This window comes from Paenibacillus sp. T2-29, from assembly GCF_052921365.1.
Map to the genome: position 1 here is coordinate 230,687 of NZ_JBREVE010000007.1, position 57,671 is coordinate 288,357.

Annotated in this window: 24 protein-coding genes and 2 pseudogenes (2 of these 26 running past the window's edge); 5 read left to right on the forward strand and 21 right to left on the reverse strand. The window is 48.2% G+C overall.

The window, feature by feature from the left end:
• The 9 genes from ACU1JV_RS19810 to ACU1JV_RS19850 all read right to left on the reverse strand — a co-directional run.
• Positions 1–7,938, reverse strand: the start of a protein-coding gene (locus tag ACU1JV_RS19810) for a non-ribosomal peptide synthase/polyketide synthase (RefSeq protein WP_446724616.1). It extends 11,001 nt beyond the left edge of the window; only the first 7,938 of its 18,939 coding nucleotides appear in the window; it begins with the start codon at positions 7,936–7,938; its stop codon lies off the left edge, out of view.
• A gap of 230 nt (positions 7,939–8,168) precedes the next feature.
• Positions 8,169–9,902 (reverse strand): ABC transporter ATP-binding protein, encoded by a 1,734-nt coding sequence (locus ACU1JV_RS19815; protein ID WP_013373222.1) that lies wholly within the window; start codon positions 9,900–9,902, stop codon positions 8,169–8,171.
• A complete protein-coding gene (locus ACU1JV_RS19820) occupies positions 9,899–11,725 on the reverse strand; it encodes an ABC transporter ATP-binding protein (RefSeq protein ID WP_165084662.1) in 1,827 nt (608 codons plus the stop codon). Before ACU1JV_RS19820 ends, ACU1JV_RS19815 begins: the two co-directional genes overlap by 4 nt.
• Positions 11,715–15,023 (reverse strand): non-ribosomal peptide synthetase, encoded by a 3,309-nt coding sequence (locus ACU1JV_RS19825; protein WP_413987072.1) that lies wholly within the window; start codon positions 15,021–15,023, stop codon positions 11,715–11,717. Before ACU1JV_RS19825 ends, ACU1JV_RS19820 begins: the two co-directional genes overlap by 11 nt.
• Before the next feature lie 154 nt (positions 15,024–15,177).
• Positions 15,178–26,841: an amino acid adenylation domain-containing protein gene (locus ACU1JV_RS19830; protein WP_446724617.1), complete on the reverse strand. Its 11,664-nt coding sequence runs from the start codon at positions 26,839–26,841 to the stop codon at positions 15,178–15,180.
• Positions 26,842–27,954: 1,113 nt separating this feature from the next.
• Entirely contained in the window at positions 27,955–28,437 is a 483-nt protein-coding gene (locus ACU1JV_RS19835; protein WP_413987074.1) for a TnsA endonuclease N-terminal domain-containing protein, read from the reverse strand.
• Between the two features lie 732 nt (positions 28,438–29,169).
• Entirely contained in the window at positions 29,170–29,355 is a 186-nt protein-coding gene (locus ACU1JV_RS19840; RefSeq protein ID WP_141651601.1) for a helix-turn-helix domain-containing protein, read from the reverse strand.
• Between the two features lie 448 nt (positions 29,356–29,803).
• Positions 29,804–31,138 (reverse strand): erythromycin esterase family protein, encoded by a 1,335-nt coding sequence (locus ACU1JV_RS19845; RefSeq protein WP_013373230.1) that lies wholly within the window; start codon positions 31,136–31,138, stop codon positions 29,804–29,806.
• A gap of 222 nt (positions 31,139–31,360) precedes the next feature.
• Entirely contained in the window at positions 31,361–32,305 is a 945-nt protein-coding gene (locus tag ACU1JV_RS19850) for a serine hydrolase domain-containing protein (RefSeq protein WP_413987517.1), read from the reverse strand.
• Positions 32,306–33,089: 784 nt separating this feature from the next.
• Between ACU1JV_RS19850 and ACU1JV_RS19855 the strand changes: the two genes are divergently transcribed.
• Positions 33,090–33,407: a hypothetical protein gene (locus tag ACU1JV_RS19855; protein ID WP_231124604.1), complete on the forward strand. Its 318-nt coding sequence runs from the start codon at positions 33,090–33,092 to the stop codon at positions 33,405–33,407.
• Between the two features lie 352 nt (positions 33,408–33,759).
• A pseudogene (locus ACU1JV_RS19860) lies at positions 33,760–34,007 on the forward strand (Tn3 family transposase); the annotation flags it as partial.
• Between the two features lie 1,176 nt (positions 34,008–35,183).
• Here the strand turns inward: ACU1JV_RS19860 and ACU1JV_RS19865 are convergent.
• From ACU1JV_RS19865 to ACU1JV_RS19915, 11 genes are all read right to left on the reverse strand, one after another.
• Positions 35,184–36,020: a hypothetical protein gene (locus tag ACU1JV_RS19865; protein ID WP_413987075.1), complete on the reverse strand. Its 837-nt coding sequence runs from the start codon at positions 36,018–36,020 to the stop codon at positions 35,184–35,186.
• A gap of 100 nt (positions 36,021–36,120) precedes the next feature.
• Complete coding sequence (locus tag ACU1JV_RS19870) at positions 36,121–39,171, reverse strand: phage baseplate assembly protein V (RefSeq protein WP_413987076.1); 3,051 nt, start codon at positions 39,169–39,171, stop codon at positions 36,121–36,123.
• Between the two features lie 11 nt (positions 39,172–39,182).
• Entirely contained in the window at positions 39,183–39,617 is a 435-nt protein-coding gene (locus ACU1JV_RS19875; protein WP_058831486.1) for a DUF4280 domain-containing protein, read from the reverse strand.
• A gap of 29 nt (positions 39,618–39,646) precedes the next feature.
• The gene (locus ACU1JV_RS19880; RefSeq protein ID WP_058831487.1) at positions 39,647–41,071 is read right to left on the reverse strand and encodes a hypothetical protein; all 1,425 of its coding nucleotides are present in this window, start codon (positions 41,069–41,071) and stop codon (positions 39,647–39,649) included.
• Positions 41,068–41,727 carry a hypothetical protein gene (locus ACU1JV_RS19885; RefSeq protein ID WP_058831488.1) on the reverse strand — a complete coding sequence of 220 codons (660 nt, stop codon included), beginning with the start codon at positions 41,725–41,727 and terminating at the stop codon, positions 41,068–41,070. Before ACU1JV_RS19885 ends, ACU1JV_RS19880 begins: the two co-directional genes overlap by 4 nt.
• A 22-nt stretch (positions 41,728–41,749) precedes the next feature.
• Positions 41,750–42,274, reverse strand: a complete 525-nt coding sequence (locus tag ACU1JV_RS19890; RefSeq protein WP_413987077.1) for a hypothetical protein — start codon at positions 42,272–42,274, stop codon at positions 41,750–41,752.
• Between the two features lie 47 nt (positions 42,275–42,321).
• Complete coding sequence (locus tag ACU1JV_RS19895) at positions 42,322–43,461, reverse strand: pentapeptide repeat-containing protein (protein WP_413987078.1); 1,140 nt, start codon at positions 43,459–43,461, stop codon at positions 42,322–42,324.
• A 1,620-nt stretch (positions 43,462–45,081) separates the two neighbouring features.
• Entirely contained in the window at positions 45,082–47,187 is a 2,106-nt protein-coding gene (locus ACU1JV_RS19900) for a protein kinase domain-containing protein (RefSeq protein ID WP_216637948.1), read from the reverse strand.
• A gap of 152 nt (positions 47,188–47,339) precedes the next feature.
• Complete coding sequence (locus ACU1JV_RS19905) at positions 47,340–51,365, reverse strand: TIGR02680 family protein (protein ID WP_446724618.1); 4,026 nt, start codon at positions 51,363–51,365, stop codon at positions 47,340–47,342.
• Positions 51,331–52,536 carry a DUF2398 family protein gene (locus ACU1JV_RS19910; protein ID WP_413987080.1) on the reverse strand — a complete coding sequence of 402 codons (1,206 nt, stop codon included), beginning with the start codon at positions 52,534–52,536 and terminating at the stop codon, positions 51,331–51,333. Before ACU1JV_RS19910 ends, ACU1JV_RS19905 begins: the two co-directional genes overlap by 35 nt.
• On the reverse strand, positions 52,529–54,031 hold the full coding sequence (locus ACU1JV_RS19915) for a TIGR02677 family protein (RefSeq protein ID WP_446724619.1): 1,503 nt from the start codon (positions 54,029–54,031) through the stop codon (positions 52,529–52,531). Before ACU1JV_RS19915 ends, ACU1JV_RS19910 begins: the two co-directional genes overlap by 8 nt.
• A gap of 775 nt (positions 54,032–54,806) precedes the next feature.
• On the opposite strand from ACU1JV_RS19915, the gene ACU1JV_RS19920 reads away from it, so the two are divergent.
• The 3 genes and pseudogenes from ACU1JV_RS19920 (at position 54,807) to ACU1JV_RS19930 (ending at position 55,373) form a co-directional block, all read left to right on the forward strand.
• Positions 54,807–55,112, forward strand: a complete 306-nt coding sequence (locus ACU1JV_RS19920; protein WP_058831496.1) for an IS110 family transposase — start codon at positions 54,807–54,809, stop codon at positions 55,110–55,112.
• Positions 55,109–55,156, forward strand: a pseudogene (locus tag ACU1JV_RS19925) (hypothetical protein); the annotation flags it as partial. The gene ACU1JV_RS19920 and the pseudogene ACU1JV_RS19925, both read left to right, overlap by 4 nt.
• Before the next feature lie 46 nt (positions 55,157–55,202).
• Positions 55,203–55,373, forward strand: a complete 171-nt coding sequence (locus ACU1JV_RS19930; RefSeq protein WP_253806720.1) for a hypothetical protein — start codon at positions 55,203–55,205, stop codon at positions 55,371–55,373.
• Positions 55,374–55,875: 502 nt separating this feature from the next.
• On the opposite strand, the gene glmS is transcribed toward ACU1JV_RS19930, so the two are convergent.
• Positions 55,876–57,671, reverse strand: partial view of a glutamine--fructose-6-phosphate transaminase (isomerizing) gene (gene glmS, locus ACU1JV_RS19935; RefSeq protein WP_013373234.1) — the 3' portion only. Its footprint extends 37 nt past the window's final position; 1,796 of the gene's 1,833 nt are visible here — the last part of the coding sequence; its start codon lies off the right edge, out of view; its stop codon occupies positions 55,876–55,878.

Genomic DNA, 57,671 nt, shown 5'->3' on the forward strand with positions numbered 1-57,671 from the left:
CCCGATCAACAGCTCCGCCGAACGGCTGGCCAGAATGCCGACCACCTGCTCCGGCTTCACCCCGCGCGCCCGCAGTGCATACGCCAGACGATTCGCTTTGGCGTTCAGCTCCGCATACGTCAGCTTGCTGTCTTCGTAGACAACCGCCAGCGCTCCCGGAGTGCGCTCCGCCTGCTCCTCGAACAGCTCGTGGAACGTTCTCTCTCTCCACGACTCATCCGCTTCCAAACCTGTACCCTCTGCGGCGGGTTGCTTCGCAAAAGCCGAAGACGACACGTCAAACCCGACCAGCAAATCATGCTTTTCGCTGTCCGTCAAGATATCCAAATCCGAAATCCGCGCATCCGGCTGAGCCAGGATCGACGCCAAAAGCTGCTCGTAATGACCCGCCAGCCGTACCATCGTTTCCTGTCTAAACAACGAGGTAGCGTACTCGATCTTGCAAACCAGCTCGTTATCGGCTTCCACGATATCAAAGCTAAGATCAAACTTTGCCGTCTTTTCCTCGATGTCGAACAGCGACCATTTCAAACCTTCCAGGGTTAAATCCAAGCTTTCGTGCTTTTGCAAAGAAAACATGGTGTCAAACAGAGGATTCCGGCTTAAATCCCGGCTCACCTGAAGAGCTTCCACCAGCTCCTCGAACGGATAGTCCTGGTGCTCGTAGGCTCCAAACGTCGTTTCCTTCACTTCCTGCAAGTAATCCAGGAACGTCCGCTCCGCCACCGGAGCCAAGCGAAGGGCCAGCGTATTGACGAACATGCCGATAATCGGCTGCAGGTCGGCGTGAGAACGGGCGGCAATCGGAGTGCCAACCACTATATCTTCCTGTCCCGCGTATTTATGAAGCAATACGGAGTACGCAGCTAGCAGAAGCATGTACAGCGTCGCCCCCGAATCGCCGGCAAGCCGTTTGAGAGCTTCGCTTTTCTCCGCATCCAGCGTAAACGTGAGCGTTTGACCGTCAAACTGCTGAACGGCCGGGCGGGAGAAGTCGAGAGGCAGCTCAAGAACCGGAAGCTCGGAGCTGAATACCCCACGCCAGTATTCCTCCTGCCGTTTGATGCGCTGGCGCTGCTCCTCGGATTGCTGCCAAACGGCGTAATCCTTGTATTGAATCCGCAGCTCCGGCAATTCCTCCCCATTGTAAAGCCGCACGAATTCGCGCAGCAGCACGTCCATGGAAAGGCCGTCGGAACCAATATGATGAATATCCAGCGCGAGCAGAAATTTCTCTTTCTCCAGTTCGATCAGTAGGGCGCGCAGCAAAGGCGGCTGGGTCAAGTCAAAAGGCTGAATGAAGCCTTCAAGAATGGCCGCAACCTGATCTTCGCTTGCTTGAAGCTTCTCGACTTTGAAAGCTACGAGCGGATGAATACGCTGAACCGGCTCCCCATTCACGATTTCAAAACCGGTGCGCAGCATATCGTGCCGGGCCACCAAAGTAGTCAGCGCCTTTTCCACTTTGGCCTCGTTCAAAGCCCCTTCCAATTGCAAGGCGCTTGGGAGGTTGTAATTCAGCTCCGAGCCATCCAGCTGGTGCAGGACGTACAGCCTTTTTTGCGCGGAGGAAACCGGATAGTACGCTTTCTCTTCCGCTTTCGGAATCGAGCTGTGCCGCGTTTCTTCCAAGCTGGCAATAGCCCCGGCCATCGACTCTACCGTCATACAGCGGAACACATCGCGCAACGGAAGTTCGACGTTCATTTCCTTCCGAATCTTGCTGACAAGGTTCGTCGCCCGCAAGGAGTGGCCGCCGAGCTCGAAGAAATTGTCCAAGACTCCAATGCCGGAGTAGCCCAGCACTTCCTCCCAGATCTTCACAAGCTGGGACTCCGTCCGGTTACGCGGCGCTACGTATTCGACGCCCGTTTGTAAGCCACCTTGCGGCTCCGGCAGCGCTTTGCGGTCCACTTTGCCGTTGGTCGTCAGCGGCATGCGCTCCAACTGCACAAAGTACGACGGGATCATGTACCCCGGCATTCCCTGGGCCAGCGAGGTTCTCATTTCACTGACCGTCAGCGTCCGGTCCGCCACAAAGTAGGCGACAAGCGCCTTCTCGCCCCCGCCGTCCTGACGGGCGAGCACCACCGTTTCTTCCACGCCCTCGACGTTCAGAAGCTGCGTCTCGATTTCGTCCAACTCGATCCGGTACCCGCGGATTTTGACCTGGTGGTCGATCCGGCCCAGGTATTCGATGTTGCCGTCCAGCAGCCAAGCTGCCAAGTCGCCCGAGCGGTACAGCTTCTCCCCCTCCGCAAACGGGGAATCGACGAACTTCTCCGCCGTCAGATCCGGACGGTTCAGGTATCCTCTCGCAAGGCCTTCCCCGGCCACGTACATTTCGCCCGCTACACCGATCGGCACAGGGCGGCGGTTTTCATCAAGGATGTACACCCTCAGCGTCGGGATCGGCTTGCCGATATTGCTCTTCGCCGCCTCCATTTCGACCCACGTGATTTCCTTATACGTCACGTGAACCGTCGTCTCGGTAATGCCGTACATATTGATCAGCTTTGTCTCCGGGTACTTCGTCTTGAAGCCCTTGAGCTGCAGCGGACTCAGCGCTTCGCCCCCGAAGATGACGTTGCGAATCCGCAGATCGTACGGATGGTCCGCCAAGACCTCACGCAGCAGCTGATAGAAGTACGTTGGTGTCTGGTTCAAAATCGTGACCTGTTCGCGGCCCAGCAGCGCCAGGAAATCGGCCGGATTTTTCGCCGTGAGCGGCGGTACGATGACCAGCTTGCCTCCGTTCAGCAGCGCTCCATACATTTCCCAGACGGAGAAATCGAAGCAGAACGAGTGGAACAGCGTCCACGTGTCGGACGGCCCGAAGTCGAACAGGTTCTTGTCGTTGAACAGGAGCCGCACGACGTTCTTATGCTCGATCAGCGTTCCTTTCGGTCTGCCGGTCGTTCCCGACGTGTAGATGACATAGGCCAGGTTGCCCGGCCCGGAAATCGGCTCCAGGTTCGAAGCGTCCAGCGCATCGGCGGAGTCCGCCCCTCTGTCGCCCCAAACGTAATCGTCCAATTCGAGGCGCGTTCCTGCGAAGTCGGTCTTCTCGTGCAGATGCTTTTGAATCAGCAATAACGACGCGCCCGAATCCTCGATCATGAAGCGGATGCGCTCCTCCGGGTAGTCGGGATCGACAGGCACGTATGCTCCGCCCGCTTTGAGAATCGCCAGAATGCCGACAACCATATCGAGCGAGCGTTCGGCCAGAATTGCTACCAGTTGGTCCGCTTCTACTCCCGTCTCCCGCAGCTTCCGCGCAAGGCGGTTGGATCGCTCGTTCAGCTCGCGGTAGGTCAGCTGCCGCTCGTTCATGACGGCGGCTACGTTGTCCGGGTAAAGCTCCGCCTGCTCTTCGAACAAGCCGTGAATCGTCTGCTGCCGTGGGTAGTCCGCCTCCGAATCGTTGAAACCGCCCACCAGCTCGCGGATTTCCTCCTCTGTGAGTATTTCCAGCGAGGCAATATTCACGTCCGGCGCTGCTGCGATGGTTTCCAGCAGCTTGTCATAATGTCTGGCGAACCGCTCCGCGGTCTCCTGTTTATACAAAGCCGTAGCGTAATCCAACCGGCATTCGAGCTGACCGTCCAGCTCCGAAATGTCCAGGAGCAGCTCGAACTTGGATGTTCGGTTTTCCAGCGGATAAAACGATTGCTCCAGCCCCTCGATGACAATTTGCTCGTTTTCCGTATTTTGCAGGGCGAAGAACGTATCAAAGAGCGGATTCCGGCCGGTCGCGCGTGGAATGTGAAGACTTTCCACCAAGTCTTCGAACAAATAATTTGGGTGTTCGAAAGCCCCGAGCGTGATGTCCTTGATTTCTTCCAGGTACGAAAGGTACGGCTTGGAACGCTCCGGACGGCTGCGAATGGCCAGCGTGTTGACAAACATCCCCACGATCGGCTGCACTTCTTCCTGCGTTCTTCCGGCAATCGGCGTTCCGACAATCAGATCTTCCTGACCCGAATATTTATGCATAAGGATGGAGTAAGCCGACAGCAGCACCATATACAGGGTCGTCCCCGTCCGCGCCGCCAGCTCTTTCAGCTTCTCCGTCCGCTCTTTCCCGATATAAAACTTCACGGTCCGGCCGTCAAAGCTTTGTACCGCAGGCCGCGGGAAGTCCGTTGGCAGCTCCAATACCGGCAGCTCGCCCGACAGCTGTTCCAGCCAGTATTCCTTCTGCGGCTGAAGCATCTGCCCGTAAGCTTCGGAATGCTGCCAAACGGCATAATCTTTGTATTGAATGCGTAGCGGGGCCAGCTCCTCGCCCCGATACAGGCGGCTGAACTCATCGAAGAGCAGCGCTGTCGAAATGCCGTCCGAGACGATATGGTGCATATCGAACAGCAGAATGTGGCGATCCTCGGCGACTTCGATCAGGCCGATGCGGAGAAGTGGCGGCTTGGTTACATCAAACGGGTGATAGTAAGCTTCCACCACTTGGTCCACTTCCCGCTCGCTCGCCTGGAAATAGTCGACAGCAAACTCAACCTCATCATAGATGCGCTGAACAAGCTCGCCTTGAACCTGCTCGATCCCGGTACGCAGCGTCTCATGGCGCTGAATCAGCGCCCGGAACGCGTGCTCGACGCGCGTGCAGTCCAGCTTGCCTTCGAGAAGAAGCGCCGCCGACATATTGTAGCTGCGCTCGGCCCCGTCAAGCTGGCGCAGGATGTACAGACGCTTTTGCTCGGATGAAACCGGATAGTACTCAGCCTCAGCCGCCTTTGTAATCTCATACGTCTCCTGCTGCCTTAAACCGCCGATTCTTTGGGCCAGCTGTTCGATCGTGGTGTAGCGGAAAACTTCCCGCAGCGGAACCTCGACTTGCAGCTCTTTCCGAATCTTGGAAACCAGCGTGGAGGCCCGCAAGGAATGACCACCCAAGTCAAAGAAATCGTCTTGGACTCCAACTCGCGCAATACCCAGCACCTGCTGCCAAATGAGAGCAAGTCTTGTTTCAAGCGTTGTGCGAGGAGCCACATACTCACGGCCTGCTTCTACCTCTCCGGTCGGTTCAGGCAGCGCTTTACGGTCAATTTTGCCGTTCGGCGTGAGCGGAAGCTTATCTAGAGACACCAACCGGGCCGGGACCATATGGGCCGGCAGCTCTTGCTTCAATTGGGACAGCAGATCGCTCAGCTGCAAGGAAGCATCCGCCGTCACGTAGCCGCACAAATACTTCTGCCCCTGCTCATCCGTACGGTCGGTCACCACAGCCTGCTTGACGCCCGGGAAACGCAGCAGGGCCGTTTCAATTTCGCCGAGTTCGATCCGAAACCCGCGAATTTTCACCTGATAGTCGATCCGGCCGATGAAGTCGACGTTGCCGTCTTCCAGCCAGCGGGCCAAATCGCCTGTCCGGTACAGACGTTCGCCCGGCACAAACGGGCTGTCCACAAACTTCTCGGCGGTTAGGTCCGGACGGTTCCAGTACCCGCGCGCCACCCCGGCGCCGCCGATGACAAGCTCGCCCGGAACCCCTACAGGAACCGGCTTTAATGCGGCATCGACAATGTAAAATCGGGCGTTCAGCCAAGCTTTGCCGATCGGCACATGACCTGACGGCGGCAGCTTATCCAGAGGCTCACCGTAAAAACTGCTGTCAATGGCCGCTTCGGTAACGCCATAGCTGTTGATGATGCGGAATTGTCCGCCGAATCTTTCCTGCAGCAATCGGTAATCGGTGACACTGCAAGCATCCGAGCTGGTAATCAGCAACTGCATGGAGCTAACGTCCAGCCCTTCTTCATAAATATGCTGCATGAACGGCAGGATGAGCGCAGGCGTCGATTCGAATACCGTAATGTTTTGGTCCCGAATCCAGCCGTATAAGAGGTTCGGATCAATCCGGTCATCCTTCGGCACAATCACCATCGTGCCTCCGTTATACAGCGTCCGCGCGATGTCTCCGACGAACACGTCAAACGAGAAGCTGGCCAGCTGCAGCAGCCGCACCGGAAACTGATCCAACCGGTACTCGCGACGGTACGCATCCGCCGTATTCACGAGACTACCGTGCTCGATCATGACGCCTTTCGGGCGTCCCGTCGTACCCGAGGTGTAAATCACATAAGCCAAGTCTTGCGGGGCGCTGCCGGCAGATTCAAATTCCACGGCTAAGGCATCCCCGTTATAAATCTGTTCATCGTCCATGGCATAGACAGCTTGAAGCATCAGCCGGTCATCGGCCAACCAACCTCTGGCCCGCTCCAACAGATGACGCTGCGTAAGCAGCACCGATGCATCGCTATCGCTGAGCATGTACTCAATCCGCTCTGCCGGATAATCGGGGTCAAGCGGTACATAGGCTCCGCCGGCTTTCCAAACGGCGAGCACCCCGACCAGCAGTTCCACCGAACGCTCCGCCCAGATCCCCGTAATCGTCTCCCTTCCCACGCCCTGTTCGCGAAGGAGAGAAGCCAGCCGCTCGGCGCGTTCGTTCAATTCGCCGTAGGTCAGCTGTTTGTCCATGTAGACGACTGCCGGATGATCTGGAATTTCCCGGGCAAACTTCTCAACATACCGATGAAACGCTTCTCCCTCGCTAAGCCCTGCAACCGGCGGGTTAAAAACGTTGAGAATGCGGTGTCTCTCCTCATCGCTCAGCAGAGAAATCTCGCGTACCGGCAGTTCGGGATTCTGAAGAAACTGGTCCAGAACGGTTACATACTGTTCCATAATCCGATCAATCTCAGCCGTCTCGAACAGGCCGGTACGATAGGAAGCATGGAGAATTACATGGCCTTCATTCAGCATATGGTCGAAGCGCAGCAGCAAATCGTCCATCTCGTGCCTAGCGAAGTGAGCCTCCAGGCGTACCTTGATTTCTTCGTACTCCACGATTTTCAAAGGCAGATATTCCAGAGACGTACGGAACAGCCCCGAAAGATCGTTGCGGCCGTGTTGTTCGCGTAAATCCTGGATCAATTGGTTATAAGGGTATTTCTGATACCGCAGATCCGCCGTATTTTCCTTGGAAACCGTTTGGATCAAGGAAAGCACGTGCCTGTCTGGATTCAGACGAATCCGCGTAGCCACGGTGCTGACGAACATGCCGATCGTTTCTTTTTCCTTCTTGCTGGTGCGATTGGCGAAAACCGTGCCGACCGGAACATCGGTGCTGTCAGTCAGCTTGTACAATAAGACGTACATGGCGGACAGAAATAACGTATATAAGCTGACCTGATATTGTTCGCTGAAGGCCAGAATGCGTTCATACCGGGAACCGTCCAAAGTGATGGCCAGTTTATTGGATTCGCTGCCGATCGAGAATGGCGGATACGATTTAATGCCGGTCGTTTCAGGCAAAGTGTTGTACTTCGTCAGCCAGTATTCCTTGCCTTTTTGATAACGCTGCGATTGCTCATATTCACGCTCCGCAGAAATATAATCCAGATAGGAAGGGGCCTGGTAACTGCTGAAGGTGCCTTTGCGCAGTTCCAGGTATTTTTCCATCACCGCATGCAGCAAAGCATTGACGGACAAGCCGTCGGCGATAATATGATTTACCGTCAAATTGAGCCATACTTGGCCGTTCGCAAAATGGATAATCGTAAATTGGTGGAGGTGTTCGTCGAACACGCTGGCCGGTTTTTCGCTTACTTCTTTCACCCAAGCATAGAATTGTTCGGTTGTGCCTATTTCGAGGCGGCTTATCCTAGCTTGGACATTCTCCGGCTCTTCGAACCACTGCGTTGGATTTTGCAAATCCCCGCTAATGCGGATTCGGAAAACGTCATAGGTTTTGACGATCTCTGCCGCCGCTTGCTCCAGAAGCTGTGTGTTGATCTCGCCCGTAATCTGGTAGGTCGCGGAAAGCATCGTGATGGACGTTCCCGGATTCATAATTTCCATGAACCATATTCGGCGCTGGGCTTGCGTTAATCCATATTTCTCGTTGGTATTCTCTCTCACATCGACACACTCCCGGTTTAGAGATTCTTTATAGATAGGCTTTGTACCTAGATGTCACTTAGTCACTCTTAGAAGAACCGCGCAGGCCACTCCCGGAACGGCTCCTTCGGACTCTTCCTCCTTTTTCGTGTCTACGTTTTCTGGTAACTACCGGTTATAAAGTCATACCTTGGATTACTAAAAAACTCTGTCGCATTCGCAAGCAGGAAGCCGCCCGCCGTAAAGCGGGTCTAGCCGTACAGCCGGGCGTAATAACCCCCGAGCGCCAGCAGGTCCTGATGGCGGCCCCGCTCGACGACCGTCCCTTGGTTCATGACGGTAATTAAATCCGCATGTTCCACAGTGCTGAGACGGTGGGCGATCAGAATGGTGGTACGCCCCTTCATCAATACGTTCAGGGCTTGCTGTACCCAATGCTGGGATTCGTTATCCAGTGCGGAAGTCGCTTCGTCCAGCAGCAGAATCGGGGCGTTTTTGAGAATCGCCCGGGCGATCGCAATTCGCTGCCTTTGTCCGCCCGACAACGACGCTCCTCTCTCCCCCACCGGCGTTTTATACTGTTCAGGAAGTTCCTGAATGAAATGGTGAGCGTACGCTGCTTTGGCCGCTTCGATCACTTCTTCATCCGTTGCATCCGGGTTGCCGTAGCGGATGTTTTCCTCAATCGTGCCGGTAAACAAGAACGGCTCCTGCGGAACGTATGCAATCTGCCTGCGGATTTCGTCCAGCGTGTAATGGCCGAACGGTTTGCCTTGGAGCAGGATTTCTCCGCTGTCCACAGGATAAAAGCCGAGCAGCAGCTTGATCAGCGTACTTTTGCCGCTGCCGCTGGCCCCCACGATAGCGGCGACCTGGCCGGGAAACACCTGCATGGAGATGTCGACAAGCACCTTTTTATCCGCCTGATAGGAAAATTCCACATCGCGAAACTCCACCGCAGCCTCCGACACGAGCTCGCTGTGAGGAGATCCCAAACGATCCGGTTCCTCTTCCTCTCTTAGTACCTCTTGAATCCGGTGAGCGCCCGCGAGCGAATTTTGGGTCATCGACAGAACCATCCCCAAGTTCAACAAGGCGTGCGTCAGATTCACTTGCAGAACCGCCAGGGCGGCGACACTTCCCATTCCCATCAGTCCGTAGGCATAAAGAAGACTGCCGATGACGATGATGCCGCAGAACGTGACGTAGCTGATAAAATGATTCACCGCAGCCTGCATGCCGTTCTTCTGCGCGGTTTGCCGAAGCGTCTGCGTCATTTGTTCGTTCAACGCCTCGTACTGGCCGTAAATCGTGCGGATGCGGAACAGCTTCACAATTTGAATGCCGCCCATAAAATCTTTGAATTTTTCGGTCATTTTACCGAGCGTTTGCAAGCCTTGTTCGGACAAAGCGCGAATATCCCGCGCAAATTTCAGACTGACCACGGAGGACAGCAGCAGAATGACGCAGGATACGCCGGCAAACCGCCAATCGATCAACACCATGGAGACAATGGAGCCGATGCAAAAGACAACTTGAAGCAGCAAAACGAAGTAAACCTGCGAGAATGTAAACTCAACGGTCGTTACGTCGTTGTTCACCCGCGACAGCAAGTCCCCATGGTGCGTCTGCTCCAGGAATCTCGGCCGCACCCGGCACAGCTTGTCATAAAGACGTTCTCGGATATTCAGCACAGTCAGCTCGACACTGCGCTGGTATAAGTAAATGAACCAGGGAGAAATCACATTTTCCAGGAACAAGGCCGCGCCCAAAATAATAAAGGCTTCCACCATCAGGGACGTATCTCGGGACACGGCGAAATCAACCAAGTTATGTACGACCAAGCTGAAGGCGATCAGGAACAATGTCTGGGTGAGCGCCGTCACGGCCAGGCCAATGGCGTACTGGGTTTTGCGCTTGCGGTTCATAAACATCAGCAAGTAGCCGAGTTCTTTCACTTGCGAGAGCCATCCGCCCTTTTTCATGTGTACGCCACCTCCCTGCGTTCGGCAGACTCGGTAAATTCCTGATAGTACGACTGGGCGTACAGTCCCTTCATCTTCAGCAATTGTTCATGAGTGCCCTTTTCAACAATACTCCCCTGTTCCATGACCCAAATTTCATCGGCGTTTTGTACTGTAGAAAGCCGGTGGGCAATAACCATCGTCGTTCTCTGCTTCATCAATACGCCCAGCGCTTCCTGAACCGCGCTTTCCGACTCCGGATCAAGAGCCGACGTTGGCTCGTCCAGCAGCAGAACGGGAGCATCTTTCAGAAAAGCCCGGGCCATTGCAATGCGCTGGCGCTGCCCGCCGGACAAAAAGCCTCCGCGCTCTCCGACATATGTCTGGTAGCCGCCCTCAAGCTGCATAATGAAGGAATGCGCCTGAGCGGCTTTGGCGGCTTCGATAATCTCGTCCATCGACGCTACTTCCCGCCCGTAGCCGATATTTTCAGCGATCGTGCCGCTAAACAAATATGAATCCTGGGTTACCACGGAAAAATGCGACCGAAGCTGCTCCGGGTCGGCGCCGTGGATCAGGCTGCCGAACACGCGGATCTCGCCCTGGTCCTCCAGAAGCGTATAAAAGCCGCATACAAGCTTAAACACCGTGCTCTTCCCTCCGCCGCTCGCTCCGACAAGCGCGATCGTCTTCCCTTCCGGCACCGAGAAGCTAACATTCCGTAGGATCGGGGAGCTCTCCTCATACCCGAAGGTTACGTTCTGAAACTCGATGGGGGCGGCGCTCGCTTTCAGAAGCGAACGGCCATTTTCCGTTTCGGTCGGCTGCTCGACGATTTCAGAGACCCTTCTCAGGGCACCGGCCATTTCGAACGTCCGCGTGATGAGCTCGGGAATATGCTCCAGCGGCTCCAGACACAGATTCAGCAAGTACAGGAAGGCGATCAGCTCTCCCGCGCCTAGCTGCCCTTTGTAGATCAAATAGCTTCCGTAACTGACGGCGAAAATGATCGGGCTGATCATCAGCGTCGAAAGCAGCGGGTTGACCCAGGCCTCCCGCTTTTTCACGGCCAGCTTTTTTTGGGCCGTCAATTGCAGCAGCACTTGGTAGGAGCGAGACAACATGCCGGATAGCAGGTAGCTTTTTACAATAGGCATACCCCCAAGCGTATCCTGGAGGTTGACGTTCATTCGGCCCATGTTCGCCTGGGCTTCCTCCGTCAACCGCTCCAACTGCTTGCCGATCCATTGGGAAACCAGCAGCGCTACAGGAAATAACAGCAGGCTGTACAGCATCAGCTCCCATTGGAGGTAGATCAAATAAGCGAAACAGCCGATGAACAACAGCGGATGATAAAACCACTGGGCGAGGTCCCGAATCATAAACTGCTGGATGAGCTGCAGGTCGTTGTTGATCCGCGACAATACGTCGCCAGAGTGCTGCTTTTCCAAATAGGAGACCGGGAGTTTGCCGATATGACGCATGACATGGTTGCGGATATCCTGCACCGCAGAGGCGCTGCTTCGCTCCACGCCGAAGCTCATGAAAAACTTCGCCGGCACACCGATCAAGATGACCACAAAGACCGCGTACACGATTTGCAGAACGATTGGCCCCGCCCCCTTCTCGGCCTGGGTGGTCAGCTGCTCGATCAAACTTCCCGTCCATATCTCAATAACGGCGGCGGCAATCGCGGACAAGACACCGACGATCATCCAGCCTTTGTGACGGCTTACATAGGACATCAGCCAGCGGAACGCTTTCCAGGCGGCGTAAGCGGTTTGGCGTTTGGAAGGCGCCGCTGTGCCTTGTTCTAGAACAGACGGCTGGCGGTCAGCTTCCATGCAGTACCCCGGCCTCCGCTTCGATCTGCCGCTTGACTTGCTCTAAGATGTCCCGGATGACAACGGCCGTTTCTTCCACGCGCGCGAGTTCCAGCAATTCCTCGTGTGCGCCCTCCAGCCGGTAATCGGCGTAAGCTTGCGTCGTTGCCCCCCGCCAGGAAGGCAATTGGTGCTCCAGGCGGAACGCTTCGCTGTCCTTCGCAATCAGTTCATAAATCCTGGCCGGGATCGTGCCGGAATTAATAAGCTGCGCTTCGTACGCCAAGGTCGCTTTGACCTTCCGATGAACCCGCTCCCGCACGAGCGGGTTGCTCATTAATTCCTTCTCTTCTTCGTCGAAATCCGCAAGCGTTTCTTCAAGCTCTTTCCCCGACGTTTCGGAAGGCGTCAGCGCGTCCTTAATCCACGAGTCCACCATGAGCACGTCCGTTACGGAATACCCTCTTTTCTCCATCGTTTTGGCTACCTCGAACGTCAGGTTGCCTCCGAAGCAGTAGCCGAGCAGCACGTAAGGTCCTTCCGGCTGGATGCAGACGATCTCGTCCACATAACGGTTCAGCATGGCCTCGTAATCGACGGCATCGTCGATAAAATCAATGCCGTAGAGCACGAACCGGCCGTCAAGCCTGCTTGCGAGCTCTCGGTAACCGATGCCGAAACCGCTGCCCGGAGGGAAGCAGAACACGTTCAGATCTCCTGCTTTATTCAGCTTAATGAAGGAGTCTCCCCCTTTATCCAGGCCGAGATCCGACTCGCCGAAAGCCATGGCTTCAACTGTTACATTGTGGAATTGGCGGTTCAAAGGTATCTCGATGCCCGTTTCATCGTAAACGGCTTGAACGAGCCTCATCAGACTTAACGAATTGCCACCCAACTCAAAAAAGTTATCCTTTACGCCGACCTGCGGAACGCCAAGCGTATCCTGCCAGACGCGTGCGATCTTCATTTCGAGCAGCGTTCTCGGTGCGACATATTCCGCTCCTCCAGCCGCGGCTTCCTCCGGCGCGGGCAGTGCTTTGCGGTCGATTTTCCCGTTCGGGGTCAGCGGCATCCCCGAAAGCTGCACGAGGTGCGAAGGAATCATATACCCCGGAAGCTGCTTGGCGAGCTCCTCCTTGAGTTCATTCGCCGCCAGCCTCGTTTCCGCGACGTAATAAGCGACAAGCTGCTTATGGCCGTTCGCGTCGTCGCGGTCGAGCACCTTGGCTTCTTGCACGGCGGCGATCTTCAGTAGCTGCGTCTCGATTTCGTCCAACTCGATCCGGTACCCGCGGATTTTCACCTGGTGGTCGATCCGGCCCAGGTATTCGATGTTGCCGTCCGGCAGCCAAGCCGCCAAGTCACCCGAGCGGTACAGTTTCTCCCCCTCCGCAAACGGGGAATCGACGAACTTCTCCGCCGTCAGATCCGGACGGTTCAGGTATCCTCTCGCAAGGCCTTCCCCGGCCACGTACATTTCGCCCGCTACACCGATCGGCACAGGGCGGCGGTTTTCATCCAGGACGTACACCCTCAGCGTCGGGATCGGCTTGCCGATATTGCTCTTCGCCGCCTCCATTTCGACCCACGTTATTTCCTTATACGTCACGTGAACCGTCGTCTCGGTAATGCCATACATATTGATCAGCTTCGTCTCTGGGTACTTCGTCTTGAAGCCCTTGAGCAGCAGCGGACTCAGCGCTTCGCCCCCGAAGATGACGTTGCGAATCCGCAGATCGTACGGATGGTCCGCCAAGACCTTACGCAGCAGCTGATAGAAGTACGTTGGTGTCTGGTTCAAAATCGTGACCTGTTCGCGGCCCAGCAGCGCCAGGAAATCGGCCGGATTTTTCGCCGTGAGCGGCGGTACGATGACCAGCTTGCCTCCGTTCAGCAGCGCTCCGTACATTTCCCAGACGGAGAAATCGAAGCAGAACGAGTGGAACAGCGTCCACGTGTCGGACGGCCCGAAGTCGAACAGGTTCTTGTCGTTGAACAGGAGCCGCACGACGTTCTTATGCTCGATCAGTGTTCCTTTCGGTCTGCCGGTCGTTCCCGACGTGTAGATGACATATGCCAGGTTGCCCGGCCCGGAAATCGGCTCCAGGTTCGAAGCGTCCAGCGCATCGGCGGAGTCCGCCCCTCTGTCGCCCCAAACGAAATCGTCCAATTCGAGGCGCGTTCCTGCGAAGTTGGTCTTCTCGTGCAGATGCTTTTGAATCAGCAATAACGGCGCGCCCGAATCCTCGATCATGAAGCGGATGCGCTCCTCCGGGTAGTCGGGATCGACAGGCACGTATGCTCCGCCCGCTTTGAGAATCGCCAGAATGCCGACAACCATATCGAGCGAGCGTTCGGCCAGAATCGCTACCAACTGGTCCGCTTCTACTCCCGTCTCCCGCAGCTTCCGCGCAAGGCGGTTGGATCGCTCGTTCAGCTCGCGGTAGGTCAGCTGCCGCTCGTTCATGACGGCGGCCACGTTGTCCGGGTAAAGCTCCGCCTGTTCTTCGAACAAGCCGTAAATCGTTTTCCCCCGCTCGAACTCGGTTTCGGTGTCATTAAATCGCTTCAGCAGCGTCTCCCTCTCGTCTGGGGACAGCACATCGGCTTGTCCGAGCTCCAGATCCGGCTGAAATAAAAGCACGGACAGCAGCCGAACAAGATGGTCGGCCGCCTGTTCCACAAATGCCCGCTCGTACCGCTGCCCATCAAAGCTTATTTCCAGCTCGATGGAGTGGTTTTGGCGGTCGAAGCGAAAAACCGTATCGGCCGCCACCCGGTTAACCAGCGGTTCCGGATGAATCGGGGCGAAGGATGCGACGGTGTTGACGACCGGGAGGCCGTCCCCCGTATAGTCCAGATGGAGCGGCTCCACCATTTTCCGAAAAGGCAGGTGCTGATGCTCCAGCGCCTCGCCGATGGAGGCTTTGATGCCCCCGAGCAGCGTTTTCAGCGTAGTCTGGCGGCTTACGGACGTCTTGATCACCAAGATGTCATGCGGCGGCGGAGTCCCGTCGGGGTCTGCGCTATAAGAAGGCATACCGATCAGCACTTGGTCCCGCCCGGTATATTTGAACAGCAGGCTTTTTACTCCTGCCAAAACAATCATGTACAAAGCCAAATCCGAACCGTTGGCGAGGCAAATGATTCTCTCCGAGAGTTCACTCGGCAGAGTACGGTGAAGCAAGCCCGGCTCGGCCGCAGCTTCCCCGTCGGCGGATAATTTGGAGGATTGACTGTAGGGAAGGAAGCTCAGGCTGTCATCGGCGTCAAACTTGCCGCTCCAGTATCGTTCTTCCTTTTCAAACAAAGATTTCATTCGTATCTCCCCTAAAAATGAAGTGACCGCATGCCCCGGCGCAGGTCCGAAAAAGCTTGCTTTCGGCCTGCGCGTTTACGGGCTTGGACGTTGTTCGCCGTCTTCCTTGGGATGCGCGCCGCTTTCATTTGACGGCGGAGGCGCGCTTGTAGGATTAGAACGCGAATTCGATCGTATCGACGGCACTTTTTGCGCCTGCCGCCGGTTTATGACATTCAATCCGGCTTAGCTCGAGTTGTGGATTTTCCGCAATTTGAGACAGTACCCGCAGGTAATCCTCGGTCAAGGTGCGGATCATCGCTTTTTTGAACAGCTTGGTGGCGTAGAAGAAGCCCCCGCTCAGCGCCCCGTTGTTTTCATACATAAACAGCGTCAGATCGAACTTCGCTTCTTCCAAATGGTCAAGCTCGTAAGTCTTCAGGCTGACCCCTTCCAGCTCGGCGTCTCGTTCTTCGATATTTTGCAAGTCGAAAACGGCATCGAACAGCGGGAAGCGGCCCGGCTCCCGCTTCACATTCAAACGCTCCACCAGCTCCTCGAATGGATAATCCTGGTTCTCGAAAGCACCCAAAGCCGTTTCCTTCACTTCTTCCAGGTAGGACAAGAACGTTTTGTCGCCCGACGGGCGATTGCGGATCGCCAGCGTATTGACAAACATCCCGATGACCGGTTCCAAATCGGCGTTCGTTCTTCCCGCCACCGGGGTGCCCACGACCAAGTCCTCCTGCCCGCTGTACTTGGACAGCAGCACGGTATAAGCAGCAAGCAGCACCATGAACAGCGTGCTTTCACGCTCGGCCGCCAATTCGCGCAGCCGCGTAGAGAGAGAAGCTTCGACGTCGAACTCCAGATGCGCACCTTCGTAGCTGCGAGCCGCAGACCGTTCGTAGTCCATCGGCAGGTCCGCCGTCGGCAGCTCGCCTTCGAAGGTTTGCAGCCAGTAAGCTTCCTGCCGCCCGATCCGCTCTCGGTGGGCCTTCGACTGCTGCCAAACGGCATAATCCTTGTATTGAATGCGCAGTGGCGGCAGTTCTTCCCCGGCGTAGAAACTCGAGAACTCATCGATCACAATCGCCATTGATACGCCGTCGGACACCATATGGTGCATGTCGAAAAGGAGAATATGCAGGTTCGGCTCCAGTTCGATGACCCCGGCGCGCAGCAGCGGCGGCTTGCCGAGATCAAATGGACGAACGAAGCTGCGGACGATCTGCTCGATTTGAGCCGCATCCTCTTTATCCGCTTGATGATGCTCGATAGCAAAATCGACCTGCGGGTAAATCCGCTGAACCGCTTCGCCCTTCACGATTTCAAAACCGGTGCGCAGCGATTCATGCCGTGTTATCAATTTCCGCAAGGCGGCTTCCAACCGGTCTAAATCAAACTCGCCTTCCACCTGCACCAACTCCGGCATGTTGTAAAGCTGATCCGCTCCATCCAGCGTGTGCTGAATGAACAGCCGTTTCTGCGCGGAGGACAGAGGGTAGTACTCTCTCTCCTCCGCTTGAGGAATGGCCTCATGCTCCCGCCGTTCCATCCGGGCGATCGCCTCGGCCATCGCCGCAATCGTCGAGTGACGGAATACGTCGCGCAGCGGCAGGTTGACGTTTAATTCCTTAAATACCTTGCCCGCCAGCGTCGTCGCTCGCAGGGAGTGGCCGCCGATGTCGAAGAAGTTGTCGTGAACGCCAATCTCCTTCGCAAGCCCCAGCACCTCCTGCCAAATCGCCGCCAGCTTCGTTTCCAACTCATTGCGCGGTGCGACGTACTCCGTTCCGCTTCCCGCTTCCCCTTCCGGCGCTGGCAGCGCCTTCCGGTCAATCTTTCCGTTCGGCGTCAGAGGCAGGCGCTCCATCTCCACGAAGTACGACGGGATCATGTAACCCGGCAGCTCCTGCGCCAGCGCGCTGCGCAGATCGTTCACTGCCAGCTCCGCTCCGGTATCCGGCGTGTAATACGCGCATAGCGCCTTCTGCCCGTTCGCGTCACTTCGAACTAGCACCACCGCTTCGCGCACGCCTTCCACCCGCAGCAGCTGCGACTCGATCTCGCCCGTCTCGATCCGGTAGCCCCGGATTTTCGCCTGGTTGTCGATCCGGCCGATGAAGTCCACGTTGCCGTCTTCCATCCACCGCGCCAAGTCTCCCGTGCGGTACAACCGCTCGCCCGCGGCGAACGGGCTGTCTACGAACTTCTCTTCCGTCAGCTCCGGACGGTTCAAGTACCCGCGCGCCACTCCGACTCCGCCGATGACCAGCTCGCCCAGCACCCCGACCGGCACCGGATTCAGGTGCGCGTCCACGATGTAGAATTTCGCATTCAGCCACGCTTTGCCGATCGGCACATTGCCTGTCTGCGGCAGCTTCGTCAGTTCCTCGTCGTAGAAGCTGGAGTCGATCGCCGCTTCCGTCACGCCGTATGCGTTGATGATCCGGAACAACGAGCCGAAGCGTTCCTGCAAGGTCCGGTAATCCGCCACGCTGCAGCTATCCGAGCTCGTGATTAACAGCTCCACCCAGCTCATATCCAGTTGCTGCTCGTGCACGTACTCCAGGAACGGCACGATCAGCGCCGGCGTCGATTCGAAGATGGTGACCCGTTCCCGCTCAATCCAGTGGTGCAGACGAGACGGATCGATCCGGTCGTCCTTCGGCACGATCACCATCGTGCCTCCGTTGTACAGCGTCCGCGCGATATCTCCCACGAACACGTCGAACGAGAAGCTTGCAAGCTGCAGCAGCCGCACCGGGAACTGATCCAACCGGTATTCCCGCCAGTAGCCCGCCGCCGTGTTCACCAGGCTGCGGTGCTCGATCATCACGCCCTTCGGCTTGCCCGTCGTTCCCGACGTGTAGATCACGTACGCCAGGTTCTCTGGACGGGCTTCATGGAAGCTGTCGGCATTCGTCCGCTCCTCGCTGTACGAAGTTTCTTCGTCCAGGTACAGCACCGCCGCCAGCGCCAGCTCCTCTTCGCCGAGCCAGGCTTCGGCGCGCTCTCGCAGCGGCGTTTGCGTCAGCAGCACCTTCGCTCCGCTGTCTTCGAGCATGAACCGCACGCGCTCCGCCGGATAATCCGGGTCCAGCGGCACATACGCCCCGCCCGCTTTCCAGACGGCCAGCACGGCCACCAGCAAGTCCACCGAACGCTCGGCGAGAATGCCGACGATCTTCTCCCGGCCGATGCCGCTTGCGCGCAGCGTAGCCGCCAAGCGGTTCGCCCGCTCGTTCAGCTCCGCATACGTCAGCCGATCATTCTCGTACACGACGGCCTCCGCTTTCGGCGTGCGCTCCACCTGTTCCTCAAACAGCCGATGGAACGCGGCCGCAGGAGCCGTTTCCGGCTGCGCCGGGTTAAACGCGCCGAGAATTTGCTCTTTTTCCTCTGCCGTCAGCAAGTTCAGCCCGGCAATCTTCGCATCTGGACGGCTTACGATCGTCGCAAGCAAATGTCCGAAATGAGTCGACAGCCGCCGGATCGTGCTTTCTTTATAAAGAGCCGTTGCGAATTCAAAGCTGCACTCCAGGCCGCCGTTTTCTTCCGTAACATCCACGCTCAGGTCGAACTTGGCCGTGCCGTATTCGCTAGGGTACGGGGACAATTTCAGCCCTTCCAGCTCAAACTCTTTATCCTCCAAGTTTTGCAGGGAGAACATCGTGTCAAACAGCGGGTTGCGGCTCAAATCCCGGCTGACCTGCACTTTATCGACGAGCTCTTCGAACGGATAATTCTGATGCTCGTAAGCGCCTAAGGTCGTTTCTTTCACTTCTTCCAGATACGACAGGAAGGTCTTCTCCGAAGCCGGATAATTGCGGAGCGCCAGCGTATTGACGAACATTCCGATCAAAGGCTGCGTGTCTCCGTGCGTTCTGCCCGCAATCGACGTTCCGACGATCAAATCGTCCTGACCTGTGTATTTATGCAAAAGCACGGTATATGCCGCAAGCAGCACCATATACAGCGTCGTTCCTCTTTGAGCGGCCAGCTGCTTCAAGCCTTCGTTCGTTGCCTCGTCCACGAAGGACGTCAGCGTTTGTCCCTCAAAGCTCTGCACGGCAGGACGCGGATAGTCCGTCGGCATTTCCAGAACCGGAAGCTCGCCCCGGTAACGATCCAGCCAGTAAGCTTCCTCGCGTTTCAACTGCACTTTTTGCTCGTCCGACTGCTGCCATACCGCATAGTCCTTGTATTGAATGCGCAAAGGCTCTAATGATTCGCCGCCGTACAGACGAACGAGTTCCTCGACTAACACGTCCATCGAAACCCCATCGGAGACGATATGGTGCATGTCGAACATCAGCAAATAACGTTCGGCTGCCAGCTCTACGAGTTCCGCCCGCAGCAGCGGAGGCTTCGCCAAGTCAAAAGGCCGGATGAAGGCCTGCACGAATTCGGGCGCTTCTTCCTCGCTCGCATGACGGTACTCAACGGCAAAGTCGACGCTCTCGTAAATGCGCTGTACAGCTTCGCCTTGTACGATCTCAAAGCCAGTTCGCAGCGTTTCGTGCCGTGCGATCAGTCCGCGGAAAGCCTTCTCCAGCAGGCTCCGGTCAATCGATCCTTCCAGCAGCAGCACGCCCGGCATGTTGTAGCTCTGATCGGCCCCTTCCAGCTGATTCAGGATAAAAAGCCGCTTCTGAGCTGAGGAAAGCGGATAATATGCTCTTGCGCCTGCCAGCGGAATCGACGAGAACGACTGCTCTCCGATCCGGGAGATGGCCAGAGCCATCTCCCGGATCGTCGAGTAGCGAAATACGTCGCGCAGAGGCAGCTCGACGTTCAGTTCCTGATGCACCTTGCTCACCAGTGTCGTCGCCCGCAGGGAATGGCCGCCCAGGTCGAAGAAGTTGTCATGAACCCCGATGTGCTCCAATCCGAGCACGCTTTTCCAAATTCCGGCCAAGCTGGCTTCCAGCGGAGTCCGAGGCGGAGTACGTCCTTCGCCCGGCTGCAAGCTCTCCTCCGGCGCCGGAAGGGACCGGCGGTCGACCTTGCCGTTCGCCGTCAGCGGGAGCCGCTCCAACTGGATCAGGTACGCCGGGATCATGTAGGCCGGCAGTTCCTGGGAAAGCGCGCTCTTCAACTCGGCCGCCGGAAGCTCGCGGTCCGCTTCATAATAGGCGCAAAGCTGCTTCTCGCCGGAGGCGTTTTCCCTCGCGAATACCGTCGTTTTCCGAATTCCCTCCACTTTCTGAAGCTGAGCTTCGATCTCGCCCAGCTCAATGCGGAAGCCGCGGATTTTCACTTGGTCGTCCGTCCGTCCTACGTATTCGATCGTGCCGTCCGGCAGCCATTTCGCCAAATCCCCCGTCCGGTACATGCGCTCTCCCGGCACAAACGGATTGTCCACAAATTTCTCCGCCGTCAGCTCCGGCCGGTTATTGTAGCCCCGTACCAAGCCTTCTCCGCCGACGCAAAGCTCCCCGGCCACGCCGATCGGCAGAAGCTTATTCTGGCTGTCGACGATATACACCGTCGTATTGCTGATCGGCCGACCGATGGGTACGGTAACCGCCGACTCATCGACGAAGTCGACCGGAAGGTACGTGGTATAAACCGTGCTTTCCGACGGGCCGTACAGATGGTTGAGCCTGCCCGGTCCGATATGGGCGAGCGCTTTACGCACATGGCCGACCGACACGCGCTCTCCTCCGAACAAAATCGCCCGGACATCCCGCAGGCAGTCGACGTTCACATCTACAAGGATGTTGAAGAAAGCCGTCGTAATCAGCATGACCGAGATGCGCTCGCGCTGGATGAGATCCGCCAGCCGGCCGATTTCCAGCAAAGTCTCGCGAAGAACCAGCACCAGCCGCGCCCCGTTGGTCAAAGCGCCGAAAATATCGAAAATCGCTCCGTCGAACGAATAGCTCGAAAGCTGGAGGACATGATCCCGCTCGGTGATGTCGATATAATTCGTATTTCGCACGATCCGCACGATGTTGCGGTGCGAAACAAGGTTGCCTTTCGGCTTGCCCGTCGTACCTGACGTATAGATGACGCAAGCCAGATCTGTCGCTTCGGTGCCTGGATTTAGATTTGTGCCGTCCTCGTGATAGAAGGCCTCGTCATCCAGTAAGATCACGGAGTCTGAACCCACCAGGCGCTCGCGCAAGCGGCTTTGCGTCAGCATAACCTGCGCTCCCGAATCCTCGATCAAGAAACGGATACGCTCCTCGGGATATTCCGGGTCAATCGGTACGTAAGCCGCTCCGGCTTTGTGTGCCGCCAGCATGCCCACCACCATTTCAATGGAACGCTCAGCCATAATGGCGACCAGACGGCCTTTGGATATCCCGTGGCTACGCAAGGTACGGGCAAGGCGGTTGACGCGTTCGTTCAGCTCGCGGTAGGTCAGCTCTTGCTCATTCAAGGAGATGGCGGCTGCATCCGGGATGCACTCCGCCTGCTCTTCGAACAATTGAATGAGCGTCTTCTCGCACGGAAATTCCGTGGTGGTGTCGTTAAAACGCCCGAGAAGGTCGGCCTTTTCCGCCTCCGTCACAAGTTCCAGCTCGCCCACTGTAATCTCCGGGTTATCCGTCACCTGCTCCAGCAGATGGACGAGATGCCCCTTGAGCCGCTCGATGCTGTCTTTATCGAACACTTCGGCGTTAAAGTCGAATCGAATTTCGATCTCGACTCCCGGCACCACGGTCACGTTGAAGTTATAGTTCGTCTGCTCCTCCATCTGAACGTCAGCGATCGTCAGGTCGCCGTGCTGCTGGTCGCCCGCCTGCTCCATCTGCTCGTCCACCGGATAGTTCTCGAAAGCGATGATATGGTTGATTAGGTTCTGCTTTTGCACACTGCGGGCTTGAATTTCATACAGCGGATAGTAATCATAACGCCCGGACTCCAGCGCCCGCTCTTGGAGCTTCGCCATCAGGTCGGCGAACACGGTGTCCGCTTCGCTCGTGACGCGGACTGGCACCGTATTGATGAACAGTCCGATCATGGACTCGATGCCCGGGATTTCCGCCGGTCTTCCGGCCACGACGCTGCCGAATACGGCATCGTTTGTCCCGTTATATTTTTGCAGCATCACGCCCCAAGCGGCTTGCAGCAGCGTATTGACCGTAACCAGGCGCTGTTTCGCCACCTGGTCCATCCGCTCGCTCAAGTCTTTGCCCAGCTCGGCGGTGACGTGATCAGCCGTAAATCTGCCGTTCGGCGCAGGTTCCTTTTGTCCCGGGAGTACGGTTTGCCCTTCATAACCTGCCAGGAATGCCGTCCAATAGCCGGATGCCGCCTGATCGTCCTGTTTCTCCAACCATTCGATATAGGCGCCATAATCCGATCCCTTATCTCCCGCTGGCTGCTTGCCGGATGCCAAGGCCGAGTACGTCTCAAACAGCTCCTGCGTCAGCTGCGGTAGGCACCAGCCATCCATCAAAATATGCTGGAAACTCCACAGCACATGATAGCTTTGCTCTTCGGTGCGCAGGATCGTAACCCGAACGAGCGCGTCATGTTCCAGGTCGAAGCCGCGAAGCTTGTCATCCTCGGCTTTTTTATCCAAGTACGCTTGTTTCTCGTCCGACTGCAAATGAAGCAGCTCTTCATATTCAAAGCCGACCGGCTTGTCGCGGTATATGATTTGCAGCGGCTCGCCCGTTGGTCCTTTCACAAAATTCGCCCGTAGCACCAGATGACGTTTTGCAAGCTCCATCCAGCTCCTCTCGAAAAGCTGGACGTCGAGCGCTCCCCGCATCGTAAACTGCGTCTGCTCGAAGTAAGCTGCCGTTTGCTGGTCAAGCGCACTGTGGAACCACATGCCCTTCTGCATCGGCGTAAGCGAGTAAATATTTTCGATTTCCCCGAGATGTCCCGAGCGCTGGGCGATTTGCTCCAATTCCGCGATGGTCAAGCCTTTAAATTGCACGTCGCTCGGCGTCAATTCGGTGTTTTCTTTGCCTGCGCAGTGGGTAATGAGCTCTCGAAGACTTTGCTCAAGCCGCTGAGCGAAGGCTTCCATCGTTTCCTTGTGATACTGCTTCCGGCTGTAGCTGAGATCGAGCGATAAAGCGCCTTCCAGCACCATGCCGTTGATATCCAGCACAAAGCTGCGGGCCTGCCGGTCGCTGGCCGGGCTGCCGCTGGAATAAGAAGATATGCCGATCTCGTCCTGATTGACATCATCGTCGAACTGGCCGAGGTAGTTAAAATTAATTTCCGGCTCTGAGCCCCAAACAAAGCCATCCTCCGATTTGGAGAGATAGCGGCATACGCCGTACCCAAGCCCCTTGTTCGGAATGCGGCGCAAGCTTTCCTTGACCTGTTTAATCTGATAGGCCAAATCCCGGTCGGTTTCCGGCTCCAGGACGACCGGAAACTTGGTCGTAAACCAGCCGACTGTGCGCGTGATGTCGATATCCGTTCCGATCGATTCGCGTCCGTGTCCTTCGAGATTGATCCGCACCCGTTCGTGTCCCGTCCACTTGCGAACGGCTATGCCGAGCGCCGTTACCAAAATATCGTTCATTTCGGTGTTGTAGGCCCGGTGAACCCGCTTCAGCAGCAGCTCCGTTTCTTCGGGAGTCAAACGGACGAACAGCGATTCGCTGTCCTGCTGCGTCGTAACGTCCGCCTCCAGATCCTTCGGCAAGGCCGGAACCGCAATTTGTTCCACGGCTTGCCAATAGGCCCGTTCCTTCGCCATCTCCGGGCTTTGCGCGTAAGCGGCCAGCTGCTCGGACCAAGTGCGGTACGCATCCGTTTTCGCTGGGAAACGAATTTCCTCGCTTTTGCCGGCCTGCTCGTAACCCAGAGCGAAATCCTCCATCAAAATGCGCCAAGACACGCCGTCCACCACGGCATGATGAACCGCGAGCAGCAAATGATCGCCGTCCGCGCACCGGAACAGTCCCGCCTTCACGAGGGGCCCGTTCTCCAGATCGATACCCGCTTGAATGTCCGTTGCCTTCGCTTCCACAGCCTGCGCGGTATTCTCCGCATCCTTGAAGTCGAACACGTCCAGCGTGAACAGCCCGCCTTCCTGAATCGCGCGATTCCGCGCACTAAACCCGTGTTCCGTCTTACGGAACACCATCCGCAAGGCGTCATGATGCTCGGCCAGCTTTTGCAGCACCTGACGCACCGTCTCTTCGTCAAAGCGTTCCTTCCGGTACAGCATCACCGACTGGTTGAAATGATGCGGGTCCGCAAAGGAGCTCTCGAAAAACCAATGCTGAATCGGCGTCAGCGCCGTTTCACCCGTTATTTCGCCTTGATCGATGGTACGTCCGATCGGTTTCACATGCAGACTGAGCTGTGAGATAGTCGGATATTTGAACAAATCCCGGATTTCCAGCTTGTACCCGGCTTGATGAAGCCGCGAAGATACTTGAATGGACTTGATCGAGTCTCCGCCCAGCTCGAAGAAATGATCCGTTACCCCAACGCGATCGGCGTTCAATACCGCCTGCCACACATCGGCAAGCGTCCGCTCGGCTTCATTGCGGGGAGCTACGTACGCGCCGCCGGTCAGCGCGTTTCCTTCCGGAGCGGGCAAAGCCTTGCGGTCGATTTTGTCGTTCGGCGTGAGCGGCATCCGCGGAAGCTGAACAAAATGCGCCGGAATCATGTAATTTGGCAATTTTTGCGCCAGCGCGCTTCTCAGTTCGCCGAGCGTAAGCGGGCGGCCCGCGACCAGGTAAGCGCACAGTTCTTGCCCGTTTTTGCCTTCCCGCGCGATTACGATCGTCTCCTGCACGGAGTCGATCTTCAGAAGCTGCTCTTCAATCTCGCCGATCTCGATCCGGAATCCACGGATTTTCACCTGATGGTCAATCCGGCCCAAGTACTCAATATTTCCGTCCGGCAGCCAGCGGGCCAAGTCGCCCGTCCGGTACAGTCTCTCTCCAGGCTCAAACGGGTGTTCGATGAATTTCTCCGCCGTCAGATCCGGCCGGTTCCAATATCCCCGGGCGAGGCCGACGCCCGCGATGCACAATTCCCCTTCCACTCCGATAGGCGCCAGTTGATTCTGTGCGCCCAGTATATACAAGCGATGGTTCCAGATCGGACGTCCGATCGGTATCGCTCTGCGTTCGGTGTCATACGTAGACGCCGCCCACACGGATGTGGCGATCGAGGCTTCCGTCGGACCGTACGCGTTATAGTACTGTACCTTGTCTTTCCACTGCTGCACGAATTCGGCTGAAACGGCGGAGCCCGCCGTGATGAGCCTGCTCAGACTCGGCAGGCGGTCTGAATTCAAATAAGCCGCATAAGTTGGCGGCAAAGTGGCGATCGTAATTGCATGCTCGTTCATGAAACGTTCGAACAGCTGATCATCCAAAATCGTCTCGGTTGACGGTATATATAAGGTCGCCCCGAAATATAGAGCGTTGAACATCTCCCAGCACGACGCATCGAACGATAGGCTGGCGAATTGGAGCACTCGATCCTGTTCGGTCGTGTGAAGCGTATGGGCAAACGTCAGTTTCAGGCTGACCAGCCCGCGATGCTCCAGCATGACCCCTTTGGGTTTGCCCGTCGTACCTGATGTATAGATGACATAAGCCAGATCATTCGGACCGCTGGCCGGATCCAGGTTCGAGCCATCGTCGCTGTAGGCCTGCTCGTCATCCAGCGCCACCACGGTCCCTTCGAACGGCACCTGCTGCTGCAGCTCCCTTTGAGTCAGCAGCAGCTGCGCGTTCGAGTTCTCCAGAATGTAGCGGATGCGTTCTTCCGGGTATTCCGGGTCGATCGGCACGTAGGCACCGCCAGCTTTCAGAACCGCCAGAATGCCAACGACCGTCTCCAGCGATCTCCTGGCCATCAAGCCTACCAGCTGATTGGGCAGCACGCCGACCGATCGCAGCGTCCGCGCCAGCCGGTTCGCCCGTTCGTTCAGCTCCGCGTACGAAAGACGGCGCCCCTCAAAGACAACCGCCGTCGCTTCGGGCACCCGCTTCGCCTGCTCCTCCACGAGCTGATGAATCGTCCGATCACGGGGATAGTCCTTCTCGGTATCGTTAAAGCTTTGCAGCAATTGAAATTTCTCGTCCTCCGACAGCATGTCCGCCCGCACAATGTCCAGCTCCAACTCGTGAAGCCCCACGGCCAGCAGGCGATTCAGATGGCCGACGACCCGCGTCATGAACTCGGAGTCATATAAGTGCTCGTTATATGACAGCGCTAGCTGTATCGTCCCGCCGGTTAAGCTAAATTCAAAGGAACAATCCGTGACCACATTTTGCCCGATTTCGTCCAGATGCAGCTCCTTAAGGGATACTAGCGTATGGACGACGGGTATCCCGTCTGCATATTGCAGGTCCAGCTTCTCTGTCATTTTCAAGAACGGAATATGTTGATGCTGAATCGCTTCCGGCAAGGAAGTCCTCAGCTCGCTCAGAAGCGTTTTAAAAGTCGCACCCGCCGAAAGCGAGTTTTTCAAAATGGCCGTATGATTAACGGATCGGCGCGTCTCCGTCGGTTTCCGTACAACCGGCATGCCGACCAGAATGTCAGAAGCGCCTGTATATTTATGCAAGAGCGACTGAACACCTGCGAGCAAAATCATAAAAGTGGCCAGCGGAGCGCCCTTGCTCATTTGAAGGACGCGCTGCACCACTTCCTCCGGAAGCGTCCCGCCGACGGTTGTCATAATGGGCGCCAGGGAGCTTGGAGCTTTGCTGTAAGGCAGCCGCGTCAGGGTATAATCGTCGCTACCGAATTTTTCGTTCCAAAACAACGTTTCTTTTTCAAAAGCCATCTGGATCGTTCCCCTCTCTTCATCGGTAAAAGCAATCCGGCGGAGCATATGCCGCAGCAACGCTTCAGCCTCGCTCCCCGCCTTTTCAAACATGTGACAAGAATGTCAATGGCTTTCGCCAGGTCACCGCTTTGCTTGCCCGGTTGATCGCATGCGGCAATCCTCTGCCTAGCAACTGTCCCGCTCGGCTCCTATGCGTGAAAGACAACTAAGAGCATCGTTCTACGCAAGAGATGCGGCTGCTTCCGGCTCCTCCGCTTCAATATGCTTGCTGCGGACGAGCCGCCCGAAGACGGGCTTTGGTTTAACATTGGGTTCGGAATTGGAATTGGGGGTGGACAAGGGATGTTCCTCCCATCGATGTAAGGCTTGCTGTAGGGTTCCGGCCGGCCAGCAGGAAGTCGGCCGTACCTCCGGATTCGGCACCGGAGCTGCCTTTGTCGAAGCCTATGTTTAAGGGATATTGATACACTCTATGTACGATTTGTGTATTCCCCCGTCTGGTGTGGATAAGTAAAGATACGGCTGCGGGGTACTGAGCTTTTCCTGACGATTAGATGTGACGATGGGTCTGTATGAGGCTCAAAGAATGCTCCGTATGGCATGAACGGGACAGTCTCTATTTTGGGAGTAAATTACATCTTTTCAAAAATGATCACGCGCTTCATCCTCCATTGGAATTGGGATAAGGTTGGCTTCATCCTTTCTGAACCTTCTGACGTCATGGAGCAACATATTCTCGGCTGTCATTTTCCACAATTGTCGGTCTCCGCATGCCTGCTTGCTGGGTAGCCAGTGGATTGGTTTCTCGCGCACAGCTTGCATAGATATAAAAACCATCTAATTCTATTTTCTATCATAATTGGAAAGGTAACCTAGGTAGAATTATATCAAAATTTCCAAGAATGTATAGTAAAACTTTAGTTAAATTTGGTCTGTCCAACATAAAGTGTTAATATTTTGCCTAAAAAAAGCGAATGGAGAAGAAACGCTGGGAATGGTTTGCCATCAATCGAGGAATTCGACGCGTGTCGACATTCAGGCGGGGTGCCGGCCGATTTGGGGGATCTTCCCTGGAGACATTCTCTGCCGGTGCTCCGAATCCTTGCGCTTTGCGATCTATTTTCTAAAATAATCATGGACTGTAGAGTAGGCTGTATTAGATGAGTCATATCCGCTACCAATAGCGATTCGCTATTAAATATTTCACGATTTGCATGCAGTACCCATTGGTAAACCAAATAATTCATCTTGTTCTCTTGTAACTTTCGCAAGTGGTTTTTCACTTTGTTGAATAGCACAATAGAGATTATCTTCGAGACTATTTATATGGTGATTTGACAATTTATCGTTGTTTTTAGCATTATGAAGCCATTCGACATTCCTAACCAAATTGTAGTTTATCTGTCTTTCCGTAATAAGTGCCCACTCTATCTTTTGGTCTTTAAAGAACTCTTTTTCAATCTGTAATTTCTCTACAACTCGTTTTGTCAACTTGTTAGAAGGTTTGATAGAATGTGCAATAAATTTTATACTTTCTTCTTGTTTTACTGTAAGTAACATATCTGTAGTCATAATGATGGGAAGCTTATTCTTGGGGTCAGTTGGATGTTTAATGCCTAACTTTTGTGCAATATAGAGGGTTTTATCTAGAGGTAATAAAGGAAATTGTTCGCGAATATCAATCACTTGCTCTGACCACTCCATTTAGTAATGATGTGCCAATTCAAAGTGTTCAGACAGATAATGGTGAAGTCGACCACTTTTCTAACCAAGAATTCGAGTAACTATCCCTATTGAAGGTACATCATGTATAGTTAACCAAGGTTTATATTCCGAAAAGTGGCCTTGACCTCTTCCTTCTTTGATTTTCCGTTGAATAGATGCTATAGAGTTACTTGATCGAATTTTGCTCATTATTCACCTTCTTTTTAGAACTACTAAATCAAAGTAAAGTTCAGTTATCCTTTTCTACTCCTAAGATATATTTTAGTTTTACTTCAAAATACAAATGTAGAATATAACAACTCACAGCTTTATACAATAGCAAAGTAATATTTTTTAGCTATATTTTACTTCGTATCCTATTCATAGGCTACTCGTAGGGTACAGTAGGGCATGAATAAGCTATAATATGGGCTATAAGTAGGTATAATTAGTAAGCAGATGGGTCGGGTAAAACCTATTTGATTTAATAGAGATGAATTCATGAATACTTTGAAACAGTAATGTAAAAATTTGATACCAATCCATAAATGTACATAAAAGGATATTTATAATAATCAGGGTAACTAAACAGGTTGTTTCTAATTGGGAGTGAAACGTAGCACGGCCTGAAATTAATCATTTAATATCTTTAGCAAAGGTTTTTGACGTTACAACTGATTATTTACTTTGTATTGCTAATCGAATGACATTCCCCTACTGTGTGGGCTCAATTGCTACAGGCGTATCTCCAAAGATTAACCACTCTATATGGGAATTGAAGTTTTCTTTAATTGCTATAAGTATATCTTGCTCCAGCTCACTCAACGTTCCTTGAGAAATTCCAATTATATTTGCAAACTTTATTTGATTTAAGTTGTTTGTTTTTCTAATAGTTCGAATTCGTTAGCCTATTGTAGACATAATTGCCTTCCTAAGCTAAAAAGATCCCGATATATCATCGGGATCTTTCTTGATGTTTGTAAAATGACTAGTTCCACACTTTTTTATCACCAGACATTTGTTTACAGACAATAAAGTTGTGTACCTAACTCCATTTTTTTGTAATAAACCATCCATAAAACAGAAGCCGCCCTCAAAGGTTATTTTGGAACTTCCTTTGAGGGCGGCTATTGTGCATCTACCTATGTTAAATCTCTAAGAGTTACAGCATTCCAACACAAACGGATTGCACTACTAACGCTCTCACTGCTTAACTCGAAGATTCCATGTAGATGGGCCTTCAGCATATAAACAAATGTCCCAAGTTCGATAACCCGATTCCAACGAAATTCAAACTTTTCACGAATCGTTGTGCCCTTAAGCAAGCCTTCTCGCACATTATTACAAATTATTGATGTAGTTGAGATGGACTTACTTTTTGAATTTGAACAAGTATATCAAACGTTTTACCTAATGATATATCAACAGTTTTTGGTATACCAGGGCCTTCTTTAGTTATTCCAGCGAAAATTTGATGTTGTTCGTTTAACCAAGTTTTTGTCACTCCGTTCGCCTTACGTAAATCAATAAAAAATTGATCTTTTTTGACCTGTCCAAAAATGTAATTATAACTGTTTGGATCATCTGATTTTAATATTCCATATGGGCCAAATTTACCATCATTATTATAAACATTATATTGTCCTTTATAAACTGATGTTCCAATAGATACATACCGTTTTCCATAATATTCTGCTAAATGCTGCCCAGCTACTTTAGGGTATATAAATGGAATCATATTTGTTTTCGAAACGTGTCCATTATGTCCCCAAACTATGGTTTTCCCTAAATGTTCTTCAGTCCACTTCGCATTTTCATACATTGCAATATCATGTTTCAAATAAAAATCCGATGGTTTATCAGGGGATGTTCCTCCTAACATTGTAGTAAACTGTTCAATAATACGAGCATTTTGTTTTATCCATGCGAATTCTTTGGATTTTCCGTTTAGATAACTTTTATTTTGTTCTAATAAAGCACTGATTTGTTTAGCATCTGAAATATACTTTTCTTTTTCTTCTTTCGTAAGGCTCTCAAAAGTATTCATATCCTTTGTTACAGGAATAAGACCTTTTATCTTCTCTTCTACTCTTGGCACAAGATCTGAATTGTTTCTTTTTATATATTCTCTTATATTATTATAAACATTCTCGTTTACTGATTGAATATCCATCCCAATGATACGCACTTTAGATTTATGTTTTGGATTAGCATTATATTGTCGAATCCAACTAAGTAGATCTAACATTTCTTTTGTGTTAAATTCAGGTGATAGATGTTGGCTTGGGTTTCCCTTACCAGTAAGAACATATCGATCAAGCTCCAAAGCTCTGTCCCATCCCTCTTCTAAAACTAAGTTGGTGAATCCCTTTTCAGATACTAAAAAATTAACAATGCGTTGTTTCATTGTAAAAATTTCATGAGCCCCATGCGTAGCTTCACCTAAACCTACAATTGAAGCTGAACCTACCATATTCTTAAGTGGTTTTAAATCATTAAAAGATGCAGTTGGATTAGTTGTTTTTAAAGGCTTTGCATGCATTTCTAACCATTCCGCTATTTGATTTGTATTATAGGGAGCTGTAACAGAAACTCCTGTTTTCGAGTCTGCATAAGTACTTCCTACAAAATTAGTCACTATTATAGCAGAAACACCAAGTGCAATAATCATTTTCTTTTTCATAAAACCCTCCTAAAATACTTATTTGTTAGTTTTTTGACATGCTCTAAGGACCAGGGGATACTTCAAGACCCTAGTTTGATGGCGACGTGGCGGGACCTCATGCCTATCAACTTAAGAACTTGCTTTATTCAAATTTTTTTAGAGTAAGTTGTTTTTTGAACCAGAAAGGCATATTTTTAACTATAAAAACTATGACAAAATTTATCCGGTTTTCCTTTTTGCCTACTTGCTAAATTCAGCAAGTAAAATATTTTTAAATGGATCAGGACTATCAGCTTTAAGGCTGTTCAAATTGACGGCCAATGTATGCTTGCCTCCAAGTGTGCCACCAGCAAAAGTGGTAAACCCTAGAACGCTACCTTTGTGTCCCCATATCGAGACACCGTTTGGAAGCTTAGTTTCAAAGATCCCAAGACCATATCCGGTTCCTTCTCTATCTGTAGGAACTGTAGTAAGCATTTGTTTTAGTTGCTGTTCCTTCAGTAATTTACCACTGAGTAAGTAAGAGAAGAATTTGTTTAAATCGTCAGCAGTAGAAATCATATCTCCATCCGAGCTACCTGGGTTAATATAAGTAACGTCTTTTAGCTCACTTGCTCCGTCTAGTTGGAAATAGCCACGGGCATGCTTGGTGCCTGGAATCACACTTGAATTGCCCGGTAGGAATGTATTTGACAAATCAAGCGGTTCAATAATCCGATTTTCAACCTCTTCCGCATAGCTGTTTCCAGTTACTTTTTCAATAAGGATCCCCAGTATTACGTATCCTGTGTTTGAATAAGACCAACCCTTTCCTGGGGCAAAGTCTGGGGGAAGAGAAATCCCCATCTTTACGAATTCTTCAGCCGTATACGATTTTTTTGTATCCGTATAATCAAAGTCTTTTGAATTTACATAGTCAGCGATACCACTTGTATGATTCAATATCTGCCGGATAGTAATTTGGTTACCATCATATTCGTTTCCTTGAATGACACCAGGCAACCATTTTTCAATGGGGTCGTCTAGATTCAAGCGGTTCTCTTCAGATAATTGAAGTAGAACTGTTGCAATGAATGTCTTCGTCACACTGCCAATGCGAAAACGAAAATCTGTTTTCATCGGTTTCTTGGCTCTCAGATCCGCTATCCCAGCAGCATAACTCCATGTTTTTCCACTCTTATAAATTTAAGCAAGTATCCCAGGGTATCCAAGTTGTAGTGTATTCCGCATTGCTTGCTTAGCAGAAGTACAATCTCGTTGGGTACTTGTTTGTAACAAACTAGATACATTTTGAGTGGGCTCTGCTTTTACAATTGAGGTTGGTGTTGTGTATAACAGAAAACTTCCAATCATTAAAAGAACTAAACCTGTAGATGTAATTTGACAATGCTTTTTCATAAAGATATTCTTCTCCTCTATTCATATTGTATCGGTAATTATCTGCTGTTTTAGGGCAAGAGTGGATTTGCAATTATCTTTACTCATTATTATTTTCACAAACGCTATTGTGTCCTAACAAACGGTAAATTCCTTTTTTTCCACATGTATGTTAACCCTAGAAATTACTTATTTCCCTTAAAACACTCTTGTTACTGGTTTGTTTTTCATAAATAGGTCAAACCTGTTTCCCCTTTCACGCCTCGTTAAATTTTTATCATACACAATGAAAATCCCCTCCTCATTTATTGTTAATGTGTTAAAACTACCTCTGTGATTCTAGGTGTTTTTCTGTCACATACGGTAGTGTCAAAATGTCACGCTATATAAATCCTAATATTGTTCGGAGTTAATAACTCAATTCAGATGTCGCTGTCAGTGAAGCTGATGATTTGGCTGTGTTGAGTTATAATTTATACAATTACGTAGCAGGAGAAGATGGACAAGAAAAACTTCAAAAATGTTGAAATACTACTGAAGTTTTTCGCTTAATTAATGCGAATGGCGTGTCACAAGAAAGATATTAACGGAGATGATTGAATCTCCACCGGATTTCCTTCAAATCCAAACAAGAAGTCCTCTGGTGGTTAGAGACCTCGATATACTATTAGAATTGCAGCAACGTTGTGAATTATTAGTTTCTATGACTATTGAAACAGACCGAGAAGATGTAAAGCCACTTTTTGCACCTTTAGCTCTAGGGATCAACCAGCGCTTAAAGGCTCTTAGAAATGTCCATGCAGCAGGAATTAATACACAGGCATCCCATTTAATCCTCTTTTGCCCTTCACGCCAGATTTCCCCAAAAGATTACAGAGGATTGTTGATCGAATATATATTGATTCGCTGAACATTGGAGATGGTTTAAAGGGGAAGCGATCAGGTGCAATTGGGTATGCCTTTGTTGTTTCAGCGAAATGGGTTTTCTAAATGGTATCAGCCTGATATTCATTTAAAAACGAACAACTATTTTAATAAATATTTTGACGAAAAGATTATATTCTTATCTTCTAGTAGAGCATCCTCTAAGAGGTAAAATATGTATAATTAATCTACAGGAAATGGGATAGTCATATCCTCTACTCCAATCTGGACGGTAATTCTATCAGTTACATTCTTATACATACAAAAAGAGCAGCCTGTTTAGCTGCTCTTTTTGTATGTATAAGATATTGAGTTTTCATCAGTTGAATTTCCTAATAGTTTCAACGCTTCACGTAGATGTGAAGTCCCATTACGGGACGGGAAAAGGAGCTACGATTTATCGGTTCGTGAGCGACCAATTTATCATTTTCTACACGAAAGTCATCAATATGAACACTCGGGATGCCGTACACGTCATCGACGATTTGCTCCACCATGGAACGGACTTGGCCATCGAGGTGCATTATACGGATACAGCCGGTTACACCAACAAGTCTTTGGTTTAACGCATTTGCTCGGATTTCGCTAACAGGAAAGGATTCAAAAACTTTTGACTTGTTATGTAATTTATATTCGCTCTGGTTGAAACCTAAGCAGTCACCCTCTGAATGTAATAAAAAGCCCGATGATACGTGCTCATCAGGCTTTTTATTAAATAGTTATCAAGAAGAGATATTCTTGTTATCCGTCATTAATAATTAGTATACAACTTTATTGTCTGTACGCAACATTAATGTCGGGTGATAAAAAAGTACGGAACCAATTTTGTTGGTTTTATTGGGTTTGCCGCGGCACGTGATAAACACGAAAAATAAAAAGTTTGGAACCGCCTAAAATTTCCATACAAAAAAAGTTGGAAACCGACTCCCAAATGCGGTCTTCCGCTTAGTTTATTCCATAATCCGCTGGTTCGCTTACATCATTATAAAGTTTAAACCCACAATTAGTACAAACTGTCTTACCCAATTTAAAGTAATGCTCTCCCTTATTAAGTTGTGAGGAGAAGAATATTTTATATCAGGATAAAGAAAAAGAGTGTCATTTCTGCATACAAAACAAGTTTTTTTGATTTATTTTGAATATCGTATATTTGCCTTATTAAATCTTCTTCATAAATTTGTTGTAGAAGATTGCCGACTGGTTTTTGATATGCTTGACGAAGATTGCGACAAGCTCGTCCATATTGTCAGAGCCATGTTCAAGCACATTCTCCCGCCGTATAAGGACTATGTCGTATCTAAAGGAGATGCTTCATTGATTCGCCCTGCCTACCGCTGCCGCGGTAGGTTCTTGCTGCTCTCCACTTCCATCATAGCTTCCTGTTCATCGTAGCCGAAGCGGGGGATGGAATTAGTGTAGCAATAAACAAGCAACTACGAAACCTCTCAAGAGATATCATACAGAACGACAAACGCTCGATGTGTTAGCCCAAACTTTTGAATGCAGTCTTTTACAGGATAATATAAACGACTTCTACTTTCGAGATATTTCCTCTTATATGGTAGATACTCTATAGGTAGGAATCACACACAGAAGCATAGGGCGATTATTTAATCTTGAATATGTCACATCGGAATAACATATCAATTCAATCTTAGCAGGGGTAAGAATAATCGAATTTGCTTGGCTTCGTTATCTACCGCCCGCTTAATCCAAGGAACATATCATCAAGTGGTTAGGTAGAATCATCTTACATAATTTTCTACACTGGCAAAGTAAAGATTACCTCAAGTGGATCTTTACCTGCGAAAAAATCTTCATACAATTTTCTAACTTCCATCGAATCTAATTCTTTTTCTTGCTTATTGATTAACCTATCCAACTCTTCTAAAATACTTACTTCCTTTGATGACAGCACCTTTGACTTAATAAGCGTGTCTTTCATATTGGGAAGTAACCCTCTTGGCCAGCAATCCTCATACACACCTCTGTATGAATCGTATAAGAACGTGATCTGACTTATTCCCGCATATTTCCGAACTTGTGGGTGCACTAATAATAAAAATTGAGCGATAATTCCAGAACGCTGGATTAAATAATAAGCCTCTTGTACTTCCTTCATCAAGTAAGATTTGGCTTCTACAGAATTAGCAAGAAAATTGATGTACATTTTTGAGAGTACGTTTATTAAGTGTTCTTTCTCTAAATTCTCTTCCAACTTCTTAATTATTTCTTTTTCACTAATTCCCGCTTGTATAAACCCTATTAAACAAGCTGACATTCCTTTCACATTAACAGCTTTTTCAGCTACACATAACATATATTTATCAAAGATTTCCTTGAGGTAGTTTTCACTAAATGTGTAAATGTCTAAACATTCAATGATTGTTTCTATTACTGAAGCTTGATCATACTTATCTTCTATACGCGGGAGAAGGTCTATCAAATGTTCAACAAATTCTTCTCCGTAATATTCTAGCAAGCTAGGATTATATTTTACTTTTTCCAGTAGAGCAAAAAACGTTTGATATTCTTTTGTATCATTATTTTGTGTTAGATATTTGAATAGCTCATTAATATATTTAACTTTCTCGTCCACTAGACTTTCTCCCTTTCTATTGTTAGTGTTACTTAATTTAACTTTTTACACGACTTTATATCAGATTAATGGCAATAAAAGCAATTCTACCATAGAAAACCTAATGCCATTGTACTACATGCCAATCAATCCCTTTAGGAGTTTGCTTATAAATAATTCGCATTACACCATTGTTTCCATATTCATCTCGTATATATACAGAATTCCACCCTGCGTAATTCTGCCCATTACGCCTATTATCAAGAACATGATCGTTTAATGCCTCTAAACGCGCTTTAGCGCTTTTGTCACCCCGAGCTTGCGCTGAAATATCATCAAGAATTTGATTAGCTAAATTTCTCTCATGTTTAGTTAAATGACGACTTTCTGTTTTTCCTGATATACCGCCTCTTACTGGAATTTTTTGATTTAAAGAATCTCTTGGATTTAGTATATTTGCATGTTCAATTCCTAATAATTTCTCAGGTGGTATAGATTCTGGCCCCTCAGAGAGATGATCATCCTTCTTATGCGATCCTCCTGGTGAAGCACCGTCATCTTTGGAATGTTTCTTTCCTTCCTTTCCTTTCTTTCCTTTCCTTCCAACTACAAACGCAAATGCTGCTTCTACTAACAGATGGGCATTTTCTTGTTTGGAGCTATTTTTTGCTTTTTCATAAACAGCCTCTGGTTGCGTTATGACTTTAACAATTTTATCTGCTACGTCTTGTTTTCCTTTAAAGTTATCGACTACCATTTGGCTAATATCTAGATTAGGAAAGTTACGTATCCGCTCCCATGTTGCCTCTAGATATTCATGAGAGGAGTTTTTGATTTCACTCAACACAATCCGCTCAGTCTTATCCAGATCTTTCATAAAAGGACTTTCCCTAAACGGCCCATACTCTTTTCTATAATCGTCAATTGAATTCAGAAAATCAATCAAATATTTTTTCTGTTCCGTCGGGTACCCTTTCATATCGTCCCGATACTTGGAACTCATCAAAGCTCTGTCATTATATCGAAAATGGTTGTCTGTCTGCCGCTGATGCTCCATTAATGCAATTATATCTGTGGAGAGATCCTGATTATTATAATAAGCATCCAGCGCATCCTCAAACTGTTGATCCACATTTCTTTGATACCAGCGTTCCCGTATATCAGAAGGAATATCACTATAGGCTTGGACGGAAGCCTGATTGACTCCTTTTACATAGTTGATGAAATCCGATATGGATTGTACTCCTCCATATCCTCTGGCACTCGTCCACACCTTGCCCAGGAAATCCATCATCGCATGTTGTTCACGCGCCCTCTGTTCCTCCGCATGCGCCTGTAAGGTTTGGGCAGCAACCTCGGCGGTCTTCCCCAACACCACTCCCCAACCATGGGAAGGTACACTGGCGATCATGGACAAGCCTGCTGCCGCATATTTAACTATGGATGACGGTCCGGAGGAAGCGACCTCGGAACGAATCGAAGCTATTTTTTGACTTGCTGCTTTTGGAATGGCTCCCAAGACAGGAATAGACCCAGCCACATCACATACTTTCTGGGCTAGTCCCAATACACCATCCAGTAGACTGGCCTTCGGTGAGCTGGGAGTGTTTACGGCTGACTTAACGGCTCCCTCATCTTTCGATGTAGCGCCTGAATTGGAGCTTCCTCCTGTACTGCTGCTTGCTGCACTTTTCGCCGCCTGCGCCTCTGCATAGGCTTTTACAGACATTAATGGCGGTTCCCAGACTGGAGCCAGTTCGGCTACAAAAACCGGTTTTTTAACCGTCCCTTCCAGTTGTACTTTAGCGGATCGGATATCCGTTTCACCGTCCAGCATCAAACTGCTGCTGCCCGCTTTGAAATAAATAGCCTCGGCAGCTTGAATATTCAGCTCCCCATCTGCATGCAAAGAGAGCATCTTCCCTGCCGACAATGACAACTCATGCTCACTGACGACCTGAACACCCGATGCATTCAATTGAATGTAAACCTGCTCCGACTTGGCCGTCATCTTCAACTCACTGGCACTTAGCTTGATATCCTTGTCATGAGGTGTCCCCCAATACTTGGTGGCTGGGTCAGCGAGCTTTGGCGAGTTTCTCCCTTGTCGTATGGAGCTTGCCGCATATCCATCCGCCTCCTGCTCTGTAGGGAACCGGACGGATACCCTATCTCCTCGTTCCGGCATGACGTACCAACCGCTATTCCCTTCGGCTGTATAACTGCTGGCATATGGAAACCACCATGCCGTTTCCCGATCCTGCTTTTCATCCACTGTAAGATGAACACGTATTCGGCCTGACTGGACCTCTAATACATGCCCTTCCAGTGAGGCTCCGGTGAGGTTCGAGCACAAAATCTCTGTTTGCTGAATCCCCTGTTCGTGAACCAGTTCATACTCGTGTAGCAGTACTCCTTTTTGCAATTCAGAAGTGACTTCCGCTACCATCCATTGCTCGCCATTCCAATCCGTCAGATCCCCAAGCCGGGCAAGCTTTTCACTCTGCAGCAAGTAGCTAAATTTTGTTTTGCTGTTGGGATCAAAACTGCGCCGAGTACGGTAAACGGGATGCTTCATTTCAACGTATTGTCCCTCCGGCATACCCAACCAGAATTTGGGCCCGTTTAGTGAAATTTCCGGGACCAGCACAGCTCCAAATCGGGAAGCGATCCGTTTGAGAAAGGCCCAATCCGTCTCCTGATACTGTAAAGTAAATGCATGCAGGGTAGCACCGTTTGTTACGTTATCAATAACATCGGCCTGGCTGTACTTCTGTATGATTTGCTTGATCAAATTTCCGTAGGGCATTAAAGTATCCTGATAAGAACGAGTTACAGGTGTGATATCCAACTGAATTGTATGAGATACGGCTTCAAGCTCCACATAATAGATGCCACGCACCATCCGTGTTTCTGCATGGACCAGTAAACCATGGAACAAAATGCGTTCAGGCTGATCATTTTCTGTTTTGGTACGGATAATGACCGGTTCGTTATCCTGATCCTGTTCTATGTAATGATCTCTCTGTTCCTCATCTATCCATCCACTGATTTTTAACCGGACGTGGTCATTTAGTTTTCGTTCGATACGCAGTTCGTTTATCGTTTGAAGAGGATATGGACCTGTACATTCCAGTTCCTTATACGTTAACATCGTTTGTATGTGATCCAACTTGTACCTCCTTACTTCAGCGTCTGGCCATCGTCTGTAATCCGAATCATTCCCCCGTATAGGCACGCATTCGAGCATTGGTCCAGCAAGGCCGGTTCTCCTTCCACAAGCACATCGCTTTTGCCCCCGATCCAGGGTCCGGTGATCACCGGAACACAGTTCGCTTTTTTGACCCCATAAATATCGACCATGTCACTGCTTTTGACCGCTGGATTGGCTGGGCAGGAGCAACGGCCAAAATTGCTGATATTGGTGCCGGGCAAGTAATCTCCAACATTCATTTGGGCTTTCTCCTTCACATATACGCCGTGACTGAACGGTCGTTTGAGCCGTGTCGGCTGCGTACCAAAGCTGCAGCTCAAGATGGCCCCGGCAACTACGTAGCCCTGCTTGCTTCCCCGTCCAGCCTGAATAGTTTCCTCTTCCGAATGAGATTTTTTTGCCATTCTTCTCTTCCCCTTCCCCATGTCCTTTCTTAGTTTGTTTTCACTTCGCTACCCAGAACATTGGTTATTCCACCCAACGATACGGTACTGCCTTTGCTCGTCATTTGAATTTCATCCCCTGCCGTGATTTTCACTTTACTGCCGGAATGAAGGGAGATATTCCCTCCTGCTGAAAATTGAATCTGTTTATCGCTTACAATGTGAATTCCATTTTTCTCATTTAACTGGATATACATCGTCCCCTCTTTACTGGTGATGACAATTTCATCAGGGGTTAATTTGATTTCCTTGCCGTGCGCGGTACGAAACAATTTGATGTCAGGATGTGCAAGAGCGTGTTGCCCCGCACTCCGATTCTTTTCGCGCAAAGATGTACTTGCCATGCCCTCTTCTTCTCGATGGGCAGGGAAATAGAGCAGAACGGTATCCCCGAGCTCAGGCATTACGTACCATCCGCTATGTCCTTCTGCAGTATAATGAGAAACATAGGTAAACCAGTGGGCCTTTGCAGGGTCCTGCGCAGCATCGATATGTAAATGTAGTTTGATACGATCTCGCTCTACCTGAATGACTTTACCAGGTAAAGACAGACCGATAAGCTGCTCGTTAAACACCTCTTGGTGTCTCAATCCCTTGTGGGAAGTCAGGGTATACACGTGCTGCATCATTCCTTTTTGCATATGAGTGTCCACCTTGTACACATACAGATTTTTACCCTTAAAGGTAACGGTGCTGCCGAGCTCCAATACCTGCTCCGCCTCAACCCGGTAATCAATAAAATCATGCTCGTTTACATGTGCTGTATCATTGCCGTTAAAATAACGATAATCTCCAACTCGCTTGCTGACGGTATAATGATAATTGGTTAAGTCCAGTCCAGACTGGGTTTCCTCGACTCCAAAATAGCACTTGGGCACATCAAATACCGACGCAGGCGTGAGTGAAGTATGGTAACGCGAAGCGATCCGCTTGAGGAACTCCCAATCGGTTTCACGATATTGGACTGCTATACGGCCTAAAGCCGCTCCCCCTGTAGCCGAATCAATGATATCAAAACCGGGATAATCTGCTCCTACAGCCCGCAGTAATTCCTCAACCTTCATATTTTTGTCCTGAAACGACCTGTTCTTTTTATGAATATCCAGTTTATACGTGTGGGATATCGCCTCAACCTCCAGGTAATACACATCTCTGACCACTTTGACTTCCATATGGAGCACCGTTCCGTTAAATAGCGGTGTTGGAGTGCCTGCTTCATCTAGTTGCGACACACAAACTGGAGAATCGGCTTCGATCAACTGGACATAACTGTCTTGTAATTCTTCAGGCAAAATAGCGGTAAAAGAGAGCCGGGTGTGCTCATTCAGTCGCTTGGTCATATGCAGTTCCTGAATGCTAACCACTTCAAATGGTGTAATTTGCAGCCGATCATATGTAATATGGGTTAATGTCATAAGGGTTGATTTTCCTTTCGCTCAGACTCGATTTTCAACGTTAGCAGCATACTGCGGGCTATTGGCTGCCAGGTCGTCATCTCTTCATCCGTACAGTTAAAAGTACACATGAGCGCACGTCCTTCCAGCACCGTAAAAAAGGATAAATTATACACACGCGCATTCCATACTGGTGTCATAAATTCACAGTATCCAATCTGACACTCTTCGTTCTCCAGCACTTCATGGCCAAACCATTCAGTCAACTTCTGGGTTTGCTTCACCACCTGAGCCATCTCATCCGTAAAGTTCTCCAACTCTTCGGTTTGTATAGGACTCTCGGTATGCTTGAAGGTTAAGTTAATCGTGCCTGTGTCATTGGTAAAAATAAAATCCGGACGATGATGAGAGGGATATTTTAATCGTTGCTCGTGCATGGGCATATCCCGAAAGCTCTTTGGCATCGTAATACTGATGCGTTCATCCAGCAAATGTCGCTGAGCAAAAATCAATCTTTCCCCACCGAGTTGCATAAATGTTTGTAAGGGCTGTCCAAACGGTTCCTTCCCGCGAGCGTGATTCAACCCTTCATGCTCAATTAAAGATTGATCATTTTCGGTATTTTCTGCTGTTACTGTTTGTAGCAACGAGACAATTTTCTGATCCAGATGTTCCATACATCATCCACTCCCATCTTTATTACTGCATGGCGACTTCCTGAAAGGTGATGCCACTTGTCCCTCTCCGCAACAGACTTTCCGCCAATGCCAGATTGACCAACATGCAGGTTTCACGCAACCCTTGGATTTGCAATAGGGATTTCCCCTCGGTACGTTTTCGATCTACGACCAGCTTCATCAATGTTCCTCCGGGACGGAATTGGCTTTGCTCGCCCAAACAATCCACTAAAGGGGGTTGAATCATCCAGTACAACTTTTGCTGCGAACGTTCCATATCCCGAAGCAAAGCCATGCGGCTGAACAAGCTCGGGACATAGACCTGTAACAATTCATGCACAGCATCAGATACCATCATCCTTGAACCCATTAGAAGATCAGGGTAAACTGTATAATCGTGACCATTAACCTTAAACTGTGCAGCATAAGATGGGGGCCAATTCGTCCAGTCATTTAGATCCATCATCTCTGCATTTGCCTCTTCATCCCACACGGGTACAGCAGCATACAACATCCGATCATCCTGCTGACAAAGGAAATACTCCACTATGCCACGTCCCTTCCATTCGTTTGCCCCACATTGTGTTATCCAAATTAAGTTAGACTCTGTACGACTGGATGCATACCTAAACTAAATCGGGCTCCATCCAGCACCGCTTCTTTGAAGCAGGCTCCCTCAAACGCTGCACCCATAAAGTCAGCCCCCTGCAATATGGCCCCGGTGAAATCTGCATTCTTCAAGTAAGCTCCCTGAAACTGGGCTCCTGTAAGATCCGCCCCTGCAAAACTTACGGGTTGAAAACCAGGTCTTTCCCAATATTCAGACTGGTAAATTCCAGGTACAGCTATTGCATCCCGGAAAGATGCTCCTTTTAAAATGGCTTGTTCAAAACGGGCTTCCTGAATCAAACAGCCGCTAAAATCCGCTTCTTGTAAACAGGCTTTATTCCAACGGGAACCGATCAAATTGCCTCCTGTAAAAACACTATTGTTAAAAGAACTTTCACTCAAATCGGCATATTGCAGGCGTATTCCCTCATAATCTCCTTGAGATCCGTTAATTCCCCGAAAAACTTCATGTATGTAGTCATATGGTTTCTTTTCCTCAAGCCACTCTATAATCACCGTCGAATCTTTGACACGCACATCCCGTTTATAAACGATTTCACTTTGGTCCAAATATTCTCCGACTCTCAGCTCGAAAACATCTTCCAACTGTATTTCATGAGCAAACTGAATTTCATCTAACCATACTTCTGTGATACTAAAACGCGCCAAAGCCATGATATATTGGTGAATATGTATTGCCACGCGCAGTTTCATCCTTTGAATATCATCCAATCCGATTCTTCCGCCATATTTCTTAGCGTGCTTACATAATTCAGTCTCCCACTCGTCCAAATAGCGAAATGCCCAATCTGCATCATAAGTATCTCGGCAAGGATGGCGATCCATAAACCACGTCTTGTCCATAGCCTCCACTAAATAGGTCGCCCTTCCGTTTGCTAATTCGGTACGAAGCATGGAGTAAGATATATATCCCAACGCCTGCTTGGTACCTTCTCGCTGCATCTGCTTGACTTTCCCGAGTAGTTGCTCCAGTGAATTACGAAATGTCTTGGCCAAGGTATACTTATGGTTTTGAAAAGAGGCTTCCAACGTAAATAACATTTGATGCTTTAACGGTTCGTAGACCTCATTTGCAAAATGTTGAAAAATTTCCTCACGATTCACGTTCCATCTCCTTTCTGGTTGCTGCATTTACATACTGCTGTGCGTATTAAAGTAGCTGTTTATCTTAAACCGAAATCTAATATAAATGATATGCGAAATCATAATTTTCAAGGGTATATTTAACAATAAAACATCCTTATGTATGTATCGAATAGATTAGTGATTTTGTTTACAGAAAGAACCATAATACGTGTTATTTTCAATGTAAACAATAAAGACTTTGCTATACAACTAATCTATCAAATCGTATATCTTAGGAGAGTGAGTAAATATAATTAATTTATCCCTCCATCTTTCCTCGTTTCATATGATGTTTATAAATCATAGTGAACCTTTAAGACTTAATAATCTCATTTCTATACTCTACTCAATAAAAAGCAAAAAACCGCTCAGAGAGCGGGATGAGCAGGTAGAGCAACGGGAGTCAAACCTCTTCCAGAGGCAATGCAATATAGGATTCTGCGAGTGTAATGACTGGCTTGATATCCCCCTGTCCCTGTCACTAATTAACTTCGGGTCGTCGGCTAGCCGCATACTAGGAACCACTATAGGTTGAGCTCTTATTTTGGAACATAGACGTGTAGAGCGAGAGCATATTCACTGAATATTCCCGAACATTTCTTCTGTTTATTCTCTGATTCTCTTCGTTATATAGCTAGTAATGCTAAATCTCTCTTGTGTATAAGCTAAAAAGTCATTAAAAGAAAGAAAATTATATTTTTCTAAACTGGCTTTGCGCAGCAATTTCAAAAGGCAAAAGCGGCCAATCTCAAAGAATTAACCTCTTTTAGTCTTAAGGCTGTATTAAAGCTCCTGTGAAAGTAATTACTCCAATAGCATTTGCAGTATCGACGTTTGTTAGCGCAGCTAACGATACGACACATTACCAGTCCCAGGGGTAGGTCAACGTGGTTAACACTGCTTTGCTCCATATGTGGCTATCCTGCCCGTTAGTTCAATAAAAGGACGTTTTCACGCCTTCGCTTGGGCTACGTCCTCCTCACTAAATTAGATTCCCAATATTTAACTAAAGAACGTATGCGGGTAGCATGTAATACTTAAAACTATCTTAATCAAAGTACTAAGAAAATACTTTATTTTCTTTGACATCAAGGCAGCTTAATACCGGTTAGTTCAGCAACTAAAAGAACCGGTTATCCTAAATTAGGACAACCGGTTTTTAAAACTCAGGAACCAACTATAACGTAAAGATACCAACTTTAGTGTAACTGAACAGTAACTGAACACTTTTTGTTAGATAATAAAAAAGTGTGGAACCAATTTCGTTGATTTTATTGTGCTTGCCACGGCATTTGATAAACGCGAAAAAAAGAAAGTGTGGAACTACTAGGAATTACCATGAAAAGAAAGTTGGAGACTTTCTTCCAAATGAGGTTAGCATTTTCTAACGCACGCTGGTAATCTAAGGACCAGATAGCTTCCTGTATGATAATTCATACGATACAGCTACATTTAACCAAAGCCTATTAATTTTATATAAAGTACTTTTAAATATTTTCAATGGGTGCAAAGTATTAGGTATCAGTAACAAACAACTGTGTGCTTTGTATAGTATATCCAAAATATACAAGTCGTCCGTATTCGCTGAGTTCGCCCGTTTTAATAGTCATTTAAAACGAAACGTATATCGGATGGATAATGAGTATCCTTCAAAAGGCTGATTAATAAATCATGAGAAGTTAAAAATTCCTCCCCAATTATGTGTGCTATTTGTTGAGAAATTCTATCCTGACCAGCCAAATTCCCAATAATATCGACCATTATAGCTTGAGCTAAAGGGATTTTCTTCTCTAGTGCAGCTATTATTATCAGGTTTAAAGTAGATATTTGCACCACAAGATTTTGTGATATTTTATAGATTCCATTCAAAAGCTCTGAAAGGTGAACCCAATCCACTTCATTACAATCTATTACTCTATAAATGTTCTCTTTTGCTACATTTATAAATGGCACCATTATCGTTTCATGTTTTGCACATTCCATAAGAACGTCAATGGGAATGGATAAGAAAGGTCTAACGAATTTTTCAACAACTTTTTGCGACTCTTCAATCTTCACGGCAGACATACATTTTAATACTTGCTTCACATCAAAAGAGAAATTTTGGAATTCATAAGTCCTTAAACTATCAAATAAATAATTACTTTGAGCCGAACTATTAATTAAATCATCCATTAATTCTTGGACAGTCTGATACCTATTGGAACGATCCTCCTCCATTGCTTTTCCAACAATAGGTTGATATTTAATAAATGATCTGAATCTTTGCTCTGGTGACTCCCCACTAAATATGAAATACATTATGGCCCCTAGCGAATAAATATCAGATAGAGAATCCGCATTTTTCAAGCTTATCTTTTGCTCTGGAGCAGTAAACGCGGCTCTTCCATATGACATGTTAGAAAGTCTAGTAATTGAAGAAAGTGATTGGTCGTCTTTCGCCAAACCAAAATCAGCAACCTTTGCCAATATAGTTCCGTCACTGTTGGAAAATAACAAGATATTATGTGGGGCAAGATCCCGATGACTGATTTTATAATTATGCAGATAAGACACACCACAAAGTATATCTTTAAATATACCTAATTTTGTTTCATCCGACGCGGTAGGATTTAACTCTAGCCATTTTTCTAAGGAGGTTTCCGCCAATGGCATTGTGAATAGAACAGGATCATTATCGAGCTTTATTTTGTTAATTTTAATAATATTTGCATGAGATATTCTTTCTCGTAAAAGTTTAATCTCTCTTTTAAAGCGCAGTAAGTAGTCCTCTCCTTCTTTTCCATATTCTCGAAGAAACACTGACTTCTCAAAGAGTATTTTACATGCCATTTCTTTCTTTTCAATTGAATCAAAAACTCTGTATACTTCAGCAAACCCACCTGATCCGACCTTTTCCAATGGAATTAATTGATTTTTTTGTTCTTCACCATTTTGGTCTTCTAAAATCCACAAACGACGAGCTAATTTATTGGACTGCGAGCAGAATATGATACGATGTCCATCTAAAATGTGTTTAATCTGTTCTTCATCGGGTTTTGAAATGATATCCTCTCCATTATCCAAGTGATTTAACACTTGTAATGCAAACAGCATCATCTTACCGCCGTCCGAATTAGGAGCTAAAGCATGGAAATCATCTGTAAGCTTATAGGCGAGTAAGGGTAAAAAGATATTGTTACCCAAAGGTAAATGGTCAAACATTTTTTTCATTAGGTTAAGTAGTTGCTTAAGTAAATTTGGGTTTTCCTTATAAATGGAATGAATAAATGCATTTTTTCGATAGTTTGTTATGAACAAAACAAATCTATAGAATGGGCTGCCCTCTTTAGATTGACTCAAAAAAGTTTGAAAAAACAGTTCCTTCTCTTTTTCAAAGTTGTGTTTATCTTCGCTTTTAGACGTTAAAGTCCCCAAAAAGTACAATTGTAAAAGATCGTTCATATCTAGACCTTCAAATGAATTCTTATATTTTGTTTTCATAATAGCTCTCTCAAATTTTGCAGCAGTAATCATAATTGGTTTATCATTCCTGTATATCTCACCAAAAAAACCTTCTAACGTTTGCAGTTCATGTGGTGATGGATCGCTAAGAACAACTTTGGTGCTCCTCCCAATCCTTCCGTAACTTCGGTATTTATCCCGAAAGAGTGTAAACAAGGAGCTAAATCCTTTCTCAGTTCGAAAAATCTGAACCAGTTCCATCAGTGAAGACTCCATAAATACACTTCCTCAAAAAAATTCATTTGTTTTTGGAGCTATATCAAGTTACTGAACACTAAAGAAATAATTGAAGAGGGCGAGTAAAATGTCTATTCTTTTTAGTCCAAATATGGCTTAATTGAAGTCCGTTTTGTTCACTCCACTTCCACTTGTCTCTTCCCGTTCCAATGATAACGACGGAAACCCATATGCGGAGAAGAAGGTTGCCGCAAGATTGTGACGATCGAAAGTGATTTTACACTTCGATAGCAGCCCCACAAATCATACGAATTCATAATGTAATCAAAACCAAAGTCTTGAATCATATTGAACATTTTCTCTTTATTGCTGGAATCGACTCCCGCAAATGCCTCATCAAGCGTAATTAACCTTGGTGCGGTATCTGATGCACTCATAAGGATCGCGTCGATCGCCGCAAGCAGCGGCATATACAAAATGATCGCTTTTTGACCATTACTATATCTCCCAAAGTTGCGGTTTCCAACTTTTTCTGGTCCCGTACCTTTATCAACCTTCGTTTCGAATATAAACCATTTCCGGTAATCCAAAACCTCTTTGTAGGCCTCCAGCCTGGTCATTCTAAAATCTTTTTTTGTTCGTTGTTGTACGGCTTCGATGCGTGCGCGGAAATGAGCTGCAACTTTTTCAAGGTCGGAAGGATCAATGAATCTACTATTACGGCTTAACAAATCCACAAGCTGTTTTGTTTTTAGTGTATCATCTTCCAAAGCATCCTTTGCATTCCAGTCCAGACGAATCCGAAGTCCCTCGAACTCATGGAACCGCTCGTTTACATCATTAACCCATTGTCCGGCTTCATAAATTCGTGCCTGGATTGTACGTCCGATCTCGTTAATGATAATATCTGTAAACAGTTCTTTTTCTTTTTCCCCGATATTTTGTTTTAATTTAAGCTCAATGTCGGACAATTCTTGAAGCAACTCTAGCGGCGAACATGGAACCCCACTATTGCTCTGCAGGCTTAGCGTAGAATACGAGGTTAACCGAGTTAGCGCGTCCACATCAGTTCTTCCTATTTCCCCTTTTACTTCATTTTCCCCGTTCCAAGGTTGTTCGCGTTGGCGACGTAAACGGTAGTCTTCAAGATCGCCTCGTACCTCGCTTTCTACTTCCAAAAGGTGCTCAAGCGCCTCTTCACGGTTAGGAGCACTTACACTGTCCCGCCCTAATATTTGATCGGCCGTGTAAGAAGAAAACGGACTATTTATTGTCTGGAGCTTGCGAAATTCTTTAAACCACACGCTCTCCCGTTTCGAAGCTTGTAAAATAGCAGTTTTGAGTTTCTCAATTTCTTTTTTTGCATTATCTATTTGGGGTGTGAGTTGGTTAAATACCTGTTCTGCTTGTCGCTGACCATCTTTAGCATCGTTAAGCTGCTGGTTCGCATTCTCAATCTGTTTAAACACATCGGAGTTTGAATCCATAGCTTCTTGCAAGCGCTGAATGGTCTTTTCGAGCTTCGATTGCTCGTACGATAATTCATCGTAGTCCTCTTGATAATCCTCTACGATGGATTCCAAAGAATACAGATGCCCCCTGGTCTGGGTAATCCTCCTTTCCACTTCCATTCGTTTTTCGGCAAGCTTGCCTAATTCCAAGATTTCATCTTTATATTTCCTGCATTGTTCTAGGGTATGGCTGCAAACGTCCAGGCGAAGCGGGAGATCCATATCGCCAATTAAACGCATAACTTGATTTCGAACATTAAGGGTTTCTCGACGAATGGACTCATAATGCGTATATGCTTCCTCTTTTTCCGACTCACAACGTTTAGCATTTCGCTTTTCTGCATCCTGCTCCCGATAAACCTCCTTAATTTCTTGCGTGGAAGGGATCTTCATCCATGTTCGGCGTAGTTCGTCGATCTCGGCCTGCGCCGCGCGTAGTTCGTGGCTTTGATCCGACAAATGCTGTTCTAATTCATCTAGTTGCTCTCGAAGGGCAAGCAGGCGCCGCTGACGAGCCTCTTCTCGAGCCCGAAAACCGACATACGACTCACTGCATCTAGGCGCAGTTCCTTCTAGGAATCCGCTACGGAAAACGCCATCCTCGCCGATGTACCCTTCTTGATTTTCATCAACTGAAATTCCCTGCAGAACACGCTCAATTGTTTTTGTATCGATTCTATTACTAGAAACAGGCTCCATCAGATCGCCTAGATGCTTGCTTTTCGGCGCTTGTGTGCGAAGTACAACCGCTTGACTACTCGCCTTTGCTTCATATTCCTCAGGTACAATGACAGCCTGGAGCAGTCCAGAACGTTGAATGACGGACTCGACACTTTTTCGGATATGGTCCGAAACGGCTTCCTTGAACTCGACAGCTTCAAAAAAGCGAATATATGGGATTTGAAGCTCATCAAGGCCATTCCATTGTAGTCGCTCCTCTTTCTGCTCAGGAGGTTCCACAAACGGTGCTGACAGAACCTTCTCATATTCGATTTGAACTTTCTTGATTTCACCAGTTAGCCGCTGAATATGGTACTCGGCTTCTCTTTTTTGGGTTTGGAATGGTTTTTCCCAAGGCTCTAAAATATTCTGCTTCCAAGAATGAAGCTTTTCCTCGTCTTCACTATATTCATATAAGTCACCTAAAATCCCCTGTAATGATTCCCACTCTCGTGTTTCAATTGATAGGCCGTGATCAGCTGACCACCTTTCGATTCGTTCGAACAACTCGACTCTGGACTTTTGAAGTTGCTTGTACAACGAGTCTATTTTTACAATTGAAGCATTGTATGCCTCAAGTTTGTTTTCAAACTCGGTTCGTTTCTGCATGGTTTTCGCTTCTTGTTCTTGATAGCACCGTAGATTTTCACCAATTTCTTTTAATCGTGCAATATGCCGATTAATTTCTTCCTTCCACGACGTAATTAAACTAATCTGATCCGGCGTCGTTGAGAATTGACTAACAAACCGATCGTGGTAATCGAACTTGATCGACTTTTCATACTCTTTCAAGTAATCGAGGATTCCTTGGATCTCATCCTTGATTTGAAGTTCACCCTGAACTGCCTCATTGATGGTTTGTTTATTCTTATGAACATCCGTCCTAGAGTTACGGAGTTGGGTTTCCTTTTGGCCTAACCTTTCTTTAACTTGACCAAACTGACTCTCCATTTCTCGCTTCTTTTTTTCAGCTTTGAAGACATCCTGATGAGCTTCTTTAAGCGTATTAACGGTTACTCCAAGCGCTGTAATTTGTTGCTCTGATTCATCGATTCGCCTTTTCGCATCTGATTGTCTTTGGGTCATCTCTTGCAAGTCATTTTCTTTTGTGACAAGGCGACTTTGCTCACTTTCAAACAGTCGGGAGGCTCGAGAAACATGCTCGGTGAACTCGAAGAACAGAGCAAATTGGTAAGCTTCATAGGCCTCGCTCAGCTTTTTCAATGCTTCTACTTCAGATGTTGTCTTAGTTAAGAGTTCTTCTTGCTCAGTAATTTTTGATACAATATTCGTTAGCGACTCCAAATCGTTATCTGATAGCTCTGGGAGCGCGTCCGTCAAACTTGTATTAATAATGCTAGGCCCGACATCTTTGCTAATTTTCGGTGGCCGCAGTTCAATTAATAGCTTGATATACATATGGAAGGTATGCATATTTTGAAACCCGAACAACAGCCGATTGACCTCTTTCGCGTATTCGGCTTTATGTTCCGTAATGAACGATCCTTTGAAACGGTCACAGAAATCACGATAATCAAGCGGAGCCTTCCCATCCCTTGTTTGGTCGTATAGTAACAAGTCTTTCCCGACCTGCTTTCCATTTGTCACAATGAAATACCAGGTCGTTAAATCTCTTGACTTGCGCACGCCAGAAAGGCCCATACCAATGGTTATGAGCTGCTCCCCCTTACGAAATTCCATGTAAAGGTAGCCGTTTCCGTCTTTCTTTTGATTAACCGCCTCTTCACCAAGATGAAGGTCAATCAACAAGCGATCAGTACGCTTTTGAGGATCAAGACGAGAAGGGTTGTAATTCCCATCAAGGAGCAGAGGCAACATCAGAGTCGAGGCTATCGTCTTCCCGCTAGCATTGTCACCCCGAATAAACAGTTTTCCGTCCGAAAGTTCAATTTCCGTATCGGCATGATACCAAACATTAAAATAGCCAATTCTGGTCGCTTTCCAGCTCACGCTTAACGTCCTCCTTTTGCGGTACTTCTTCTACAATTTCACCTGCCACACGGCCTAAAGCATCACTAAAGATCCATTCATCGTTTATTACTTTCAACAAGCCCAGTTGCCTCATATAGTCGGCAACCTCTTCCCATAGCGCTCGGTCAGACAAGCTGGACTTCGCTAAATACTCCTGATTCGCCCTACGAACTGAAACAAAAAGGTCGAAGGCATCTTTGGAGTGAAGCACAACATAGCCGCGGTGATTCAACCAATTTTCTCCTCGATCAAGCCGATCACGTAAATGAGTCCCTATCGCAGTGACGATATGGGAATGTGTGTTATAAGCAGGATAGACGCTCTTCCCTTCCCTGGGTTTGTCATGGACTAGAATCCAAGTGGGGGCGTACCGCTCTAGAAACACCCCTTGAAATACTTCCTCCAGCTTTTGCTGCATACGAAGGCCATGTCTTTCTGCATAAATCACTTCATCATGTGATAATTCGGATAAAAGCAGGCAGCCCTGTGCAAATAAGCGTCTCCAAATTTGCTGTTCACAGATCATGCCTTCTTTAATTTCTTCTTGATGAAGTGCCTCCCTAAGCGAAATCATGTTACTAAATTCAGATAATGATAGACGAGTCTGACGAATCACATGCCTAAGCCCATTGGAGACTTGCATGAGTAAATCATAATCTTCTCTGTCTCGAAATTGGTCAATGGTTCGGTCGAACATGAGAAGAAGCCGCTCTTGCTCCAACGTTTTAATTACGCGAATCAGACTTGTACGAACCCCATGATCAGACCACGAAATGGCATCTGGCCCTCCAGGATAGTACGCTTTAATGCTTTCAAGCAACTCACGCAGTACAAATTGTTGATCCTCGCCCTTCTCTTCCATGAACGCCAGTACACATGAATATAAAACAAAATCCATTTGGTATTTCAATGAGTGCGTAGGGTTAGGGTCGAGCACTCTCCGTTCAGGGCGTTTGATCAAACGAACATAGCCTTCCCCCATGTAGATAGGGTAATAGAACCAGTCACGAAAAACAGCTTTTAATTTGTGCTCGTGACTTCGAATGCGAAAGTATAATTCAGGCTTATGCTCCTTATAGATCCACTCTTCGGACCAGAGCAAAAATACAAGGGTTTGAATCTCTTCGGTTAGGGCTTCTGCGTTACTCATCTGTAACACCATCCTCTAACACTATTTCAATGTCATCCATTGTAAGCTCTCTATCTGTACACTTCATCTTAATGCGATCTTCACTAGCGACAAATGCGCGAAATTCACGTCCGTCAGGTAAATAAGCAATATCATGATTGCGCAAGCCTTCGGTTTCTATGTACAACAAAGTATCCCTTAATGCGGGGCTAATTTTATTCAAGTCTCGGATTCGAATTTGGCCGTTCAAAGAGATCGCTTCCATTTCTCTTCGCAATCGTTCCTCTTGCTCTTTATGTTCCATTTCAATTCGCTGGCGCTCGAATGGATCTTCAAGTAGGATCGATTTAACTCGCTTAACAAAATCTCTTTTTTTGCGGGGAATTAGTTCGATCTGCTCTGCAGGCAACTCCCATACGGTCTTGGTTTCACTGTCTGATGTCTGTATGTCGGTGATAACCATTTGTGAAGCGGGACCAATTCCCTTTATATAGCCAAACAATTCTTTGCATTCTCCATCATCATTGGCCTTGAAAAATAGGGCCGCAAGATGTAAGTAATCATGCTTCCGGTTGGTGTAGTGGAAGAGCCGATCACTTACTTGTCTAGACAGACGAAGGACCTTGTTGATTGCGGTTTTGGTTTGCTCCATCAAAAAGTAGTACCCGCCCTCTTGGGAACTTTCATTGGCAAACCAATTAATCATTGATTGCCACTGCTTTTTGTGCAATTCCACGCGCTCTTCTTGATCCGTGTCTCCTAGGGTAGGAAGCTGAATCCGATTGATCTCGTAATCTACGATTAAATAAATGACATTTCCTATGTAATCTTTGGAAACGGACATCAGTTTCTTTAAAATGCGAACTTGCTGCTTTTGAATATCACGAACAAATTCGTCCAAGTAGCTAACAAATTTATTTTTATGCTCAAGGAACTGATCCGAGAGATAAGCCGCTTCCATGTCATTACTGTTCACATGGGAGAGGTAATCCGACGTATCAATGCGCAAGCGATCATGTCGCCCCATGATTTCGTTCCAAAGGTCGTAAAGTTCGGATGGTTCTTTTGTCGTTGCACTTTTGAAACGATCGAGTTCTTCGATAATACGGGCCGCTAAATTCTTCTCTAGTGACCCCCTTACTCGATTTGCCCGTCGCTCCATCGTTGTGATCATTTCTTCAACATCTATGAGTGCATCGGTGGCTCGAATCAAATATTTTTTTCGCTTGAAGTCTTCATATGCCACGTATTTGACATTCTCTTGTTGCGATATCTCGATATTCCCCCACTCTTTCATCGTACCAAGGTCCATCTCCAAATCCTCCATTGAGTAGTCAGGGAACCGTTTACCAAACTCATCCATTTGTCTTAAAGCGGTATAAATATCTTCTGTTGTGAGCATGGTCCTAAATGTACGATGATGTTCGTACAGGACGCGGGCGATAGGCCGATAGCGATCAGTGCGTTGGTGTGCAACCAAATAAGTAAATTGTTCCAATCTATTAAAAAGACTCATATAATTCTCCTTTAGAGATTTCCTATTCTATTATTATACACCCTTTCCAACTATAAGAATGGAAGATATTCTATAGGTATTCGTTCACTAATTGATCAGCGTGTAACTGTCACCGGATGTTTCATTGAATTATTCTCTCTCGTCGGCTTAGCTCCAGCTCTAGTTGCATACCATATCATTCTCAGTCGGTCATCAGATGGTCGTTTGGACCATGAATACAACAAGCCAATTTGTGCGTCGGTGTGGCATATTAATACCAATATTATCCAACTAATACACAGGCCGACCTTATAACGCATTTAACTTTTTCCAACTGTCCTCTCCCACCTTTATGTCTCGTAAAATCCACGTGGTATAATTTGTTTCTGAATCGTCTGAAGATTGCCTACAATAGATATCGAAATCGCAATACCCATAATAGTCATGGTAGTTTATCTGAAATTGAAACGCTAGAGAAGTACGCTGAATGGCATTCAATGTTTTATGTTGCTGATCAGTATAGGTGTACATTGCCTTATGCTGAAGATACTTATTATGATTATCATCAGTAGCTTGACTCTTATATCCCCGGATTTCAAGGATACTGGACAAATGAATATCGAGATCATATACCTTTAATTCCATTCTTATGAGAGTTCAAAAACTACAAAAGCTCTGATAATGAGCAAGAGTATGTGATTCCAAAAAAATTAATTCAATCTATGATCATGAATAAAGATTATATTTCTCCTCATTACATCTGGTCGTAGGCGTAGATATTGCTCAGGAAGCTCACGTGGCTCATGCGGTTAGCTACCGGGGAATTGCTCTCGGATCTCCACTTGAGTTTGGCAGCCATGACGAGGGTTTTCAGTTGTTCAGCCGCTGGATTCAAGATCTGCTTAAGTTGTACAAGCTGAACAAAATCATCGTCGGCATAGAACCAACTGGCCACTACTGGCTAAGCCTGGCTCGTTGCCATTCAGCCAAAGGAATTGAGGCTGTTCTCGTAAATCCTCATCTCGTCAAAAAGAATAAAGATACCCAGATAATACTCCATCCAAAAGTGACCGTAAAGATGCACTTGTCATCGCGGATATGATCAAAAACGGATACTATTCCCCTGTACGCTTTAATTCGGAAGTCTACGAGGAACTTCGGATTTCCCTATCTCATAACGATGTGCATGCTCATGACCAATCCAGATATTCGAGCCCTGCACCACCACAATGTCGACGTGAAAAAATTAAAGAAAATGAAACCTATTATGAAATTGTGCGGTAAAGTCACCCGAATGCTTGTCGGTCTGGCCAAGAGTGGCGAAGCTTACGATTCGACTAAAGTGTCTCCGCAAGCAGCTTAAGCAGCATTTTCTCACCAGCTCATGCATTCACAGGATGGACAAGAAGCACGGAGAATCGAGAGGCATTAAACAAAAGAGCTCGGACCCGTTGAGACATGGGAGTGAGATTCGCTAGGGGCGACTTGGAGACGTGCATAATATGGGATAAACTAGGTGGACACTCCTCACCCTAGTTCCCACATGCCCTTTGTACTACTCCAAGCCCCCCTCCCCTCTGTGAGCCTTTTCCTCTCACACTTAATTAAGGGTGAAATCCTGCGAATTCATGAGCATGAGTGAGGAAACTGAATCATTTTGAGGGAGTTTAATGAACCATCGACAGTCTAATACTTTATTTCCTTCCGACATTAACAACTAAAAAACCGGTCATCCTAAACTAAAAAGATCCCGATATATCATCGGGATCTTTCTTGGTGTTTGTAAATTGACTAGTTCCACAGTTTTTTTTACTGGTTCCACACTTTTTTATCACCAGACAATCGGGCTTTTGTTAAGATACTCTTTATTCTACAGTAACACTTTTCGCCAGGTTACGTGGTTTATCAACATCATGACCCAGTGCAAGCGATGCATAGTAGGCTAACAATTGGAGAGCTATAACTGAAATGGCAGCCGACAGAATCGGAAGTGTTTTTGGAATTGCAAATACTTGATCCACGGATTTCAGTAGCTCAACAGCGTGCTCTTCATACGTGATTGCAAGCACGTCACCGCCACGAGCTTTGACTTCCTTAATGTTGCTCACGGTTTTTTCCAACACGGATTCCTGAGTTACCAAAGCGATAACTGGAATCCCCTCTTCGATCAATGCCAGTGTACCATGCTTCAACTCACCCGCAGCATATGCCTCGGAATGAATGTAGGAGATTTCCTTGAGTTTCAGGGAACCTTCCTGTACTACAGCATAGTCCTGACCACGACCAATAAAGAACAGGTGCTTGTTGCTAGCGATTTGCTCAGCATAGGCTTTGATCGCATCTGCTTTACTCAACATCTCTTCTACTTGCTCTGGCAGTGATTCCATAGCAGCCAGCACATGAGCTACTTGCTCATCCGTTTGTGTGCCGCGTACTTGAGCCAGATACAGACCCAACAGATAAAACGCAATCAACTGGGATGAATACGCTTTGGTGGAGGCTACGGCAATTTCCGGTCCTGCCAGTGTAACCAACACATCATCTGCATCACGGGCGATGGAACTACCAACTACGTTTGTAATCGCCAGTACATGCGCTCCGTTTGCTTGTGCTTCACGCAGTGCTGCCAAGGTATCAGCAGTTTCACCGGATTGACTCACCACGATCACCAATGTCTCAGGTGTTACGATAGGAGAACGGTAGCGATACTCGGAAGCTACATCGTTTTCAACCGGAATACGAGCCATACTTTCAATAACCGTACGACCAATCAAACCAGCATTGTAAGCTGTACCACACGCTACAATTTGAATGTTGCGGATATTTTTAATTTGTTCTTCTGTCAGCTTCAGCTCTGGAAGAACAACCTTTTTAGTGTCTTTATCGATACGGCCCAACATTGTATCACGGTAAGCCTTAGGCTGTTCGTGAATTTCTTTCAACATGAAATGCTCATATCCGCCTTTTTCCGCTGTTACAGCATCCCATTCGACATGAATCATTTCCCGAGAAATAAATTGGCCTTCGATTGTCATTAATTCGACAGCATCACTAGTCAGAACAGCCATTTCGCCATCGTTCAAAATAAATACATTGCGTGTATATTTCAGAATAGCCGGAATATCGGAACCGATAAAGTTCTCGCCTTCTCCCACACCAATAACCAGCGGGCTGGCTTGGCGAACAGCTACCAGCTTATTAGGCTCGTGCTCGGTCAGCACTCCCAGTGCAAAAGCACCGCGCATAAAGGTAATTGCTTTTTGTACTGCTTTAACAATATCTCCTTCATACTCACGCGCTACCAGATGGGAAATAACTTCTGTGTCCGTTTCGGAAATAAAGGTATGACCTTCGCCGATCAGCTGTTCCTTCAGTTCCAGATAGTTCTCAATAATTCCGTTGTGAACTACAGAAAACTTTTGGCTCTCATCCAAATGTGGATGGGAGTTTTCATCAGAAGGTTTACCGTGTGTTGCCCAACGTGTATGTCCGATGCCTGCATGGCCTACCAACGGTGTACCATCCAGTTTAGCTTCCAGATTCGCCAGACGACCTTTTGCCTTGGCTACTTGCAGTCCTGAATCTGTAAACACGGCAATACCCGCAGAATCATACCCGCGATACTCCAGCTTCTTCAGTCCGTCAATCAATACCTCTTGCG

Coding starts and splice junctions, on each gene's coding strand:
- ACU1JV_RS19815 (WP_013373222.1), bottom strand. CDS start 9,902: ATGAAAAAGGGCGGATGGCTCTCGCAAGTGAAAGAACTCGGCTACTTG.
- ACU1JV_RS19820 (WP_165084662.1), bottom strand. CDS start 11,725: ATGGAAGCTGACCGCCAGCCGTCTGTTCTAGAACAAGGCACAGCGGCG.
- ACU1JV_RS19825 (WP_413987072.1), bottom strand. CDS start 15,023: ATGAAATCTTTGTTTGAAAAGGAAGAACGATACTGGAGCGGCAAGTTT.
- ACU1JV_RS19830 (WP_446724617.1), bottom strand. CDS start 26,841: ATGTTTGAAAAGGCGGGGAGCGAGGCTGAAGCGTTGCTGCGGCATATG.
- ACU1JV_RS19845 (WP_013373230.1), bottom strand. CDS start 31,138: ATGAAAAAGAAAATGATTATTGCACTTGGTGTTTCTGCTATAATAGTG.
- ACU1JV_RS19855 (WP_231124604.1), top strand. CDS start 33,090: ATGATTGAATCTCCACCGGATTTCCTTCAAATCCAAACAAGAAGTCCT.
- ACU1JV_RS19875 (WP_058831486.1), bottom strand. CDS start 39,617: ATGGCAAAAAAATCTCATTCGGAAGAGGAAACTATTCAGGCTGGACGG.
- ACU1JV_RS19880 (WP_058831487.1), bottom strand. CDS start 41,071: ATGACATTAACCCATATTACATATGATCGGCTGCAAATTACACCATTT.
- ACU1JV_RS19885 (WP_058831488.1), bottom strand. CDS start 41,727: ATGGAACATCTGGATCAGAAAATTGTCTCGTTGCTACAAACAGTAACA.
- ACU1JV_RS19900 (WP_216637948.1), bottom strand. CDS start 47,187: ATGGAACTGGTTCAGATTTTTCGAACTGAGAAAGGATTTAGCTCCTTG.
- ACU1JV_RS19910 (WP_413987080.1), bottom strand. CDS start 52,536: ATGAGTAACGCAGAAGCCCTAACCGAAGAGATTCAAACCCTTGTATTT.
- ACU1JV_RS19915 (WP_446724619.1), bottom strand. CDS start 54,031: ATGAGTCTTTTTAATAGATTGGAACAATTTACTTATTTGGTTGCACAC.
- ACU1JV_RS19930 (WP_253806720.1), top strand. CDS start 55,203: ATGACCAATCCAGATATTCGAGCCCTGCACCACCACAATGTCGACGTG.